Genomic DNA, 57671 nt, shown 5'->3' with positions numbered 1-57671 from the left:
CGTACGCCGGGCTGATGGATCGCATCGAGAAGCAGATCGCCCAGGACCGGGTGCGCCAGAAGCTGAAGGAGGGGATGACAGAGGCGGAAAAGCTGCAGGTCACCCTCCTTGACGAGATGGAGCATGCCGAGAAGAAGCTCGGCGAGCAGAAACAACTGCGGGTGAAGGCCTCGCTGGACGCCGCGGTGGCCCTGGCCAAGGAGGCGGCGGCCGCTGAAGCGTCGAAGAAAGCCCAGCAGGACCTGTTCAAGCTGCAGCGGGAGCTCCAGCAGGCGGCGCAGGCACAGCAGCGCGGACACGACCAGGAGCTGTTCGCCATCGGCCATGGCGCAGCGAGCGTGGATCGCATGCAGCGCCGTTCCGCACTGGATGAGGACCGGGACAATCGAAAGCGTGCGCTGGACGACGAGTCACGTGGTGAAGACGGCAAGGTCATCGAGTCGGAGCGCTACAGGGCCCAGCTGGCCGAGCTCGATGCATTCCATGAACAGTCACTGCAACGCGAGGCCGAGTTCCAGGAAAACAAGAAGGCATACCAGTCCGATTGGAAGAACGGCGCGATGCGGGCGTTCGAGGACTATGCCGATGCCGCAGCCAATGCCGCCGAGTTGAGCCACGGCGTCTTCAGCAATGCACTGGGCGGGTTGGAAGACAGTCTGGTCAAGTTTGCCCAGACCGGAAAGCTGTCCTTCTCCGACCTCGCCGACTCGATCATCGCCGATCTGGCGCGCGTGGCAGCCAAACAGATGGTCAGTGGGCTGATCAGTTCGATCGGGCAGATGTTCGGGCCGAAGATCACCGGCTTTTCCATCGGCGGCTACACCGGCCCGGGGGGCAAGTACGAGCCGGCCGGCATCGTCCACAAAGGCGAGGGCGTGCTCAGCCAGGAAGACATGGCCGCGCTCGGCGGCCCATCGGCATTCTTTGCCCTGCGCGCTTCGCTGCGAACCGGCAATGGCCTGTCCGGTGGTGACAGCGGGGGCTATGTGCAGGTGCCGATCGCCCACGCCGGCGAGGGTGGGATGAATGTGGAAATCAACAACTACGGCGAAAGCCGGGTCAATACCCGGGAAGAGCGGCAGCGCATGCCCGATGGCAGCGAAGTGCGGCGACTGGTGATCGACATCGTGGGCGACAGCCTCAACGGTGGTGAGCTGGGCGCCATTGGACGGGCCCGATACGGATGGACGGAGGCAGTGGGATGAGCAGTTGGCCAGAGTATGCAGAAATCCGCTTTGCGGATTACGGCGAGGAGATCGTTGCCTCGGAAGAGCGGACCGAGATGGAGCGCGGCCCCAGCAAGATGCGCGCGCTCAACAGCCGGGTGATGAAGAACGTATACGCCTCGGTGCAGTTCCGCACCGCGGCTGACGCCGAGGCATTCGAAGAGTGGTACCTGCACGATGTCGGTCGCGTCGGCTGGTTCACGATGGAGCACCCGCGGACCGGGCAGCCGATCAGTGCCCGCTTCCCGCAGGGCATCGGCCGCCTGGTGCCACTGAACACCCGGTTCCGTTTCTCCAAGCGTGATCTTGTACTGGAGTACATGCGATGAGTTCGTTCCATGAGCGCCGCCAGCGCCTGGCCGACACCCAGGGACCGCTGATGCTGCTGGAAGTGTCGGCACCGTCGATGCCGGAGGTGCTGCGGATCGTCAACGACAACGTCAACTGGACCAGCAACGGCAGGGAGTTCATTGCCGCACCGTTCGGCTTCCAGCTTCCCGACGATGTCAGTGGACAGGCACCGCGCGCGCAGCTGGTGATCGACAACATCGGCCGCGCACTCACCGAGGACCTGGAAGGGCTGGCCCCCGGAGAGATGGTGACCGCACGGTTGATGCTGACCGATCGCGCCGATCCGGATGCCATCGAGGCCGAGTACGACCTGCCGATGACCCAGGTGTCGGTCAACACGCGCACGGTCAGTGCCCAGTGTGGTGTCGACTTCCTGATGCGCCAGCAGGCCGTGCTGCTGCATGCCAATCCATTCACGTTGCCGGGAATCTTCTGATGCGCCTGGTCGACGTCGAGCGATGGGTGGGCATCCCCTATGACGAAGCGGCGTACGACTGCGCCGACCTGGTGATGCAGGTGCAGCGGGCGCTGTTCGCCCGTGAAGTGGCACTGCCCGGACGCCGGCCGCGCGGGCGGCGCGGCTCGGCCGAGCTGGGCGCATTGTCGCGTGCGCAGGCGGTACCCCGCGAGGGCCCTCCACAGGACGGCGACCTGGTACTGATGATCGAACGCGGACAACACAACCCCGGCCACGCCGGGGTTTTCTTTTTCCTGGCCCATGAGGGCTGGGTCTTGCACAGCAACGAAACGAACGGCTGCAGCGTGCTGCACCGCGTTCGTGACCTGCCCGGATTTGGGCTGAGGATCGAGGGATACTACGCATGGAATTGACACCACAACCGGCGGTCGACGGCCGCCTCATCATCACCCCGCACCCGGTGCTGCTGGATGGCCAACGCAACGTGCCGGTCGACCTGCGCCCGGGTGAAAGCCTGTACGCGTTCCTCATGCGCCATGTGGACGGGCTCGATGGCCGCGCATGGCAGGTCTGCGTGGACGGGCTGGAGGTGCCGCGCGAGCAGTGGATGCAGGTACGACCGCGCCATGGCCAGCTTATTGAAGTGCGCAGCGTGGTGGGCAAGGCAGTGATTCCGCTGGTGGCGATGATCGCGCTGACCTATTTCACCTTCGGCATCGGCACGCTGGTGGCCGGTTCCGCCTGGGGCGCGGGCGCCGTCGCGGGGCTCAGCGCCACCTACGGTACTGCGCTGGCGTCGGCGGTCTACGTGGCCGGCAGCGTGCTGATCAACAAGGTGCTGGGCCCGAAGCCTCCCCGTGCAGGGGGTGGTGGCGGTGTCGCCGACACTGCGTACTCCCTGGCAGCGCCGCGCAACCGTGTGCGCGCCTATGAACCGCTGGGCCTGCTGTTCGGTTCCACTCGCCTCGCGCCGGACCTGATCAGCCGCCCCTATACCTGGTTCGAGGGCGATGAGCAGTATGTCGGCCTGACCCTCAGCCCGGGCATCAACGTTGGCCGTGTAGAGGCCTTGCAGAACGGTGATTCGGCGCTGTCCAGCTACGAGGGCGTGCGCACCTGGTTCCGCGGCTTCCCGCAGATGCCCGACGAAGCGATTCCGCTGTACAGCAACGCCGATGTGATTGAAGGTGCACAGCTGCTCGATACCGGTAGCGATGCCAAGCACATGGCCAGCCCGTGGGTGGAACGCACCAGCTCCGCTGACACTCTGCGCCTGCAGGTGAACATCGAGTTCCGGCTGTGGGATACCACGTCCAAGGGCAAGGACAAGGACAACCGCGAGCAGATCCAGATCCAGTACCGGCCGGTCGGCTCCGATGCATGGCAGTCGTTCGGCAATTACAGCGTCGTGGGACGCACGCAGAAGGCGCGCCGCGTCAGCTACGGTCGCGACGTGGAGCTGGGCCAGTACGACGTGCGCGTACGCGTGGCAGGGCAGAACACCGATGGCAGTGGCGCGCAGGCGAATTTCACCTGGACCACGCTGGTCAGCGTGCAGCGCGACGACGCCAGCCATGCCGGCATTCCTGCCATCGGGCTGCAGATGAAGGCGTCCGGCCAGCTCAATGGCACCCCGGATGAGATCCGCTGCGTGGCCCATGCGCGACCGATTCCGGTGTGGAAGGGCGATGCGGCCGGTTGGGTGACCGAGGAAACCAGCAACCCCGGCGCGCAGATCCTGGCCTATGCGCGTGGCATCCATGATGAGAACGGCAAGCGTATCGCCGGCCTGGGCATGGCCGACCGGCGCATCGACATTGAAAGCCTGAAAGCCTTCATGCTGCACTGCGCGGACAACGCGCTGGGCTACGACTACTGGCTCACCGAGGTGCGCAGCCACCAGGCCGTGCTCGACGCCATCGCGCTGGCCGGCTTCGGCCAGGTGACCTGGGCCAAGGGCCGGCTGGGCGTGGCCTGGGCGGCCGACGAGCAACCCCTTTCCGGCGTGGTCAACATGGCCACGATCAAGAAGGGCCAGTTCCAGGTTGACTACACCCTGGCCAACGCTGCCGACGGCATCGAGTACAGCTACCTGGACCGCCGAACCTGGAAGGCGGCGACGCTGCGCGTGCCGGCACCGGGCGTGGAGGTGATGCTCAATCCGGCCAAGATCACCGGTGAGGGCGTCAGTTCCGAAGCCCATGCCGCGATGCTGGCGCGTTGGCATCTGGCGCAGAGCGTCTATCAGTACAAGTCGATCAGCTACAGCACCGACATCGAGCACCTGGCCTACTCGCGGTTGTCGGTGCTGGCGTTGCAGCACGACCTGACCCAGTGGGGCTTCGGTGGCCGCCTGATCGGTGCCGCGGTCGACGCTGCAGGCGTTGCCACGCTGCAACTGGACGAGACGGTCCCGGCACCCTCGCTGGGCAGTGCGTTCATCGGCCTGCGCATTCCGGGCGAGCGTGTCTACCGCGTACTGCGCGTGGTTCCGGGCACGGAGCCGAGTGACAGGCTGGTGCTGGCCGATCCGTGGCCGGCAGATGCACCGCTGCCGGGCCACGACGACGGCAATCCTGCACACGACACGATCTGGATCTACGACTTCAAGCAGACGCCGGGTACCCGCGTGCGGGTGACCGGCATACGCCCGGAGGGCGACCTGAAGGGCGCTGCCGTGGAGGTGGTGCAGGAGGGGCCCGAGTTCTGGCACTACGTGCGGACCGGCCAATATGTGCCGCCGTCGAATGAATCCTCGCTGCAGACCCGGCCGGTGGCCAGCAATCTGAAGGTGGTCGAGCGCCAGGTCAGCCGCGGTGGCAGCATGCACACCGAACTGCAGGCCAGCTTCGATATCAGTGGCCCGGCCGGCGAAACGCGGGTCCTGTCCGATCCAGACGGCAATGCTGCGCTGGAGGAAGTGGCACGCACCAGCACGCGGTCGGCGAGCTGGGCGATTCCCGGAGCGGGCACCTATCCGGTGGTCGTTCGTCCATACAGCCCCGATGGCCGTGCCGGCGTTGCCGTGTCTACCCAGTACACCACGCTGGGCGCTGATGCGCCGCCGGTGCTGGTCGATCTGTTCGACATCGAAGAGCTCAGCGGTGGCGTGCGCCGCTATGTGTGGGGCTTCTCCAGCGACACCGTGCAGTCGGCTGATTTCGCTGGCGTGGAGATCCGCTATACCGCCGGCAGCATCGACAATCCGCTGTGGGAGCACATGACCCCGCTGGGCGATGCCGGTGGCTTCTTCACCTCCGCAATCGAAGCCGTACTGCCAGCGGCGGGCAGCTGGACGTTTGCCTGCCGCAGTCGCAACACCGCTGGCGTGCTGTCCGTCGGTGCCCGCTACCTGCGGCGCTCGCTGGGGCGCAATACCGGGCAGGCGCTGGAGGGAATCGGCGGTGTGGTTGAATCGGTCAAGCAGGACCTGGGCAAGGAAATCAACGCCCGCATCGACAGCGACCTGGCCGCCGCCACCCGTGCCGCCGAGGCGCTGCGTAGCGAATCGCTGCGCCTGCAGGATCAGATCACCGCCAGCGCCCAACGGCTTGCCGGCCAGGCCGAACGGCTGGACCAGCAGGCGCAGGCGCTCAAGGCCAACACCGATGGCCTGGCACGCGAAGTGCTGGATCGTGCCGCCGGCGACCTGAATACCCGCACCGAGCTGACTACAGCGGTGACCCGCGAAACCAGCGAACGCCGGTCGGATGTGGAGAACCTCACCCGCATGGTAAGCCAGCTGTCGGCGGGCAGTGGCGTGCAGTTCGACAGCAAGCGCATCTGGTACTTCGACAGCAGCGTCGAAGGGTGGGGGGCAAACGGTGGCAGTCCAACGCTGGTGGAGGGCTGGCTGCGCCCGGCCAACCATGCCAGCGATGCCTTCGTGACGAGCCCGCGCGGCCAGGATGTCCAAGGCGCGGCGCATCGCTTCGTCAAGCTGCGCATCCGCAAGGTGGGCAGTCCTGCCTGGGACGGGCGCCTGCTGTGGAACGGTCCCGGCCAGTCGTGGGACAACGCACGCATGGTGCAGTTCGCGGAGCCAAGCTATGACAGCAACGGCATCGCGACGCTGGATGTGGACAACATTCCGTGGAACGGGACCGTCGTCGACCAGATCCGCCTGGACCTGTCCAAGGCGCAGACCGACGCCCACTACTTCCTGCTGGACTGGGTGGCGATCGGTCGCCCGACGCCGGGTGCGTCGGTGGCCATGCTGCAGGACGAAGCCACTGCACGCGTCGCGGCAGACAGCAGCGAAGCGGGCCGGCGCGAATCGCTGGCCGTGCAGATGCGGGGCAGCTACGAGGGCGGTGACCTGGCGGGGGTCAGCCAGGGCCTGATTGCGGCGGAGAAGACCGCACGGTTGAGTGGTGACCAGGTCAACGCGCAGTCGATCCAGGCACTCCAGGCACGCATGCCGGCAGGCACCGGCGCGCTGGCCACCAGTGCCAGTGTCAGCAGCCTGCAGCAGGCGATGGTGACCGCTGACACGGCACTGGGGCGGCGCGTGGACAGCCTCGATGCCACGATGGGGGACAAGATCGGATCCAGCGCCTTCAATGCGTTGAAGACCGAAGTCGGGCAGCTCGATGGCAGGGTTACCAGCAGCAGCCAGGATCTGGTGCAACTGAAGAGTCGCATGGAAGCGGTGATGGGCGCGGGCAGCAACCTCGCGCTCAATGGCGACTTCAACCTGGGCGCTGGCACCGGCTGGACGTTCTTCAACACCACCGCAGCATCGGTGGTGCGCGAGGGGCGCGGCAACAGCCTGTGCTGGAAGGCGGAGCCCTACGCAGCGGGAAGCAATACGGTGGTCAGCGCCGCAGTCAATGAGGGGCGCGTCATCACCCTGACCGCCGGCCGTCGCTATCGCGTGTCGTGCTGGACGCGGACCAGCGAGGACTTCGACGGCACCGCCGACAACACCAAGCTGCGCGTCGCCGACCACAACGGCAACCTGATGGGCGGCGCAACGCAGTCGTTCCCGAAATCGGCCGACTGGGTCAAGACCGAGACCTTTGTGACGTTGCCGCCCACGGGAACGGTGCAGGGCATCAAGGTCACGATCAATCGCAATGGCACGGCCGGCACGTTGTGGCTGGACGACCTGTGGGTGGAGGATGTAACCGATGTCGACGCGAACGCTGCGGCGGTCAGCGGCCTGTCGACCAAGGTGGAACAGATCGATGGCAAGCTGGCCAGTGCCGCTGAGAACGTCACGCGGCTGGCCTCGGGCATTGGCAACATGGTGGCTTACAACATCATCGCCAACGCACATATCGCTTCCTCGCCTACAGGTGGCCCCCGCGCATCGGGTGTATACCGCGCCAATGGCAGTATCGTGCCGGGCATGGGCGCCAACCGGGGGCTACGGGTCGGCATCATCAATGCGGACAACAGCATCACCGATACGGCGGTGTTCGATACCCATGGCAACCTGCAGAGCGAGTCGGCCCGTTTCAACACCTGGTACGACCAGACGCTGAAGGACAACCAGTACTTCATTGCCTACACATCCGACGCAGTCGGGGCGATCAGCAGCGCCAGCAACGCTGACACCGGCGGCCTGCGCACCCGCCTGTTGGATGCGGGCCTGTCACAGGAGAACCTGGCGGCCCTGTCGGGGTCGCGGATGCTGGTGATGATCGGGCGGCGCAGGAGCGGGGCCGGCGGTGGCAGGCAGATCCTGTCGCCCTTGCCGGAGACCGGCCGTACCGGCATGTGGGTGGAAATGACCGTCACCGTGCTGAATGGCGTGCCGACCGGAACGCAGGATTCGTCGATGCTCGATCGCGCGGCGCGGAGCAATGCGGAAGCATTGACCGGGCTGCGCACCGACGTCAGCAAGCTCGGTACCGACCTGGTGTCCGCCGCCGACAGCCTGACCAGCCTGGCCGCGCGTGTGGAGACCTCGGTGACCAGCAGCGACAACGTGCTGCGCAACAGCTCCTTCGCTGGCAGTGCCGCCTGGTGGACGTTGACCCGCACCGTGTCGGCCAACACCGTGGAGTGGGTGAAGGCATCGGGCCAAAGCGGTGATGCGCTGCTGATGGCGCATGGTCCCCAGGCCGGCCAGAACCCCTTCATCACGGCCAATGACGCGCGGTGGTTGCCGGTGGTTGCCGGCCGGTCGCGGCGGTACCGCCTGGTGATGATCGCCCGCGCCTTCGACGATGCGACGGCGACCCTGGTCTGCCGGCTGCGCGTGCGGACTGGCGGGGTGGGCGAAAGCCATGCAGACGTGACGCTGAACCTGTCCGATGCAGCCTGGAAAACCTACACGGCTGAATGGTCTGCCGCGCAGGATCGCAACGAGATCATGCCGCAGGTACATCTGACCAACGCGGGCGGCAAGGTGCTGTTCGATCGGGTCGAGCTCTACGACATCACCGATGCGCAGGACATTGCCGGCAACGCGACGGCCATCGCCAACCTGCGCAGCGACGTGGTGCAGCTTGGCGATCGTGTCACCAGTAGTGCGTCCAATGTGGTCAAGCTGCAGTCGGACGTGCAATCGGTCCTCAATGGCAGCGACAGCCTGTTCCCGCTGGGTGGGTTCGAAACGTTCCAGGACGGCCAGCTGCTGGGCAGTGCGGCGGGCACGATCTACACCGCCCGCGCCGATGCTCGCCGGACCGGTGAGCGTGGTCTGGATGTGAACGTTGCGGCCAACACCAGCCCCAACACCAATGCGGACATGTACTTCGGCCAGTGGACTCCCATCACCGGCAATCGCCGCATCTACGTGGAGTACTACGCACGCCTGCATCCAGACAGCATCCAGCCGACCAGTGGCTCGATCCGGGTGGGCTGGCAGACCACGAACGAAGCCAACGCGGAGAATTCGTGGCCCTTGCAGGCTTACGCACTGGCCTCCCTGCGCAAGGACGGCTGGACCAAGGTCAGCGGCTACATGAATACCGCCGCGTCTGCGGCGAAGTGGCGGATGCTGGTCAGCATCCCGGGAGGAAGCGGTGCGCGCGAAGTGGGCGTGCGCGTGCAGGTGGACGACATCCGCATGATCGATGTCACCGACGCCTACGCCGCGCAGCAGAGCGCCGCTGCAACGGCCACTGCAGTGACCGCGCTGACCACCAAGGTTGATCAGCAGGGGACGAAGGTCGATGCGCAGGCTCAGCAGATCACCGACCTGTCCAGTGGGCTGAAGGGCGTACTCAACACCGGCAGCGGCCTGCTGCCCAATCCCGACTTCGCCGAAGGGCTGGGTGGCTGGACGGCATCGGCGGCCGCCAATGGCGCGGTGTGGAGCACGGTCAACGGTGATGGACGCCCAGGTGTGCTGCTCAACCGCTACACGAACGTGAATCCGACCCTGCAGGCCAATGGTGGCAAATGGGTGCCGATCAACGGCGCGCGCCGCCTGCGGGTGATCGTCCGCGCCTGCGGTGCCGGCGGTGCCAACAATCTGCTGGTGCGGATCTATCGCAAGAATGCGGCCGGCCAGCAGTCCTACCAGGATCTGCGTGCGGTGTTCGCAGTAGAGGCGTTCGAGACCCGATCGTTCGACTTCGATGCCTTCAACAGCGGCATCGATGCCTGGCGTTTGAACATCTATGCTCACCCCGACAACGGCCAGGTACGGGTGGACAGCGTCCAGGTCTATGACATCACCGACCAGGTGGCCAACGATGCCAATGCCTCGGCCATCAGTGGGCTGAGCACCTCGGTAGGCCAGCAGGGCAGCAAGCTGGACACCACGGCGCGTGACCTGACCCAGCTCAAGACCCAGGTGGGCGACGTCTCGGCCAGCGGCTTCTCGCAGCTGAAGAGCCAGGTGAGCCAGCAGGGTACGCAGCTGACCGCACTGTCCGGGCGGGTCGACGGCGTGCAGGCCTCACTGGGCGGCAAGGCGGACGCTGCCGTGGTGACCAGCATGCAGGCGCAGGTCAAGAACCTCGGCGCAGGCGGCAACCTGCTGATGAACACCACATTCCCCTTCTGGCAGCGCTCGGGGTGGGGGTGGGGAAGCAACCCGAACGCCCGCTGGTCCGAGCTGGGCAACCCCACCGGCAATGACAGCTGGCATCCGAAGGGGATATTCGGACTGGGCGCGGCGACGCCCGGCGTCGTCGCAGCAGGCGAAATGGCATGGTGGGGAACCGAGTACGACATCGCCATCGAGGGCGGCAAGACCTATTGCGCGTCCGCCTGGATCAATACCCATCGCGTGGAAGCCAAGCTGGAGATGACGTTCTTCGACGCAGCCGGCAACCACCTGGGGTTGGTGCACAGCCCCGGCGTGAGGAGCGATACCGCAACGCCGATCACGCTCGACCGCTTGACGCGGACGTTCCTGATCACCAAAGCGCCCGCCACAGCGTCCTTCGCTCGCTTCCGCGTGATCGTGATCGGTACCGGTGGAGACACGCCGTACTTCTGGATGTTCCGCCCAATGCTGAGCCAGGTGGATGCGTCGGCCACCGTCCCCCCCACCTGGTCGGCCGGAGGCACCGAGTCTTCCGCGCAATGGTCGGTGAACGTTCGTGCCGACGGCCGGGTAGGCGGCGTGCAGCTGGCGTCCAGTGGCCAGGTCTCGCGTTTCGATGTGGTGGCGGATGCGTTCAGTGTCAGTGCGCCCGGTGGCGGGCGCCGCACCGAGTACAGCGATGGCAACTGGCGGGTCTATGACGAAGCCGGACGCCTGCGTGTGCGCATGGGCGTGTGGTGAACCGCGCGCCTGCCCGTCGCGGTGAGTGCCTTGCATGAAAACCGTTCGGGCCGCCGGTGGATGCGGCCCATTTTTTTTGGAGATCCAACATGAAGTTCAACGCACGTCTCGTCCTGCTGACCCGCGCTGTGGAGCAGTCGGGGGTGGTCAATCTGCATTTCCGGCCGGAGGGCGACAACCTTCTTCCGCAGATGGTGATCCCGGTATCACCGCTGGATGCGTACGCCTTGAAGTTTGGCGCGCTGTACCGGTTCGAGGCGATCGAGGTGGAAGAAGCGCTGCCCATTGAATCAGCCGCTGGCTGAGACCGGGCGGTCGCGGTGGTGCTGGACGTGACCGGGTACTGACCCTTCACGGGCCAGGGTCCGCCGGCGGGAGCAGCGATTCAGGGCCCCGCCCCGAACCCCGGTATACTGGCGCCCTTTCAGGCCCCGGCCCCCAGGACCCCCTGCCATGCCGGCAGGGGCCCAGGCCCCCAGAGTCCCGCGATTCCATGTCCCAGCTGAACCCCAAAGTCGGCTTCGTCAGCCTTGGCTGCCCGAAGGCCCTCGTCGATTCCGAGCGCATCCTCACCCAGCTCCGCTCGGAGGGATACGACATCGTCCCGTCCTACGATTCGGCCGACGTGGTGGTGGTCAACACCTGTGGCTTCATCGATTCGGCGGTGACCGAGTCGCTGGATGCCATTGGCGAGGCGATGAACCAGAACGGCAAGGTCATCGTCACCGGCTGCCTGGGCAAGCGCCCGGAGCAGATCCGCGAGGCGTACCCCAACGTGCTGGCGGTGTCCGGCCCGCAGGACTACCAGAGCGTGATGGAAGCGGTGCACGAAGCGCTGCCGCCCAAGCACGATCCGTTCGTGGACCTGGTACCCGACTACGGCATCAAGCTGACCCCACGGCACTACGCTTACCTGAAGATTTCCGAAGGCTGCAACCACAAGTGCAGCTTCTGCATCATTCCGTCGATGCGCGGGAAGCTCGTCTCGCGCCCGGTCGACGAGGTGCTGCGTGAAGCCGAGCGCCTGGTGCGTGGTGGCGTGCGTGAACTGCTGGTGGTGTCGCAGGACACCTCGGCCTACGGCGTGGACGTGAAGTACGCCGAGAAGATGTGGCGCGACAAGGCCTACCAGACCCGCCTGAAGGCGCTGTGCGAAGGCCTGTCCGAGCTGGATGCGTGGGTGCGCATGCACTACGTCTACCCGTATCCGCACGTGGACGAGGTGGTGCCGCTGATGGCGGAGAACCGGATCCTGCCGTACCTGGACATCCCGTTCCAGCACGCGAGCCCGCGCATCCTGCGCTTGATGAAGCGCCCCGGCGCGGTCGAGAAGACCCTGGAACGCGTGCAGAACTGGCGCCGCATTGCGCCGGACATCACCGTGCGTTCGACCTTCATCGTCGGCTTCCCGGGCGAGACCGAGTCCGAGTTCGAAGAACTGCTGTCGTTCCTCGACGAAGCGCAGCTGGACCGCGTGGGCGCATTCGCCTATTCGCCGGTTGAGGGGGCGACCGCCAACGATCTGCCCGATGCTGTGCCGGAGGAAGTGAAGCAGGAGCGTCTGGCCCGCTTCATGGAGAAGCAGGCACAGATCTCCGCCGCGCGCCTGGAGGCCAAGATCGGCACCGTGCAGCAGTGCCTGGTCGACGCCATCGAAGGCGACATCGCCGTGGCCCGCTCCAAGGCCGATGCCCCGGAGATCGACGGCCTGGTGCACATCCAGAATGCCGACCAGGTGCCGCTGCGCGTGGGCGAATTCGTCGACGTGGAGATCACCGAGAGCGACGAGCACGACCTGTACGGTGACGCGCTGCGCGCCGCTACCCGCCCGGCATTCGACCTCAAGATGCTGTGACCGCAGCGACGGTCGCCGCCGGTGACGGGGGCGGTGTCCGCCGCTTCGTACCGCCGCCACGTGCGGCGGTCGATCCGCAGGTGTTCGGGCAGCCGCTGTTTGCCGGGCTGCAGGACGTCCGTGACCTGCTGGTTGGCCCCCACTGGCCGTCCATCGCGGCACTTGACGCACGCCTGTCCCTGCCGGGTTGGCAGCTGGTCGAACAGGATGCCGCGCTGCTGGCCGATGGCCTGCACTACGAGGCGCGCATCGCGCAGGGGCGCATCGCCACCCGTGCCGACAACTGGCATGACCTGTTCAACGCACTGGTGTGGGCCTCCCATCCGCAGCTGAAGCGTGCACTGAACGCGCAGCAATGCCGGCATATCGAGGCCATGCCACCCGGCCAGCGCAACCGCGCGCAGGCCGCCTTGACCCAGTTCGACGAAACCGGCGTGATCGTGCGTGTGCGCGATGACACATTGCTGCGCGCGTGGGATGGGCATGACTGGCCTGCGTTGTTCGAGCCAACGCGCTGGCAGGGCGGTGACATCGCCATTGCTGCGGTATTCGGGCATGCGCTGATGGAACAGGCGCTGTTGCCGGGGCGATTGCTGGTGGGCAAGTGCGTGGTGGTGCAGGGTGATGCCGATGCGGCCTGCGTTGACGCGGTGACCGCGGCCATTGCCGAGGGCAGGGCAGTGACCGATCCACTGCAGCTGCGGCCCCTGCCATTGGCCGGTATTCCCGGCTGGCACGACGTGCAGGATTCCGCCTTCTATCGCAATGCCGACTACTTCCGCCCGCTGCGTGCAGAACGCGCGTACCCGCCGCCGTTGCCGCCGCTGCCGTTGTAGAGCCGAGCCCATGCTCGGCTGCGTTTGCCCATCAGCCGAGCATGGGCGCGGCTCTACATGTACAGCGAGTTCGAGCATGACTCGACGCTACACAGGCGCGTACTCCACCCCGATCACCGCAAAGGTGAACTGCCCGCCGGGCAGCTCCACCGAGAACTCGTCGTCCAGCCGCTTTTTCAGCAGTGCACGCGCCAGGGGGGAATCGATGCTGATCCAGCCCAGGCCGGCATCGGTCTCATCCGGCCCGACAATGCGGTAGCGGCTGGTGTCGCCGCTGTCCACGTTCTCCAGCTCCACCCATGCGCCGAAGAACACCGCCTGCGGATCGGTCGGCGTGGTATCGACCACGCGCAGCGATTCCAGCCGCTTGGTCAGGTAGCGCACGCGGCGATCGATCTCGCCCAGCTGCTTCTTGCGATAGGTGTACTCGGCGTTCTCGGAGCGGTCGCCTTCCGCGGCAGCGGCGGCCAGCGCCTTCACCACCTCCGGGCGGCGCACACGCCACAGCTCATCCAGTTCGGCCTTCAGTCGGGCATGCCCAGAGGCGGTGATCAGGGCCGTGCTTTTTTCTGCGGGGGGACGCCAACGCGACATGCAATACGACTTCTTTTCGAGGGGAAGCGATGGGTGAGTGGGGTCGAATCCCTTTCCAGCGGAAAGGGATCCGACCCCAGCAGGGGCAGCTAGCGCTTGCCGCCGAAGATGCCACCGAGGATGCCGCGCACGATCTGGTTGCCCAGCTTGGTGCCGACGGTGCGCGTGGTCTGCTTGGCCATGGTTTCGATCATGCCCTGGCGGCGCTTGGTGCCGAAAATCGCGTCCTTGATCGCCTGGCCGAAACCACCTTCCTGTGCTTCGTCCTGCTCGCGGCTGCGCGCGGCCGGCGCCTGCGCCTGTTCGACGGTCTTCTGTGCGCGCTGGGCCAGCAGCTCGGCGGCCGATTCGCGGTTGATCGCGGTGTCGTAGCGGCTGCCGACCGGGCTGCCGGCACGCACCTGGGCGCGCTCGGCGTCGGTGATCGGCCCCATCCGGCAGCGCGGCGGCGCGATCATCGTCTGCTGTACCGGCATCGGTACGCCCTTGTCCTGCAGCGTGGAGACCAGAGCCTCGCCGGTGCCGAGCTGGCTCAGTACCTTGGCCACATCCAGCTTCGGGTTCGGCACGAACGTCTCGGCCGCGGTCTTCACCGCCTTCTGGTCGCGCGGGGTGAACGCACGCAGCGCATGCTGCACGCGGTTGCCGAGCTGGCCGAGAATGTTGCCCGGCACGTCGTCGGGGAACTGCGAGCAGAAATACACGCCCACGCCCTTGGAACGGATCAGGCGCACCACCTGCTCGATGCGCTGCACCAGCGATGGCGGTGCATCGTCGAACAGCAGGTGCGCCTCGTCGAAGATGAAGACCAGCTTCGGCTTGTCCAGGTCGCCCACTTCCGGCAGTTGCTCGAACAGCTCCGACAGCAGCCACAGCAGGAAGGTGGAGTACAGCTTGGGCTTGAGTACCAGCTGGTCGGCGGCGAGGATGCCGATCATGCCGCGGCCGTCGTGGTTGACCCGCATGATGTCGGCCAGTTCCAGCGCCGGTTCGCCGAAGAAGTTCTCGCCACCGTCCTGCGCCAGGCGCAGCACCGAGCGCTGGATCGCGGCGATCGACTGCGCGCTGACCAAGCCGTACTCGGTGGAGATGTCCTTGCGCTCCTCGGCGACGAGGCCGAGCAGGGCGCGCAGGTCGTCCATGTCCAGCAACAGCAGGCCGCGGTCGTCGGCCAGCTTGAACACGATGTCGAGCACCCCGGCCTGGGTGTCGTTCAATTCGAGGATGCGCGACAGCAGGGTCGGGCCCATTTCGCTGACGGTGGTGCGCACCGGGTGGCCCAGCTTGCCGTACAGGTCCCAGAAGATGGTGGGGCTGGCGCCGGGCGCATAGTCGGCCACGCCGATCTCGGCGGCGCGCTGGAGCAGGTTCTCGGCGCCGCTGCCGGGCACGGCCAAGCCGGAGACATCGCCCTTCACATCGGCCAGGAACACCGGCACGCCCAGTCGCGAGAAGCCCTCGGCCAGCGTCATCAGGGTCACGGTCTTGCCGGTACCGGTGGCGCCGGCTACCAGGCCGTGGCGGTTGCCGAGTTTCGGCAGCAGGGTGACGGCAATATCGTCGGTAATGCCTTTGCCGAGCAGAATCGGATCCATGGTCCAGCCCTTGTGATGAATAGCCCAATGTTAACCGCCGGCAGTGACGGTCCGAAGGTCGGCTTGCCCGGACCTTGGCGGCGCCGCTACTCTGCCTGCCTGTTTCGCACACAGTGCCATCAATGCCCGTTCCTGTCCTGATTTCCCGTGGTTGGCCGCTGCTGGCCCTGGCCGGCCTGGTTTCCCTGGCGCCCGACGCCCATGCACAGCGGGTTTCGGCCCGGGACAAGGTGAAGGTGGATGCGCTGCAGCAGCGCATGACCGCCGCCGAAAAGCGCTACAGCGACGCCTTGCTGCTGGTCGCCAATGCTGATCCCAAGGGCAGCAACGAGGCCGATGCCGCGCTGGAGGACATGGAAGATGTCCTCAACGACTGCGTGAAGCAGAAGGGTTGCCAGATGGGCACCCTGCTGGCCAGCTACAAGCGCCTGCTCAAGCACGACGCCGATGCGGCCGCCAGCGATGACGTGGCCGACGAGGGCGGTGACCGCCTGGAAGCCGACCCCGACCACATCGGCCCACTCACCGCCGACGTGCCCGAGGCCGTGCGCGCTGCCGCGCTGCTGAACGACAAGCGGCACGCCTTCGACAGCATGGTCGAGTACAACCCGGCGGTGCAGGCCGGCATCCGTCGCTGGCTGACCGACATGCGCCCGGCGCTGCTGACCAGCTATGAGAATTACCAGAACCTGCGCGCGGTGATGTGGCCGGAGTGGGAGAAGCGTGGCCTGCCCGAGGCACTGCTGTTCGGCATCATGGCCAAGGAATCCAACGGTCGCGTACATGCCTCCTCGCGTGCCGGTGCCGCCGGCCTGATGCAGTTCATGCCGGCCACCGGCCGCCGCTTCGGCCTCGGCCCGGACGGCACCGGCTTCGATACCCGTTTCGACGCGCGCAGCGCGGCCGAGGCCAGCGCCAGCTACCTCAACGAGCGCCTGCGGGAACTGAACAACAACGTGGAAATGTCGGTGGCCGCCTACAACGGTGGCGAAGGCCGTGCCGCACGCGTGTTCAAGCAGAGCGCCGGCCAGAGCTTCTGGACCGACAGCGTCTACAACCAGTTCCCGGGCGAGACCAAGGACTATGTGCCGATGGTGATCGCCGCGGCCTGGATCTTCCTGCACCCGCAGCAGTACGGCGTGGAGTTCCCGAAGATCAGCGCCCAGCCGGCCACGCTGCGCCTGGCCAAGTCCACCACCATCTACGAACTGACCATCTGCCTGGGCAGCCACGGTACGCGCGATGGCTACATGCGTGCGCTGCGCAACCTCAACCCGCGCTATGAAGCCGATGGCTGGATTCCGGCCGGCACGCTGATCAACGCCACCACCCGCATCGCCGGGCTGTACCAGCGCAACTGCGTCAGTGGCCCGCGTGCCGACCTGGCCCGCACCCTGATCACCGCCGATCTGAACGCAGCGATCAAGCGCCCAACCGCGGCCAGCTACACCGGCAGCGTGGCGGTGGGCGGTGTGGTACCGGTGGCCGACGCGGCTGCATCCACCAGCGTGCCGACCACGCCGGTGGCGGCGGTGGCGACGCCCCGCCCGACGCCGGCCGCGCGTCCGAAGCCGGTGCGCAGCCACAAGGTGGGCAAGGGCGAGACCCTGAGCGCCATCGCGGCGAAGTTCCAGTGCGACGTGCCGACCCTGGCCCGTGCCAATGGCCTGAAGGGCCCTGCCTACAGCCTGCGCCACGGCCAGACGCTGAAGCTGCAGGGCTGCGACAAGTAATCCCCCCGACCCCTGGAACCCGCATGGACCTCGAAGCCACCCGCAACCTGTTCGCCAACCTCCGCGAAAACACCGACTGGGACATCAACGGCCCGTTGCTGTGGGGGTACTTCTTCGTCCACTCCAGCGCCGAGCCGCTGCAGGCACTGGCGGACCACCTGCAGGCGCAGGGCTATGCCTTCGTGGAACTGTTCGAGCAGGAGCCGGAAGAGGGCGACGCGCCGTTCCACGTGCTGCACGTGGAGCGCGTGGAGATCCACGACGAAGCCTCGCTGGACCGCCGCAACCAGGAATTCGCGGCGCTGGCCGCGGAGAAGGGCGTGGAAGACTACGACGGCATGGACGTCGGCCCCGCCCCGGCCCTGCAGTAACGCCAAAAAGGGGACGGAGGGGATTAAGTCGTTTATGCATAAACGACTTAATCCCCTCCGTCCCCTTTTGGTCAGCGCAGTTTCGCCAGGGCCTGGCCCAGCTGCACCGGGCTTTCGGCGCCCAGTTGCGGGGCGAACTCGGCCACGCCGGGCGGCAGCAGCACGATCACGGTCGAGCCGTAGTTGAAGCGTGCCATTTCGGCGAAACGCTCCAGCTTGATGCCCTGGCCGCGGTAGTCCTTGCGGGTGATGCGATCACCGTAGGCCGGGATCTCCTCGCCGCTCCACACGGTTTCCACGCCGGAAACCAGCAGCGCACCGACCATCACACTGACCATCGGGCCGAAGCTGGTGTCGAAGTGGCAGACCAGGCGCTCGTTGCGCGCGAACAGGCGCGGTACGCCGTTGACGGCGGCCGGGCCGACGCTGAACAGGCGCCCCGGCACGTGTACCGTCTCGCGCAGGGTGCCGGTCCACGGCATGTGCACGCGGTGGTAATCGCGCGGGGACAGATACACGGTGGCGTACAGGCCATCGTTGTACGGCTTGGCATCCTCGTCACTGCCCAGCAGCTCGGCGGCGGTGAACGACTGGCCCTTGGCCTGGAAAATGCGGCCGGCCTCGATCCTGCCGAGCTGGCTGATGCGGCCGTCGGCGGGCATCACCAGGCTGCGCGGATCGGCATCGGCCACGCGCGCGCCCGGCTTCAGTGCACGGGTGAAGAACTGGTTGAAGGTCGCGTAGCTGCGCGGGTCCGGGTTGGCCGCTTCGTCCAGGTTGACGTTGAACTTGCGGGTGACCGTGTCGATCAGCCAGCGCGACACGCGCGGATCGTCCGAGTACGCCAGCGAACGCGCCATCGAGGACAGCAGGCGGTGGGGCAGGGCGTACGTCAGGGCGGTGGTGAGGCTCATGGGGCAGTTTTCTCGGTCAGCTTCTGCAGGTCGCGGGCAATCGCCGGCGCATTGAACGGGGGGCGCACCAGGCCGGCAAGACGGCCCTGCGGGTCGAGCACGGCCAGGCTGGCCGAATGCTCGACGGTGTAGTCCTCGGGGTTCTCGTCGAAATGCTTGCCCGGCACTTTCTGGAACACGAAGCCCAGCGAGGTGGCGAAGCGCTCCAGCGAGGGGATATCGGCGGTGGCGGCCAGGGTGTCCTTGTGGAAGCCGTGCACGTACTCGCCTAGGCGGGTGGCGCTGTCGCGGTCCGGGTCGACCGAGATGAACAGCACGCGCGGGCGCAGGCCATCGGGCAGAGCCTCCCACTGGTTCTGCGCGCCGGCCAGCTCGGCCAGCGTGGTCGGGCAGACGTCGGGGCAGAAGGTGAAGCCCAGGAACACCAGGGTCCAGTGGCCCTTCAGTTCGCCCGGGATCAGGCGGGTGCCATCGGACTGGGCCAGGTTGAAGTCGGGCAGTTCACGCGGTTGCGGGTACAGCGTGATCGCTTCGGTGGCCGGGGCGTTGGCCGGCGGCTTCGGCGCGAACACCTGCTGGGCGGCCAGCAGGCCGAGCCCCGCCGCCAGGGCGATCAGCAGGATGATGCCGGCGTTGCGATTGAACATGGGGGCTCCCGCGCGAAATGGGCTCCATCATACCGGCTGCGGCCCGATCGTTTCCGCCGCAACGGATGCCGCCGCGGGCGCCAGCCCCTATAATCGGGGGCCACTTTGCCCGCAGTACCGCCATGACCGCTGAAACGGCCGCCGAACTCCACACGATCATCGATCTGATCCGCTACGGCACCAGCCGTTTCAACGAAGCCGGGCTGACCTTCGGGCACAGCTACGACAACGCGCTGGACGAGGCCACCCAGCTGGTGCTGCACAGCCTGCACCTGCCGCACGACCTCGGCCCGGCCTACGGCCAGGCGCGCCTGCTGCAGGCCGAGAAGCTGCGCGTGCTGGAGCTGTTCCAGCGCCGCATCGACGAACGCATCCCGGCCGCCTACCTGACCGGTGAAGCCTGGTTTGCCGGCCTGAGCTTCAAGAGCGACAAGCGCGCCTTGGTGCCGCGCTCGCCGATCGCCGAACTGATCGAGTGCGGCTTCGAGCCCTGGCTGGCCGGCCGCGACGTGTACCGTGCGCTGGACCTGTGCACCGGTTCGGGCTGCATCGCCATCGCCATGGGGCACTACTACCCGAACTGGCAGGTGGACGGCGTCGACCTGAGCGACGACGCGCTGTCGCTGGCTGAAGAAAACCGGGAGCGGCTGCAGGCGTACAACGTCAACCTGATCAAGTCGGACCTGTTCAACGGCCTGTCCGGCCGCCACTACGACCTGATCGTCACCAATCCGCCGTACGTCACCAACGACGAGACCGATGCGCTGCCGAAGGAATACTCCTACGAGCCGGAAATGGGCCTGCGTGCCGGCGACGACGGCCTGGACCTGGTGCTGAAGATCCTGCGTGACGCGCCGCTGCACCTGAGCGAAGACGGCCTGCTGATCTGTGAAGTGGGCGAGTCCGAACAGCATCTGATCAAGCTGCTGCCGGAAGTCGATTTCGCCTGGATCGAGTTCAAGGTCGGCCAGATGGGCATCTTCGCGGTCGAATGCCGCGAGCTGATCGCCCACAGCGCCCGCATCACCGAACTGGCGGCGCAGCGCCCGTGAGCTCCAATTCGTTCGGCAAGCTGTTCACCGTCACCACGTTCGGCGAGTCGCACGGGCCGGCCATCGGCTGCGTGATCGATGGCTGCCCGCCGGGGCTGGCGCTGGACGCGGCCGAATTCGCCCACGACCTGCAGCGCCGCGCCACCGGCAAGAGCCGGCACACCTCGGCGCGGCGCGAGGCCGATGAGGTCGAGATCCTGTCCGGCGTGTATGAGGGCCTGACCACCGGCACCCCGATCGCGCTGCTGATCCGCAACACCGACCAGCGCAGCAAGGATTACGCCAACATCGGCCAGCAGTTCCGCCCGGGCCACGCCGATTACAGTTACTGGCACAAGTACGGCATCCGCGACCCGCGCGGTGGCGGCCGTTCCTCGGCACGCGAGACCACCATGCGCGTGGCCGCCGGCGTGGTCGCCAAGAAGTGGCTGGCCGAGCGCTTCGGCGTCACCGTGCGTGGCTACCTGTCGCAGCTGGGCGACATCACCCCGGCCGGTTTCGACTGGTCGGCGGTGGAAGACAACCCGTTCTTCTGGCCGCACGCCGCACAGGTGCCCGAGCTGGAGGCGTACATGGATGCGCTGCGCAAGTCCGGTGATTCGGTCGGTGCGCGCGTGGACGTGGTCGCCGACAACGTGCCGCCGGGCTGGGGCGAGCCGATCTACGGCAAGCTTGATGGCGAACTCGCTGCCGCGCTGATGAGCATCAACGCGGTGAAGGGCGTGGAAATCGGCGACGGTTTCGCCAGCGCCGCACAGAAGGGCACCGAACACCGCGACCTGCTGACCCCGCAGGGCTTCGCCAGCAACCATGCCGGCGGCATCCTCGGTGGCATTTCCACCGGCCAGCCGGTGGTCGCCTCGATCGCCCTGAAGCCGACCTCCAGCCTGCGCCTGCCGGGCCCGTCGCTGGATACCGCCGGCAACGTGGTCGAGGTGGTCACCACCGGTCGTCACGACCCCTGCGTCGGCATCCGTGCCACCCCGATCGCCGAGGCGATGGTGGCGATGGTGCTGATGGACCAGGCGCTGCGCCACCGCGCGCAGTGCGGCGATGTCGGCACGATCACCCCGCGCATTCCCGGGCAGATCGATGGCTGACACGCGGCCGACCGTGTGGGTGAGCCAGCCGCTGATCGACGCGGCCATCGCGCCGCTGCGCGATCGCGTGCAGCTGCGCAGCACCGACACGGTCACCGCCTGGTCGCCGGACCAGATAGCCAAACAGCTGGCCAGCGCCGATGGCGCGATCATCACCCTCAACGAGCGCATCGGTGCGGCCCAGGTGTCCGGCGCCGCGCAGCTGCAGGTGATCGCCAATGTCGGGGTGGGCTACAACAACCTGGACGTCGACGCGCTCAGCGCGGCCGGCATCCTCGCCAGCAATACCCCGGACGTCCTCACTGAAACCACCGCCGATCTCGGTTTCGCCATGTTGATGGCGACCGCGCGCCGCATCACTGAATCCGAGCGCTGGCTGCGCGAAGGCCAGTGGCAGCAGTGGTCGTTCCAGACCATGCTCGGTGCCGACATCCACGGCAGCACGCTGGGCATCCTCGGCATGGGCCGCATCGGCCAGGGTATCGCCCGCCGCGGCGCGCACGGTTTCGGCATGAAGGTGCTGTACCACAACCGATCGCAGCTGCCGGCCGCGACCGAGGCGGAAGTGGGCGCCACCTATGTGGACCTGGATACGCTGCTCGCGCAGTCCGACCACCTGCTGCTGGTGCTGCCGTATACCCCGGCCTCGCACCATCTGATCGATGCCGCCGCGCTGGCGAAGATGAAGCCGTCGGCGACGCTGGTGAACATCGCCCGCGGCGGCCTGGTCGATGAGATCGCGCTGGCCGATGCGCTGGCCAACGGTCGCCTTGCAGCAGCGGGCCTGGATGTGTACGAAGGCGAGCCAAAAGTACGCCCCGAACTGCTGGCGCTGCGCAACGTGGTGCTCACTCCGCACATCGGCAGTGCCTCGCTGGCTACGCGCACGGCGATGGTACAGCTGGCCGTCGATAATCTGGTCGCCGGGCTCGGCCTGGACGGCGGCCCGTCGCGCATGCCGAGCGCGATCAACGCTGACGCGGCGATGGCCGCGCGCGTGACTCTGGGCAAAAAAACCGGGAAACGATAGGGAACCTCCGCGCGCCCCGCTTGAGGAGGTTCCCCGAACCCAGCTGTCGTGCGTGATTTTTCCCCATCCCCGTTTTCGTGAGAGTTTCCCCCATGAGCAATGCACAGCGCAGTTTCCACGTCGCCGTCGTTGGTGCCACCGGCGCCGTCGGCGAGACCATGTTGTCGATCCTGGCCGAGCGTGACTTCCCGGTCGGCACCCTGAGCGTCCTCGCCTCCGAGCGTTCGGCCGGCGGCGAGATCGAGTTCAACGGCCAGAAGGTCACGGTCCAGGACCTGGCCACCTTCGATCCGACCGGCGTCGAGATCGCGCTGTTCTCGGCCGGCGGCAGCGTGTCCAAGGAATACGCGCCGAAGTTCGCCGCCGCTGGTGCGGTGGTGATCGACAACTCCTCGGCCTTCCGTTACGACGATGACGTGCCGCTGGTGGTGTCCGAGGTCAACCCGGAACAGGTCGCCAACCGTCCGCGCGGCATCATCGCCAACCCCAACTGCTCGACCATGCAGATGCTGGTGGCGCTGGCGCCGCTGCACCGCAAGTACGGCATCGAGCGCATCAACGTCTCCACCTACCAGTCGGTGTCCGGCGGTGGTCGTTCGGCCACCGAGGAGCTGGGCAAGCAGACCGGCCAGCTGCTGAGCTTCCAGGAGATCGATCCGCAGCGCTTCCCGGTGCAGATCGCCTTCAACCTGATCCCGCACATCGACGACTTCCAGGACAACGGCTTCACCAAGGAAGAGATGAAGCTGATCTGGGAAACCCGCAAGATCCTCGGCGACGACAGCATCCTGGTGAACCCGACTGCGGTGCGCGTGCCGGTGTTCTACGGCCACTCCGAATCGGTGGCGATCGAGACCCGCGACAAGGTCACCGTGGCCGAAGCACGCGCGCTGCTGGAGCAGTCGCCGGGCATCGAAGTGGTGGATCGCCACGAGGCCGGTGGTTACCCGACCCCGGTCACCCACGCCTCGGGCACCGACGCGGTGTATGTCGGCCGCATCCGTGAGGACCTGTCGCACCCGCGCGGCCTGAACCTGTGGATCGTGTCGGACAACGTGCGCAAGGGCGCCGCCCTGAATGCCGTGCAGCTGGCCGAGCTGGTCGCCGCCGAGCAGCGCTGATCACTGCGATTGCCTCACCGGTCGTGCCGGCCGCTGGCCGGCACTCCCTCAAGGGTCTTTCCGGTGGGTGCGGACCCCGGTCCGCACGCTTTATAGTGTCGCCCATGAATAAACGGGCCAGGGGCGCAAAGCGCCCGCTCCTCTATCTTTCCACCGCGCTGCTGGCCCTGGCCAGTAGTTCGGCGCTTGCCCTGGGTCTGGGCGACATCCGTGTCCTGTCCAAGCCGGGCCAGCCCCTGTTGGCCGAAATCCCGGTGGTCTCCGCCGATCCGTCCGAGCTGGAGAACCTGCGTGTCGCGTTGGCCTCACCGGTCACCTTCGAGCGCGTCGGCCTGCAGCGGCCGACCGGGCTGGTCGGCGAACTGCAGTTCGAACTGACCCGCAATGCGCAGGGCAGGGCGGTGGTGCGGGTAACCTCGCAGACGCCGGTCGAGACCCCGTCGCTGAGCTTCCTGATCGAGGCCGACTGGGGCCAGGGTCGCCTGGTGCGCGAGTACTCGGCGCTGGTCGATGCACCGTCCAGTGCACTGGCCGTGGCCGAGCCGGAAATCGTTGCACCCGCGGGTACGCTCTCCAACACCATCGCCCGTGAGGGCACCCCGTCGCGCGCCGCTGCGGAGAGCGCGAGCGCGCCTGCGGCGTCCACCGCCGCCACGCCGGCACCCGCACCGGCCCGCCCGCGTGCAGTGGCTGCACCCGCTGCCGCGCCGGCAGCCGATGGCAGCGTCACCGTCCAGCGTGGGCAGACCCTGTCGCAGATCGCCAGCGCGGTGGCCCGCGGCAACCAGGTCAGCCGCGACCGCGCCATGATCGCGCTGCTGCGCGCCAACCCGGAGGCCTTCATCCGCGGCAACGTCAACCTGCTCAAGCAGGGCGCCGTGCTGCGCATGCCCGGCAGCGATGCACTGGCGGCGGTCGATGCCGCCGAGGCCGCAGCGCTGGTGCGTGAGCATGCCGCACAGTGGCGGCAGGCACGCACCGTGCCGCAACCGGCGGGTACCGTCGCCCCGGTCGCCACGGCGGCAACCACGAACGCTTCTTCCCCGGCTGCGGCCAATGGGGCACGACTTGAAATCGCTCCGGCGCTGGCCTCCGACGCCGCGCACGCGGGCACAACCACCGGCACTGGAGCCGGCAGCGAGGGTGACATGCTGGGCAACGAACAACTGCGCCAGGCACGCGAGGACATCGCGACCCGCGATGCCGAGATCGGCGAGCTGAAGCAGCGCGTGGCCGACCTGGAAAAACTCAAGGAACAGCAGCAGTCGCTGATCGCGATGAAGGACAACGACCTGGCCGCCGCGCAGCAGCGCCTGGCGCAGGCACCGGATGCCCGCGATGCGGCAACACCGTGGTACTGGCTGGGTCTGCCGGTGCTGTTGCTGGCGGCCGGCGCGGCCTGGCTGCTGCGTCGTCGCAAGCCGTCGCCACTGCCGCCCCTGCGCGAGGAAGGCGATGCCGCCGGCCTGGCCGCTGCGGTACCGGCGGGCGCGGCGCTGGATACGCTGGCCGAGCAGTCTTCGTGGTCGACGGCGGTGTCCGACAGTGGCCGCCAGGAGCCGGCGATGCCGGCCTGGGCGAGCGAAACCGAGGTGCAGGAGGACGTGGCTGCCGAAGCGGTCGACGACGTCGCCGCCCAGGCTGACTGGCAGGCGCAGACGCTGCGCGATGACGAAGTGGTGCAGCTGCCCGAGGCCGTGACCGACCTGCCGCGCTGGGACGAGCCGGTGACTACGCTGGACACCCCCGTGCCGGACGCCGCCGTGCAGGATGAGCCGGTCGTGCAGGCGGTCCCTGACGAGATCGCAGTGCCGGACTATGCGCTGCACGCCGAACAGCAGCCGCAGTTCCGCGGCGTGTTCGACCTGCCGGCCGAGCACCATGACAACGGCGATTCCAGCGGCGCGCCACACGACGCGCTGGCCGCGGCCGCGCACGAAGAACACACCGCGGCACCGGCCAGCGATGCCGGCTGGGCGCCGCGTGCCGGACAGGAACGCCTGGAGCTGGCCATCGCCTACCTCGATCTGGGCGATGCCCAGACCGCCCGTATCTTGCTGCAGGAAGTGGCCGAGGGCGGCGACCTGCACTGCCAGGCCCAGGCCCGCGAACTGCTGGCCCGCCTGCCGTGACCGAACCCGCCGACAAGGACCGTGCCATGAGCCGCGAGCGCCGTATCGACTACGTTGAATTCGCCTCCAGTGACCCGGCCGCCAGCCGCGCCTTCTTCGAAAAGGTGTTCGGCTGGTCGTTCGTCGACTATGGCAGCGACTACACCGCCTTCGACGATGGCCGGCTGCAGGGCGGCTTCTTCCGCGGCCAGCCGCAACGGGCCAGCGACAGCGGTGCGCCGCTGCTGGTGCTGTATGCCGACCAGCTGGCGCCGATCGAGGCGGCGGTGCGCAACGCTGGCGGTGAGATCGTGCGGCCGGTGTTCTCTTTCCCTGGCGGCAGCCGCTTCCAGTTCGTCGAGCCCGGTGGCAACGAACTGGCAGTCTGGTCCGAACGCGATCCGGCCTGAGCGCCGCCCCACCCGCAACATCGAGGTAGCACATGCGTTACGCGCTTGGCGTCGAATACGACGGCAGCGATTTCAGGGGCTGGCAGAACCTGGGCGAGGGCGGCCCCAGCGTGCAGGCCAGCCTTGAGCAGGCCCTGTCGTCGGTGGCCGATGCGCCGCTGCAGGTGGTCTGTGCCGGTCGCACCGATGCCGGTGTGCATGGCCAATGCCAGGTCGTCCACTTCGATACCGACGTGGTGCGCGATCCGCGCGCCTGGATGCTGGGCACCACCACCCGCCTGCCGCGCTCGATCGCGGTGCGCTGGTGCGTGCCGGTGGCCGATGATTTCCACGCCCGCTTCTCGGCGTGTGCGCGCCGCTACCGCTACCGCCTGCTCAACCGCGAAGTGCGGCCGGCGCTGCAGCGGCAGACCCTCAGCTGGGAGCGCCGGGCGCTGGACGAGACCCTGATGCATGCCGCCGGCCAGGCCCTGCTCGGCGAGAACGACTTCAGTGCGTTCCGCTCGGTGCAGTGCCAGGCGCTGCATGCACGGCGTGAACTGCAGTCACTGCAGGTCAGCCGCCAGGGCGAGGTGATCGAGGTCGCCGTGCAGGGCAATGCATTCCTTCATCACATGGTCCGCAATATCGTCGGATCGCTGATCCTGGTGGGCAGCGGCGAAAAACCGGTGGAATGGATCGCCGAACTGCTGGCCGGGCGCGATCGCACCGTAGCCGGTCCCACCGCACCGCCGCAGGGCCTGGTGTTCCTTGGGCCCCTGTACCCCGACAACTGGCATCTGCCCGCCGAGGTCACGCTATGAGCCGCTCCTACTACCGCACGCGCATCAAGTTCTGTGGCATGACCCGGGCCGGCGACGTCCGCCTGGCCGGTGAACTGGGTGTGGACGCGGTGGGTTTCATCTTCGCCCGTGAAAGCAGCCGCCGGGTCGCCCCGGCCGAGGCACGCGCGATGCGCCAGGCGATCGCGCCGATGGTCGACGTGGTGGCGCTGTTCCGCAACAACAGCAAGGAAGAGGTGCGCGAGGTGCTGCGCACGGTACGACCGACCCTGCTGCAGTTCCATGGCGAGGAAGACGAGAGCTTCTGCCGCAGCTTCAACATGCCGTACCTGAAGGCGATCGCCATGGGCGGGCGTGAAGAGATCAACGCCCGCACCCTGCAGCTGCGCTATCCCAGCGCCGCCGGCTTCCTGTTCGACAGTCATGCGCCGGGCGGCGGTGGCGGCACCGGCGTGGCCTTCGACTGGGGCCGGATCCCGACCGGCCTGCATCGCCCGTTCCTGCTGGCCGGTGGCCTGAACCCGGAAAACGTCTACGACGCGGTGCTGGCCACCCTGCCGTGGGGCGTGGATGTCTCCAGCGGCATCGAACTGGAGCCGGGCATCAAGGACGGCTACAAGATGCGCACCTTCGTCGAGGAAGTGCGCCGCGCCGATTGCACGGTTCTCGAGTGATTCGCGTCACTATTTACCCTGATCAGCGCCCCGATTTGAGCCTGCACGCATTCTTCACATAGGATGGTCCCAAGCGCGCCTGCCATGAGGGCTGGCGCGGGGATCGACGGGACGCGCTCGGCGCGCCCCGAACGGGCGGCCGCCGCCCATAGCCCAGGAAGGCAAGCGATGCAGGAATTTCTCACCGTCGTACTCGGTTACCCGACGCTGCCGTACAGCATTCTGCTGTTGGTGTCGGTGATGTATTGGGCGGTTGCGGCGTTCGGCCTGGTCGATGACGGTTTCGGCGATCTCGGCGCCGATGGCGCGCTCGAGGCGGGGACCGACCTCAGTGGCCTGTCGGCCATGCTGGCGCGCTGGGGCCTGGGCGGCGTCCCGATCATGGTGGTGGTCACCCTGCTGGGCCTGTTCGGCTGGCTCATCACCTATTTCATCCATCTGTTCGTACTGCTGCCGCTGCCGGACCTGCTGCGCTGGGGCCTGGGTACGCTCGTGGCGGTGCTGGCACCGCTGCCTGCGGTACCGGTCGTCGCGCTGATCCTGCGCCCGGTCCGGCGCTTCCTGCTGCGCCTGCGTCCGGTGCCGCAGGCATCGCTGCTGGGCCGGATCGGCGTGGTCGCATCGCCGAAGGTGGACACACGCAGCGGTCATGCCACTGTCGATGATGGCGGCGCCGGGCTGGTGCTGCAGATCCGCAGCGACATCGAACTGCAGCGTGGCGAGCGCATCGTGCTGGTCGAGCACATGGCCGAGCAACATTATTACCGGGTGGTCCGCGCCGATGCGATCGCCCTCGATTTCCAGGACAACCTGCTTCCGGGCAACAAGGAGAATCATCAATGACGTTGGCATCCCTCTTACCGATCCTGGCCGTCGCCGGCGGCCTGCTCGTCCTGCTGCTGGGCGTGGCCGGCCTGTTCAAGGCCTTCTACCGCAAGGTCGACCAGGGCGTGGCCCTGATCGTCAACGACATGAGCTCCACGCCCAAGGTGCACTTCACCGGTGCGCTGATCATCCCGGTGCTGTACCGCGCCGAGCTGATGCGGATCAGCCTGATCACCCTGCAGATCGACCGCCGCGGCAAGGAAGGCCTGATCTGCCGCGACAACATGCGTGCCGACATCGCCGTGGCCTTCTACCTGCGGGTGAACGAGACCCAGGCCGATGTGCTGCGCGTGGCCAAGGCCATCGGTGCCGACCGTGCGTCGGACAAGCATGCCGTCGATGAGCTGTTCAACGCCAAGTTCTCCGAAGCGCTGAAGACGGTCGGCAAGAAGTTCGACTTCACCGAACTGTTCGAGAAGCGCCAGGAGTTCCGCGACGAGATCATCGCGGTGATCGGCAACGACCTCAACGGTTATGTGCTGGAAGACGTGGCGATCGATTACCTGGAGCAGACCCCGAAGTCGCTGCTGGACCAGTTCAACATCCTCGACGCACAGGGCATCCGCAAGATCACCGAGCTGACCGCCGCGCAGAACGTGGTGACCAACGAGCTGGAGCAGAACGAGAAGCTCGCCATCACCAAGAAGAACGTGGAAGCGCGTGAGGCGCTGCTGGCGCTGGAACGCCAGCAGGCCGAAGCCGAAGCACGCCAGAAGCGCGAGATCGAGACCATCCGCGCGCGCGAGGAGGCCGAGACCGCCAAGGTGCAGGAAGAGCAGCGCCAGCTGTCCGAGAATGCCCGCATCGAAGCACAGCAGTTGATCGAGATCCGCGACCAGAACCGCCTGCGCGAAGTGGAAGTGGCCGAGCAGAACCGCCAGCGTGCCGTGGCCATCGAGGCCGAGCGCGTGGAGCGCGCACGCCAGCTGGAGCAGGTCACCACCGACCGCGAAGTGCAGCTGCAGGGCGTGGAGCGCGACAAGGTGGTCGAGCAGGGCAAGATGGACGTGGCCAACATCACCCGCGAACGCATCTCCATCGACAAGACCGTGGCGCAGGAAGAAGAGCGCATCAAGGAAGTGCGCGAGGTCTCCGAGGCCGACCGCCAGAAGCAGGTGCTGATCCTGGAAGCCGAAGCCAAGGCGCAGGAATCGCTGGTGCGCGAAGTGAAGGAAGCGCAGGCGCGCGAAACCGCCTCCAAGCACCGCGCGGTTGAACTGACCACGCTGGCCCAGGCCGAACACGAAGCAGCCGGCAAGCAGGCCGAAGCCAAGCGCCTGCTGGCCGACGCGCTGCGCGCCGAGCAGGCGGCGCCGGGCCTGGCCGAAGCGCAGGTGCGTGAAGCTTCGGCACTGGCCATCGAGAAGGTCGGCATTGCCGAGGCCCGTGTGATCGAAGCCAAGGCCGAAGCCAGCCTGAAGCAGGGCAGCAACGAAGCCCAGGTGCTGGCGCAGACGCTGCAGGCACAGGCGCAGGGTGAGGAGAAGATGGGCCTGGCCCGTGCCACCGCCACTGAATCGCTGGGCAACGCCGAAGCCGGCGTGGTGCAGAAGAAGCTGCTGGCCGAGGCCGAGGGCCTGGTGCGCAAGTTCGAAGCCATCGCCTCGCTGAGCGACCAGGCACGCGGCCACGAAGAGTTCCGCATGATGCTGGACAACAGCCTGAAGCAGGCACTGGCCTCGATCGAAGCCGGCAAGGAAGTCTCGCGCGAAAATGCCAACGTCATCGCCAGCGCGCTGCGCAACGCCGACATCGACCTGGTCGGTGGCGACGGTGGCATGTTCGAGAACCTGGTCAAGGCGGTGTCGCTGGGCAAGTCGATCGAAGGCTTCGCCGGCAAGAGCCCGATCGTGCAGGAGCTGATGCAGCGCTACCTGGGCGTGGCCGTGGCCGAACCAGCACCGCGCCAGATCGCCGAGGATGCCGAAGCGGTGCCGACCGTGTCGGCCACCATGGTCGACAGCGCCCGTTGATGCATCGGGCGGTGGCTGCTGCGGCCATCGCCCGCCCGCGCCGGCCGCAACCGCGGCCGTCCGCCCGTGAGCCGGAAGCCTGCTGATGTCTGATACCCATCCGTCCGCCGAATCCACTGCACCGGAGGCCGGCGGCAATACCGTCGACCAGGCCGTTGCCCAGGGCGGCGCCTACGAAGTCCTGCGCCGCCGCCTGGCCGAGCAGGGCCAGCGCCTGCAGGGCCTGGCCGAGACGCTCAACCGCCAGCGCCTGGCCGAGTTCGGCGACAGCCGCCTGGAGGTGGTCGGGCGCTTCCGCATCCGCAGCGAGAACAACTGCGTCGGCCGTGACATCGTGCAGGTCGGCCCGGACCGCCTGCTGTTCGGCTACAACGTGTTCATCGGGCTGAAGACCCAGACCCGCATCGAGGACGTGTTCGGCCTGTACCGGCTGGTGCAGGGCAGCGACGGCTACGACGTGGCCGCGCTGGAGCTGAAGGGCAGCTTCCTCGACCAGCCCGGCTTCGTGCACGACTTCAATGAGCTGTACGCGTACTACAAGCACGCACGCCTGCTGCAGCTGATCGTGGTGGGCGACAAGCTGCTGGCCTCGTTCCAGATCGGCGAGCGCAGCAGCGACGTGCGCGTGTTCCGCTGGGCGCTGTCGCGCGATGGCGAACTGACCTATCTGGATGCGCGCGGCGAGCGCGATATCGCACTGCCGCCGCCGTTCGACTTCGAATGGACCAGGGCGACTCGCGACCTGGCAGTCAATGGACGCCATTCGCACCTTAACATCCTCGACACCCTGTTCGTGGAGACCACCGGCGGCGACCTCACCATCAAGGTCGAGAACAACACCGAGACCGGGCAGGGCATCTACAGCGAACCGGTGGAGGACAGCACGCAGTCGCTTGACGACGCCCAGTTCGAATTCGCCCGGGTCGGCTCGCTGGTGCTGCTGAAGGTGCTGCCGTACCGCGAGACGGAGTGGCGCGGCCTGATCTACAACACGCTGACCGGCGGCATCGTGCGCAACGATGCGATCGTGCAGGCCTGCGTGCAGCTGCCCGAAGACCACGGCGTGATCTTCCCGGGTGGGTATTACCTGCAGGGCGGCGAGCACAAGGCATTCGACGCCTCGATGGCCGGCATGCAGTTCAAGCGCAGCATCCGTTCACCGAATGGCGAGGACGTGCTGTACATCTTCTACGAGCGCGAAGGTGGGCGCTCGGCGCTGTTCGTCTACAACACCATCCAGCGCGTGCTGCAGAACCCGGTGTTCGGCCATGGCTACGCCTTGATGCAGGACGGGCGCATGGTGCTGTTCCATGCCGAAGGCAGCGAACCGACCCGCATCCATCCGATGCAGGTCTGGCAGACCCCGTTCAGCAGTGACGAGTTTGCTGCCAGCCGACCGCCCGGCAATACCTTCATGGGCCGCATCGGCAACGCCGAATTGGTGCGCGGCATTTCCAACCTGTTCAACCTTGCGCGCGAGATCGAAGGCCAGGACGTGTCGGTGCAGCGCTACCAGCGCCTGGTGGCCGACACCCGGCGCCTGTTCGATGCCCATCACTGGCTGGGCGACGCGGCCTGCGATGGCGCCGAGGCGCTGCTGCGGCAGATCAGCGCCACCGGCGAATCGGTGCTGGACGAATACGAGAAGGTGCAGTCGATCCGCCAGCAGTCGGCGCAGGCGATGGTCGAGGCCGAGGCCGCGCACAAGACGCTGCTGGGGCGGCTGCAGCCGCAGAACTGGAACGAGGTGCAGGCCTTCGTCGAGGCGCTCAATGCGATCACCGCATTGCGCGGGCGGCTGCTGACCATCCGTGAGCTGCGCTACATCGACACCGCGCGCATCGAAGTGATGGCGGCCGAGCTGGTGGAAGCGCAGGACCGCGTCGGCGCCGCCACTGGCGAGTTCCTTGCGGACGAAGCCGCGCTGGCGCCGCTGACCTCGCGCCTGCAGGCGCTGGATGAAGCGGCCCAGCAGGCACAGAGTGCCCGCCAGCTGGACGAGCAGCTGGAGGGGCTGCGTGGCATGGCAGCCGACCTGGACATGTTGTCCGAGCTGATGGCCGGCCTGAAGGTGGACGATGCCACCGCCCGCACCCGCGTGGTCGAGTCGATCTCGGTGCTGTACGGCCGCCTCAACCAGGCCCGTGCGCGTGCTGATCAGCGTCGCCGGTCGCTGGGGGCGGCGGAGGCCGTGGCGCAGTTCGCCGCGCAGTTCGCGCTGTTCTCGCAGTCGATCACCAGCGCGCTGGCACTGGCCACCGACCCGGAGCGCGCCGACGAGCAGCTGTCGCGCCTGCTGGTGCAGCTGGAGGAGCTGGAGAGCCAGTTCGGCGAACACGAGCAGTTCCTCGGTGACATCCTGAGCAAGCGCGAAGAGCTGGTGGAAGCCTTCGAAACGCACAAGCAGGCATTGCTGGATGATCGCCAGCGCAAGGCGCGTTCGGTGCTGGACGCGGCCAGCCGCATCCTCGATGGCCTGGCCAAGCGCACCGAGCGCTTCGCCACCGCCGATGAGCTCAATGCATTCTTCGCCGGCGATCCGCTGATCCTCAAGCTGCGTGAGCTGGCCGAACGCCTTCGCGCGCTGCATGACAACGTCAAGGCCGACGACATCGAGGCGCGCCTGAAGGGTGTGCGTGACCAGGCGGTACGCCAGCTGCGCGACCGCAGTGATCTGTACGAAGCGGGCGGCAACGTGGTGCGGCTGGGGCCGCGCCATCGCTTCAGCGTCAACACCCAGGCGCTGGACCTGACCCTGCTGCCGCGTGGTGACACGCTGGCGATCCATCTGACCGGCACCGACTTCCTGGAGACCCTGCACGATCCGGAGCTGGATGCGCTGAAGCCGTTCTGGCCGGTCACCCTGGACTCGGAATCACCTGCGTTGTATCGCGGCGAGTATCTGGCCGGCAGTCTGCTGATGGCCGCGCAGGAGGGGAGCGACGGCCTTGACCTGGCCACGCTGCAGCACGATGTCGCCACGCCCGATGCGCTGGACCAGCGCGTGCGAGCATTCGCCGCACCGCGCTACCGCGAAGGCTACGAGCGCGGCATCCATGACCATGATGCCGCGCTGATCCTGCGTGCATTGCTGCCCTTGCAGCAGGCGGCCGGCAGCCTGCGCCATGCACCGCGGGTGCGTGCGCTGGCACTCCTGTTCTGGGCCGCCGAGCAGCGGCGCGAAGCGGTGGCGCAATGGCCGGGCCGACAGATGGGTGCCGAAGCGCTGGCACGCCTGCTGGGGTCCGACGAAGGGCGACTGGCGTTGCGTACGGAAATGGCCGAGGCACTGCTGGCGTATGCGCAATGCCACGCGTTGCCGTTCGATGCCGATGCCGCAGAGGCCGCGGCCGCCTATCTGGGCGAAGAGCTGGCGACCGGCGAGCCGGTGTTCAGCAGCAGTCGCCATGCGCTAGCGCTGCTGGAGGCGCTGGCGCAGCAGCTGGAACAGGCCGGGCAGCGCGAGGCGGTCGAACGCGCCCTGCAGCGCAGCCAGGATCCGCTGGCCACGCGCTGGGCGCTGGCCGGGCAGTGGCTGCGGGCGCTGGCGCGGATGCCGGCGCATGCCCTGCATGCCGGCTATGTCGACGAGGCTGCGGCACTGCTGCTGGTGCAGCGTCAGCTGCGTACCCGTGCCAGCGACGCCGCGCTGCAGGCGGAGGTCAGTGGCCTGCTGGGTGAACACGCACGCATCAGCAACGGCACGCTGGTGGTATCGCTGGATGATTTCCTGGCGCGCCTGAAGCAGCACCTGCGTCATTTCGTGCCAGCATTCCACGCCTACCAGGCGCTGCGCCAGGGCATCATCGGGCGCGAGCGCGAGACCCTGCGGCTTTCCGAGTTCAAGGCGCGGCCGCTGTCCTCGTTCGTGCGCAACAAGCTGATCAACGATGTCTACCTGGGCGTGATCGGTGACAACCTGGCCAAGCAGATGGGCACGGTCGGCGAGAACAAGCGCAGCGACCTGATGGGCCTGCTGATGATGATTTCGCCGCCGGGCTACGGCAAGACCACGCTGATGGAATACGTGGCGCACCGCCTGGGCCTGGTCTTCATGAAGATCAACGGCCCGGCGCTGGGTCATGAGGTGCGCTCGCTGGACCCGGCGCAGGCGCCGGACGCGACCTCGCGGCAGGAGCTGGAGAAGCTCAACCTCGCGCTGGAAATGGGCAACAACACCATGCTGTATGTGGACGACATCCAGCACACCCATCCCGAGTTCCTGCAGAAGTTCATCTCGCTGTGCGATGGCACCCGCCGTATCGAAGGCGTGTGGCGCGGCCGCACCCGCACCTACGACATGCGCGGCAAGAAGTTCTGCGTGGTGATGGCCGGCAACCCGTACACCGAGTCCGGCGAGGTGTTCAAGATTCCGGACATGCTGGCCAACCGTGCCGACATCTACAACCTCGGTGATGTGCTCGGTGGCATGGAGGCGGCCTTCACCCTCAGCTACATCGAGAACAGCCTGACCTCCAACCCGGTGCTGGCGCCGCTGGCCACGCGCGACATGGCTGACCTGTACGTGCTGGTCGACCGCGCGATGGGCAAGGAGGTCTCGACCAACGGCCTCAGCCACGCCTACAGCAGCGCGGAGATCAACGAGATCACCGCCACCCTGCAGCGCATGCTGCGCGTGCGCGACGTGGTCTACCGGGTCAACCAGCAGTACATCGCCAGTGCCGCACAGGACGATCGCTACCGTACCGAGCCGCCGTTCCGGCTGCAGGGCAGCTACCGCAACATGAACAAGCTGGCCGAGAAGATCTCGCCGGTGATGAACGAGGACGAGCTGCAGCAGCTGATCTCCGACCACTACCTGGGCGAGGCACAGCTGCTGACCACTGGTGCCGAAGAAAACCTGTTGAAGCTGGCCGAACTGCGCGGCGTGCTGGACGACACGCAGGCGCAGCGCTGGGCGCAGATCAAGCGCGATTTCCTGCGCAACAAGGCCATGGGTGCCGACGACAGTGATGTCGGCGGGCGCGTGGTCGCGCAGCTGGCCGACATCGCCACCGCCCTGCAGCTGCCACCGCCGGTGCCCGAAGCGATTGCCGTTGCCGACCCGGCACCGTGGCCGGCGTTGCTGGAGGCCCTGCATCGCCTTTCTGAAACACGTCCCGCCGTCGCGGCGCCCGAGCCGGTCGCGGCGGCCCCCAGCGTGCCGGCCACGGTCCTGGCCGACGACCTGCAGGCCGGCCTGGCGCCGTTGGTGGAACTGTTGGCGGCATCGCAGGCGCAGCAGGCACAGGTGTCGCAGACCCTGGCCGCGTTCGCCGGCTGGGCGCGGCAGCAGGTCGAGCGTGGGGTGCCGAACAGTGCGGTGGCGCAGCGTGCGCGTGTGCGCCGTGCCACGACACCGGAGGAGCGCGCGCTGGATGAGGCCCTGATGCGCCACTTCTACGGCGAGTCGTTGCCGCCGGACGACAGTGAGGAGATTCCGGCAACGACACCGAAGCCGCCGCCGCTGCCATGACCACGCAGGCGCCACTGCCGCCCCCGAGCTTGCCGGACACGGCCGATGTCGCCGTGCTGGCCGACTATGGTGCGCCGTTGCTGCAGGCACTGGCGCGGCTCGAAACACCGTTGCCGCCGGGCGCGGGCGACGGCCTGGTGGCCGCACTGGCACGCATCGCGCTGGCCCTGCAGGCCGCCAACCCGGCGCAGATCCGGCAGCAGGAGAGCTGGTGGGGCCGCCTGCTGGGGCGCGATGTCGATCGCGAGGCGGAGGGACGTGCGCTGCAGTCGCAGCTGGGCGTGCTGGCCCTGCAGGCGCGCGAGCAGGCCCAGCACCTGCAGCAGCACCTGCAGCGGCGGGCCATGGCCATCGCCGGGCATTCAGCGGCGGCCGCAGCGCTGGACGACTGGATCGGGCTGGCTGAGGCGCGGCTGGCGTCGCTGGATATCGCCGGCCAGGCCGCGCTGTCGCAACGGCTCGATCATCTGCGCCGGCTGGCCATGCTGCGCCGTCTCGAGGCCGGCCAGTGGCAGCTGCTGCAGGACCAGGACAACGTGCTGCTGCAACGCTTCGCGCGCATCCATGACGTCCTGCTGCCGGCCTGGCGGCAGGCCGCCGTGGCGGGCCAGGCCGCGGCCGGCGCCACACTGGCGGCGAAGGCCGCCACGCTGCACGCACAGATCGATGACGAGGTCGCGGCGGCTCAGGCTAGACTGCCTTGAGCCGGCCGCCGCTGCCGCTTACCCAACTGCAAGGAGACTGCCCGATGACCCAGGACAGCCAGACGCCCGGTGCCCTCGTGCCCGGCACGACCACCGCCGCTCCGCTCGATGACGGCGCTCTGCAGGCGCTCGGCCTGGTCCGCGAGGATCTTCCGCGCATCGCCGAGATCCGTCTGGAGCTGGATGACCTGCGCCCGGGCAACCTGCAGGTGTTCGGTCGCGAAGCGGCCACGCGTACCGCAGCGTTCTCCAGCCAGTTGCTCGACCAGGTGCGCAATCGTGACCTGGATGCCAGTGGCGAGAAACTGGGCGAAGTGGTGCGCATCGCGCGCAGCCTGAAGCTGGACGGCTTCGCCCAGCGGTCGAAGGTGCCGGTGATCGGTGGCCTGATCGACCGCCTGCGCGTATCCAAGGGTGAGCTGGTGCAGAAGTTCAGCGACACCAACGCGCAGATCGAGCAGCTGCTGGGCGATGTCGGTGTGCAGCAGGCGTTGATGGGCAAGCGCGTGGGCGAGTTCGACCGCATGCATGACATCGTCCGCGAAGAACGCCATGCGCTGGGCCTGTATGCTGCCGCCGGCAAGCAGCGCCTGGCCGAACTGCAGGCCGAGCAGCAGGCCGGGCAGGGCAGCGAGGATCCGCAGCAGCGCATCCGCCAGGGCGAAGTCGACAACGCGATCCGCCTGATCGAAAAGCGCGTGTCCGACCTGCAACTGATGCAGCATGCGGCCGATCAGTCGCTGCCGATGATCCGCCTGATCCAGGCCAATGCGCTGCAGCTGATCGAGAAGTTCAACACGGTGCGCGAGATCACCATCCCGTCGTGGAAGCGCCAGTTCGCCATCCAGCTTTCGCTGGGTGAGCAGAAGGCCGCGGTCGAGCTGTCCACCGCCATCGACGATGCCACCAACGAGCTGATGCGCCGCAATGCCGATCTGCTGCGTCAGGCCTCGGTGGATACCGCGCGCAGCAACCAGCGCGGCGTGATCGACGTAGCCACGCTGCGCCACGTGCACGACCAGTTGATTGCCACGGTCGAGGAAGTGCGCAGCATCCATCGCGAAGGCATGCAGCAGCGGCAGCAGGCCGAGGTCGAGCTGTCGCGCCTGCGCGAAGACCTGCAGCAGCGCCTGGCCACTCCAACCGCCAGCTGAAAAAAGGGGACGGAGGGAATTAAGTCGTTTGTGCCACTTGCGACTTAATCCCCTCCGTCCCCTTTTTGTTGTCAGCGGAGTTGCTGGCCCAGCCAGTCGGCCAGCGCATCCACGCGCGCATCAGTTGGTCCGTCCGGTCGCGCCAGCACCCAGAAACCACCGGTGGCGGCAAACCCCCACGGCGCGACCAGTCGCCCGGCGGCCAGGTCCTCGGCCACCAGCGGCTCGGGTGCGATCGCCGGGCCCAGCCCGGCCACTGCTGCCTCCAGAAGGTAGTACAGGTGCTCGAAGGCAGTGCCCAGCTGCAGCTTGGCGGTGTCCAGAGCGTGTGCCTGCGCCCACGCCGGCCACGCCTGCGGCCGTGAACTGGTGTGCAGCAGCGTCTCCTGCAGCAGCGCCGAGGGCGGTACATGCCGCAGGCGCTGCGCGGCCGGATGCGAGGGGGCCACCACCACGCCGACCCGTTCCGGCGCCAGCTCACGCACCTGCCAGCCCCGGGGCCACGGCCCCTGCGCCAGCAGCAGCACCGCATCCAGTGCGGCCTGCGCCTCGGTGAAGCTGCCATCCAGCGCCGACCACTGCAGGCGTACGCCGGGCAGGGCGGCCTGCAGTGCGGGCAGGCGCGGGATCATCCAGCGCGCCAGCACGCTGCCGCTGCAACCCAGCACCAGCGCCGGGGCGGCTGCCGGCCGCCGCAGTTCGCGCACGCAGTCTTCGATGCCGCTGAAGGCCTCGCTGCACGCGGCCTGCAGGCGCGTGCCCGCAGCGGTCAGGCGCAGGCCGCGACCGGCACGCTGGAACAGCGCCAGGCCGAGGTGGTCTTCCAATAGCTTCAGCTGGCGGCTGACCGCACCGTGGGTGACGTGCAGGTCCTGCGCGGCGCGGCCAACCCCGCCCAGGCGGGCGGTGGCCTCGAACGCGCGCAGCGCATTGAGCGGTGGCAGCAGGGAATGGCTCATGTGAGATTTCCTGACGATATGCGCCAGATAATATCCATTTTCCGGTCACGACCCGTGCGCTAGAGTATCCACCTGTCTCGAACCAGCGGTCGCTTCCATGTCTGCCTCCCCCATTGCCGACTACCACGCCTTCCCGGATGCCCAGGGCCATTTCGGCCGCTACGGCGGCAGCTTCGTTGCCGAAACCCTGGTCGGCCCGCTGCAGGAACTGGCCCAGGCCTATGACCAGGCCCGCCAGGACCCGGCATTCCAGGTCGCCTACGATCGCGACCTGGCCCATTACGTGGGCCGGCCGAGCCCGATCTACCACGCCCAGCGCCTGAGCGACCATGTCGGCGGCGCGCAGATCCTGCTCAAGCGCGAAGACCTGAACCACACCGGCGCGCACAAGATCAACAACACCATCGGCCAGGCGCTGCTGGCGGCGCGGATGGGCAAGAAGCGCATCATCGCTGAGACCGGTGCCGGCCAGCACGGCGTGGCCAGCGCCACCGTTGCCGCGCGGCTGGGCCTGGAATGCGTGGTGTACATGGGCGCCACCGACATCGAGCGGCAGAAGATCAACGTCTACCGCATGAAGCTGCTCGGCGCGACGGTGGTGCCGGTCACCTCCGGCTCGGCCACCCTGAAGGACGCGCTCAACGAAGCGATGCGCGACTGGGTGACCAATGTGCAGGACACCTTCTACATCATCGGTACGGTCGCCGGCCCGGATCCCTATCCGCGCATGGTGCGCGACTTCAACGCCATCGTCGGCCGCGAAGCACGCGAGCAGATGCTGGCCGAGTACGGCCGCCTGCCCGATGCGATCACCGCCTGCGTCGGTGGCGGCAGCAATGCCATCGGCCTGTTCCATGCCTTCCTCAACGATCGCCAGGTCGAGATCGTCGGCGCCGAAGCCGCAGGTGATGGCATCAGCACCGGCCGCCACGCCGCGTCGATCGCCGCCGGTCGTCCCGGCGTGCTGCATGGCAACCGCACCTATGTGCTGTGCGACGACGACGGCCAGATCATCGAGACCCATTCGGTGTCGGCCGGCCTGGACTATCCGGGCGTCGGCCCCGAGCACGCATTCCTGGCCGACACCGGCCGTGCACGCTACCTCGGCATCACCGATGAAGAAGCGCTGCAGGCCTTCCACCTGCTGGCGCACACCGAGGGCATCCTGCCGGCGCTGGAGTCCAGCCATGCGCTGGCACAGGCGATCAAGCTGGCGCGTGAGCGTCCGCGTGACCAGATCGTGCTGTGCAATCTGTCCGGCCGTGGCGACAAGGACGTGCATACCATCGCCGCGCGCGAAGGGCTGGTGCTGTGAGCGCGCTGCTGCGCAACAGTGGCGTGCTGCTGCTGGCGCTGGGGTTGGCCGCATGCCAGCCGCCGGAGCCGCCGGTGCTGGCACCGGCCGCCAAGGGCACCACGCAGCCGGCACAGCAGCCGGCCGCCAACGATGACCTCGACCCGATGGCGCGTGCGCCGATTGTCGATCCGCCGTCCATGGAAGATACGGACAGCGATGGCGCGCCCGCGGTGGTCTCGGTGGCGCTGGACCATGCCGGCGAGGTGCTGATCGGCCAGCATATGACCGATCTGAAGGCACTCGGGCCGTGGACCGCGCAAGGGGCGGTCGAAGCCATCGGCGGCAGTTGCGAGTACTACGACGGCAAGGGGCTGCCGCCCGGCGTGTCGATGATGACCGATGAAGATCGCGTCGTCCGTTTCGATCTCGGCCTGGATCCGGAGAGCGGGGCGCCGACCCAGCAGCCCGGTCCGTTCGGCCTGCGTGTCGGCATGACCCGCGCCCAGGCCATGGCCCAGTTCCCGAAGCCGCCGGTATCCAGCCCGCATGCCTACGACGGTGACCAGGGCGAGTACCTCACCTGGCAGGACCCGGGTTCGGACCTGGGTATCCGCGTGGAACTGTTTGAAGGGAGGGTCACCCAGATGTACTGGGGAACCAGCGATGCGATTGAACTGATTGAAGGATGTGCCTGAAATGTCCGTATCCCGACTCGATGCCTGTTTCCAGCGTCTGCGCGAGCAGCAGCGCAAGGCGCTGATCCCCTTCGTCACGGCCGGTGATCCCTCGCTGGAAGCCACCGTGCCGGTCATGCACGCACTGGTCGATGCCGGCGCCGACGTGATCGAACTGGGCGTGCCGTTCTCCGACCCGATGGCCGATGGCCCGACCATCCAGCGCAGCTCCGAGCGCGCGCTGGCGCGCGGTGCTGGCAGCCGCTACGTGCTGCAGGCCGTGGCGCAGTTCCGCGAGCGCGATGCGCAGACCCCGGTGGTGCTGATGGGCTACCTGAACCCGGTGGAGATCCACGGTTACGCGGCCTTCGCCAAGGCCGCCGTGGACGCCGGCGTGGATGGCGTGCTGCTGGTCGACCTGCCGCCGGAAGAAGCGGGCGAGGCGCTGCAGGCGTTCGACGCAGCCGGCCTGGCGCTGGTCCTGCTGGCGTCGCCGACCACCAGCGAGGTGCGCGCCGACAAGCTGCTGGCGTTGGCCCGTGGCTATCTCTACTACGTCAGCTTTGCCGGTGTCACCGGTGCGTCCGAGCGCCTTGACAGCGATGCCGCCAGTGCCCGCCTGCAGGCGTTGCGCGCGCGTGCGTCGGTGCCGGTGGTGGCGGGCTTCGGCATCAAGGATGCCGACAGTGCCGCGGCCATGGCCCGCCAGGCCGATGGCGTGGTGGTGGGCAGCGCGCTGGTGGCGGCGCTGGCCGAAGCGGGCTCGGCGGAAGAGGCCGCGCAGCGCGCCCGGGCCTTCCTCGCCCCACTGCGGCAGGCGCTGGACGCGTAACGGTGGTGCCGGCCACTGGCCGGCATCCTCCGTACCCGCCTGCGCGCAGGGGCTGCCGGCCAGCGGCCGGCACTACCCATCGGTCCAAACACAAGGGTCGCCGGCCAGCGGCCGGCACTACCCCACACCTAAACGTACGTCCCAGCATGGTTTTTTCCGGCGGCCCCGTGGCTGGCAAGGGGGTGCACGGGCGGGGAAAGCGGAGCTAGACTGTCCGCCTTTGCGGCCCCTGGGCCGCCCTGAACGGAAGTGTCCTCCCGCATGAGTTGGCTCAGCAAGTTGATGCCGTCCGGCATCCGCACCGACAATACCCCCAGCAAGAAGCGCAGTGTCCCCGAGGGCCTGTGGGAAAAGTGCAGCAACTGCGGCAGCGCGTTGTACCGTCCGGAACTGGAAGAGAACCTGGAAGTCTGCCCGAAGTGCGGCCATCACATGGCGATCCGTGCGCGTGCGCGCCTGGCTGCCCTGTTCGATGCCGACAGCACCACCGAGATCGGTGCGCGCCTGGGCCCGACCGACCTGCTCAAGTTCAAGGACCAGAAGAAGTACAGCGAGCGCATCAAGATCGCGCAGAAGAATACCGGCGAGTACGACGCGCTGATCGCCATGCGCGGCCTGCTCAAGGGCCGTGCGCTGGTGGCCTCGTCGTTCGACTTCGCCTTCATGGGCGGCTCGATGGGCTCGGTGGTCGGCGAGCGTTTCGCACTGGCCGCGGAAACCGCGGTCGAGATCGGTGCGCCCTACGTGTGCTTCTCGCAGAGCGGTGGCGCGCGCATGCAGGAAGGCCTGTTCTCGCTGATGCAGATGGCCAAGACCTCGGCTGCGCTGGGCAAGCTGCGTGAAGCCGGCCTGCCGTACATCTCGGTGCTGACCCATCCGACCACCGGCGGCGTGTCGGCCTCGTTCGCGATGCTGGGCGACATCAACATCGCCGAGCCGCAGGCGCTGATCGGCTTCGCCGGCCCGCGCGTGATCGAGCAGACCGTGCGCGAAAAGCTGCCGGAAGGCTTCCAGCGCTCGGAGTTCCTGCTGGAGCACGGTGCCATCGACCAGATCTGCGACCGCCGCGAAATGCGCGACCGCCTGTCCGATCTGCTGGCAATGCTCGGCCGTCAGCCGGCGCCGGAGGTGGCTTGATGGGAGGCCGCAAGTACTTCGGTACTGATGGCATCCGTGGGCGGGTCGGCCAGGGCGTGATCTCGGCCGACTTCGTGCTGCGCCTGGGCAACGCCCTGGGCCGTGTCCTGGTCGCGCAGCGCGGCCAGGACGGGCGCCGGCCGATCGTGGTGATCGGCAAGGACACCCGCATTTCCGGCTACATGTTCGAAGCGGCACTGGAAGCCGGCCTGGTCGCCGCCGGCGCCGACGTACAGCTGCTGGGGCCGATGCCGACCCCGGCGGTGGCGTTCCTGACCCGCACGCTGGGCGTGGATGCCGGCATCGTCATCAGCGCCTCGCACAACCCGCACTACGACAACGGCATCAAGTTCTTTTCCGCCCAGGGCGAGAAGCTCGACGATGCCACCGAGCTGGCCCTGGAAGCGGCGCTGGACGTTCCGTTCACCACCGCCGAATCGGAAAAGCTGGGCAAGGCGTCGCGTGCGCGCGAGGCGGTCGGCCGCTACATCGAGTTCTGCAAGGCCAGCGTGCCGCGCGCGTTCGACCTGCGTGGCGTACGCCTGGTGCTGGATTGCGCGCACGGCGCCACCTACCAGATCGCACCGTTGCTGTTCCGCGAACTGGGCGCCGAGGTGATCGGCATTGGTGCCGAGCCCAACGGCGTCAACATCAACGCCGGCGTGGGTTCCACCCATATCGACAACCTGGCGGCCAAGGTCCGCGAAACCCGCGCCGATCTCGGCATCGCCTTCGATGGCGATGGTGACCGCGTGCTGATGGCCGACGACCAGGGCAATCCGGTCGACGGCGATGACCTGCTGTACATCCTGGCACGCGCCTGGAAGGCCGAAGGCCGCCTGCGCGGCCCGGTGGTCGGCACGCTGATGAGCAACTACGGTGTGGAGAAGGCATTCGCCGACCTGCAGATTCCGTTCGTGCGCAGCAATGTCGGCGATCGCTACGTGCACCAGGCGCTGATGGAAGGCGGCGGCGTGCTCGGCGGCGAAGCGTCCGGCCACCTGCTGTGCCTGGACCGGGCCACCACCGGTGACGGCATCGTCAGCGCGCTGCAGGTACTGGTGGCGCTGCGCAACAGCGGGCAGACCCTGCGTCAGGCGCTGAAGGGGCTGGTGCGGGTGCCGCAGAAGACGGTCAACGTGCGGCTGGGCAATGTCTCGGCCAAGGCCACGGTGCAGGCCGACAGCGTGCAGGCCGCGCTGGCCGTCGCGCAGCAATCGGTGGCCGGCCGTGGTCGTGCATTCCTGCGCCCGTCCGGTACCGAGCCGGTGGTGCGGGTCACGGTCGAGGCCGATGATGCAACGCTGATGCAGGACACGCTCGACCGCCTGTCCGCCGCGGTGCGCGACGCCGCCGCCTGAGGCTGGCGACGGTACAACCTGGCACCCCGACATGGCCGCTTCTGCGGCCATGTCGCTTTCCAGCACCACTGACTGAACCGATTGCGACCCGTGATCACGTTCAGCTGCGGCTGTGCGCTTTGTGACGCGCTTTGAACGATGCGCGGCGTATCCCCGGCATCAGGATCCCTGCATCGACGCACGCGATGCGCCGGCGGGGACCCGGTCGGAGCGGACCACGCTCCATCCTACTTCCTTCGTTGCAAGGACCATGACCATGAACACCTTACTGCGCTACAGCCGCCGCCTGCTGGCAGGTGCGCTGCTGGTGCTGCCGTTGCTGGGCGGTGTCTCCATTGCCAGTGCCGAGCGCCGGCCCGAAGGGGAGCCGCACATGTCCGCGCCACGCGAAGAGCCCCTGCGGGCGCCGTGGGGATATCCGCGGATGGAGCGCCCGCGCGAACTGGGTAATGCGCGCCCGGCATTCCGTGAAGACTACCGGCACAATTTCCGTGCCGACCATGCCTTCCGCATCGGCCCGTACCATCCGCCGGTCGGCTACGCCTACCAGCGTTGGCATTACGGTCAGATCCTGCCGCGCCCCTACTGGGTCGGAGACTACATCCTCAACGACTTCTGGCTGTTCGGCCTGGACATGCCGCCGATGGGCTACGAATGGGTTCGCTACGGTCCCGATGCGCTGCTGATCAACACGGGCAACGGCGAGATCGTGCAGGTCGTCTACGGACGATTCTTCTGACTGAACGAACCTGCCTGCGTCACGGCGCAGGCAGGTGCAGTAGTTCGTTCACGGGTGTGTCGGTGGCGCTTGGGTCGGCATTGCCCGCTGCCACTTCCAGGTGTCACGACACATGTCGGCCAGCGTGTGACGGGCCTTCCAGCCCAGCTCGCGCAGCGCCAGCGAGGCGTCGGCGAAACTGACCGCGATGTCGCCATTGCGTCGCGGGACGATGCGGAACGGAATCCGGATCCCGGTGACCTGCTCGAAGGCCTGGATCAGTTCCAGCACGCTGTGGCCCTGGCCGGTGCCGAGGTTGAGCGTGATGCTGCGCCGCTGGTCGCGCAGGAACTGCAGGGCCAGCACGTGGGCGTTGGCCACATCCTGCACATGGATGTAGTCGCGTACGCCGGTGCCGTCATGGGTCGGATAGTCATCACCGAAGACCTGGACTTCCGGCAGCAGGCCAGCAGCGACCTGCGCGATGTAGGGCATCAGGTTGCTCGGCGTGCCGTGCGGCAGCTCACCGATCAATGCCGTGTCATGTGCGCCGACCGGATTGAAGTAGCGCAGCGTCGCCACGTGCAGGTCCTGGCCCGTCGCGACCAGGTCCGCGAGCAGTTGCTCCACCACCAGCTTGGTACGGCCGTAGGGCGTCATTGCACAGGTTGAAGCGGACTCGGCCACCGGGCAGTGCTCCTGGTTGCCGTACACGGTGGCGGAGGAGCTGAAGACCAGCAGCGTCACCCCCGCATCCTGCATCGCACCGAGCAGGGCGATCGTGCCGCTGATGTTGCTGTCGAAGTACTGCAGGGGCACCGTCTGCGATTCGCCCACGGATTTGAGCGCCGCGAAGTGCAGCACGGCATCGATCGCATGCTGCTGCATCAGGGCGGCCATGCGCGGTCGATCACGGATGTCAGCCTGCACGAACACCGGTGCCGTGCCGGTGATCCGTCCGATACGCTCGACGACGCTGGCGTCGCTGTTGCACAGCGAGTCCACGATGACGACGTCGTGTCCCTGCTGCAGCAGCTCGACGCATGCATGCGAGCCGATATAGCCAGCGCCGCCGGTCACCAGTACGTTCATTGCCTTCACTGTTCCTTCGAATCCATTCAAGAATCGGGTGCTGCCGATCACAGGGATGGGCGCCTCTGCGCCGTTTAAGGGCCCGGCACCATCTTCTTCTGCCGGGCCTTGAAGCCGTTGAAGATCGGCGCGATCAGCGGGTTGTAGCTCCAGGCGATGCGTTTGCGCAGCCAGCTGGCCGGGCGGTTGCGGATCGCGAAACGGTAGATGCGCTCAGGATCTCCACCCACCACGTTGCGGCCGAACGGATGGGTGGTATGCAGGTAGCGGAAGCCCTGTTCGCGCGCCACTTCGATGTAGTCATCGTCGAAGTCGCCGTAGGGCCAGCACAGGGTGTCGGAGACTTCGCCGAGCTTTTCCAGCAGCGTCTGCCTGGCCATCGCCAGGTCACCGCTGATGCCTTCGCGGCGCTGTGCACGATCCAGGTCGTCACGCTTCAGCCAGCGGGTGTGGCTGTGGGTGTGGCAGTGGACCTCGAACGTGCCCGCTTCGATCGCCGCGCGCGCTTCGCTCCAGCGCATCATCACTTCGTCGCTTCGGCCCTGCTTGTAGATCAGGTCTTCGCAGGCACGGTGCTCCGGCGTAACCGGCAGCTCGGCGCCTTCGATGCCGGCGTGCGGGCGCACCGGGCCTTCGTGCATCCAGCCGGTGACCACGAACACCACCGCATGCATGCCGTACTTCTGCAGGATCGGGTGGGCGTAGACCCAGTTGTCCAGGTAGCCATCATCGAAGGTGATCACGATCGACTTGCGCGGTACCGGCTTGCCGGCAAGGAAGTCGGCGTACTGATCCAGCGTCAGCGATGTCCAGCCGGTACGTGCCAGCCAGGCGATCTGGCTCTCGAAGTTCTCCGGGGATACGGTGATCATGCCCGGCGAGTTGCTGACATGGTGGTGCATCAGCACCGGTACGGTTCTGGCATTAGCCATGACCCAGCTCCTTCAACCATTGGAGGTAATAATTTTCGGTGGCCTCGCCATGGCCGGCCGCGCTGAACCGCGCAGTGCTGCGGATCCAGTCCCAACCGGCACGGCCCATCTGCCGCCGACGTTCCGGATCGTCCACCAGCAGGCGCAATGCGCCGGTGAGGGCGGCGTCATCGCCCAGCCGGGTGAGGATGGCATTGCTACCTTCCACCAGCATTTCAGGCACGCCGCCGACGCGGTGCGAGACGATCGGCAGCGCTGCCTGCGCGGCTTCGAGGAACACCGTGCCCGAAGCCTCCTTGTGTGTGGCCAGGGCGAAGACGTCGAAACCGGCCATCAGCCGGTGGGCGTCGCTGCGGAAGCCGAGCAGATGCACCTGCTGCTCCAGGCCGAGTTCGCTGCGCAGGGCCTGCAGGCGGCCCATCACCGGCTCGCCGTCGCCTATCACGCACAGGTGAAGATCAGGGTTGGCCCTGCACAAGGGTGCAATGGCATGCAGCAGTTCGGCATGGCCCTTGGCTTCGCGCAGCACGGCCACGCAGCCGACCACGATGTCGCGCTCGGCGAAACCGAGTTCGGCACGCACCTGTGCACGGGTGTCCTGCAGTCTTGTCCAGGGATCGCTCTGCTCGGCGCCGTCCCAGCGTGGCGGCGTCGCCATCGGCGGCACGATGCCGATACGCTCTGCGGCGATGCCACGGTCGACCAGCAGCCGCTTGACGAAGTCGCTGACGGTGATGATCCGGTGCGGCAGGCCGGTATAGGTCAGCAGTGAGTTGACCGGGCTCATCAGGTGGCGCGAGCGCACCACCAGCGGTGTGCCGCCGAGGCGTGCACCGGCCGCGGCGATCAGCGCATCACGGCGGCTGGTGGTGTTGACCACGTCATAGCGCTCGCGGCGCACCAGTCGCGAGACCGACCAGATGCCGCGCAGCAGGCGCGGCAGGCCGCCCATGCGCAGGGTATGCACGGTGAAGCCATCATCGCGTGCAAGCTGGGCCAGTCGCGCCTCGGGCTGGCACAGCAGCGCCACCTCGTGGCCACGCGCGCGCATCACCTGCATGTGGCGGAAGATGTAGATCTCCTGCCCGCCCATTCCCTTGGCGGCTTCGGTGTGCAGGATGCGCAGCGGACGGTTCATGCGGGATCGATCCTTGAGGGTCAGCGGTTGCGGAAGCGGGTCAGCGCTTCCCATGCAGTGCGTACGGCGGCTGCGTCCGGCGCCTGCTGCGGCAGCGGGCGGTAGTGCAGGTCCAGGGCGGTGGCGTTGCCGAATTTGTCGAACACGTAGATGGCGTCGCCATGGCGTATCGCACGCTGCGACCAGCTTTCGACCACCAGGGCGCGCTGGCCCTGCGGCTCGGCCAGCAGGTCCTGGCCGGTGCTGTAGTCGCCCAGCGCGTTCTCGCAGCCCAGTGCGTGGCGCATCAGTGTCGGCACCCAGTCTTCGTGCGAGCTGGTGCGTGCGTCGTGGCCAGCGGCCTTGCCCGGCCAATGCAGCACGAACGGGACCTGCAGCTGGTAGTCGGAGAAGTTGCCGTTGTGGCCCCAGTAATTCAGCTTCAGGTCGTTGAACTCTTCGGCATGGTCACCGGTGACCAGCACGATGGTGTCCTCGGCCAGGCCCTGTGCACGGAGGTCGTCGAGCAGCGTCCCGATCAGGCTGTCGGCATAGTGCACGGCGGTGCGGTAGCGGTTGAGTTCCGGCGTCGGATCATGCTCCGGGCCGAACTTGAGGAAGTCGATGTCCGCGGCCATTGGCGTCGCCACCGGCGGGTAGCCGTCGGGCATGTGGTAGGGCGCATGGGTGGAGTCGAGGAACACGAAGCCGAACCACGGGCGCTGCGCGGCCTGGCTGGCGCGGATGTCCTGCTGCAGTGCACTGATGATGGCGCGGTCGCGGCCGTCGGACTTCAGCGCCGACGGCCCCTGGTGCAGCTGGTCGCGCACATCGGCGAACACGGTGCGGTCGAATTCCGGGCTGTACATCGGCGCGCTGCCGTACAGGTGCAGGTCGTAGCCCTGCTGGCCCAGCACCTGGAACAGCTGCGAGCCACGCTGCTCGTCAAGCATGCTTGGCCAATAGCCGCCGGGCAGGCCGTAGAGCAGCCCGAACAGGCCGTAGCGGGTGGCATTGCCGGTGCTGAAATGGTGGTCGAACACGCGCGCATCCTGCGCCAGCGCCGACGCGTTGGGCATAAGCTGCGGTGTCAGCACATCGTGGCGCAGCGACTCCAGTACCACCATCAGTACATTGGGGCGATGTGGGCTCTGGCAGCGCAGCGGATGCAGCGGGTACAGCAGCTGCGCATGGCGCGGGTCGGGCAGGCCGGCATGCTGCTGGCTGACCACGCCCAGGCGCCGCATGAAGCTCTTGGCCGTGATCGGCTGTGCCCACGGCAGGTAGTTCCACTGCGCGATCACATCGCGGTCGCCGCGGGCGTCGTAGTAGGCCGTGGCGACCTGGCCGCCGCCCATCAGCAGCGCGACCAGCGCCCAGGCCTGCAGCACCCGTCGACGGCGCGGCGCGGCCGGCAGCAGTTTCCAGCACGCCCAGGCCAGCAGGCCCTCGGCGGTGAACACTGCGGCAACCAGCAGGCCGACCTGCAGCCAGGTCTTCCAGGACAGGGCAACCTGGTCCTGCAGGGCGCCGCCGAACACCATGTTCACGACCATGGCATTGAGGTGGAAGCGGTACAGGGTGAAGACCTTGGCGTCGACCAGCAGCAGGCACAGCCACAGGCCCTGCAGCACGACCGCGCTGATGCTCAGCGTACGCGCACTGCGCGGCCACAGGCCCAGCAGCAATGGCAGCAGGCCGGCCAGCGCACCGAATGCGAGCAGGTGGCCGGGCAGGGCGACCACCAGATAGACCAGGCCGGCGCCGCCGCCCGGATTGTCACGCAGCGGTACATTGCCCAGCGCGATCGCCGCGGCCAGTACCGCATTGCCGGCGATGAACAGCGACCACCAGGCCAGCCGGCGCCAGCGCCGGGCGGAACCTTCAATGGCGGGGGCGGCAGGGGCAGCTGCGGGCATGGCGGGGCAGGTTCAGGGGGTGCGGGAGAGGGGCGGGGCCAACGTGACGGAAGCGTTACTCCGCGCGCGGGTCGCGCATTGTATCGGTTTGTTTCCTTGTATCGAGTGGCGTCCCCCGGGCGATCTGTCACAATGTTCAGGCGGGCCATGAATGCGTTGGCCCCCTCAGACCCAACGACAAGCCAGGAACCGCTGTGAGCCAGATCCCCACCCTCGATATCACCCGTTTCGACAGCGACCGCGAGGCCTTCGTGGCCGAGCTGGGCGCGGCCTACCGCCAATGGGGATTCGCGGGCATCCGCAACCACGGCATCCCGCAGGCCGACATCGACGCGGCCTACGATGCCTTCAAGGCCTTCTTCGCCCTGCCGGAAGAGGTCAAGCGCAAGTACCACGTGGCCGGCAGCGGCGGCGCCCGCGGCTATACCCCGTTCGGCGTGGAGACCGCCAAGGGCTCCAAGCATTTCGACCTGAAGGAGTTCTGGCACATCGGTCGTGAAATCGCCGACGATTCCAAGTACCGGGACGTGATGGCGCCGAACCTGTGGCCGACCGAGGTCGAAGGTTTCCGTGAGCGCGGTTACGGCCTGTATCAGGCGCTGGACAACCTGGGGTCGCGCGTACTGTCCGCGCTGGCCCTGCACATCGGCCTGCCGGAGGACTTCTTCGCCGACAAGACCAACTTCGGCAACTCGATCCTGCGCCCGATCCACTACCCGCCGATCACCACCGACGACATTCCGAACGTGCGTGCCGGTGCCCACGGCGACATCAACTTCATCACCCTGCTGGTCGGCGCCAGTGCCGCGGGCCTGGAAGTGCAGTCGCACGAGGGCGAATGGGTGCCGTTCACCTCGGACGCGGACACCATCGTGGTCAACATCGGCGACATGCTGCAGCGCCTGACCAACCACGTGTATCCGTCGACCATCCACCGCGTGGTCAACCCCCCGGGTGACCTGGCGCGCCAGCCGCGCTACTCGGTGCCGTTCTTCCTGCACCCGAACCCGGACTTCCTGATCGACGTGCTGCCCTCGTGCATCACCGCGGAGAACCCGAGCCGGTACCCGGAGGCGATCACCGCCCACGGCTTCCTCGAGGAACGCCTGCGCGAGATCAAGCTGAAGTAATAAGAAGTGAAGGCCGCCGAAAGGCGGCCTTTTCCTTTGCAGGGCTGCGCCCTGCACCCGCAGAGGCCGAAGCCAAAGCCAAAGCCAAAGCGGCTCTGGGGTGTCCCGTAGGGAGGCGGGGAGGTGTCGGATGGCGGGGACGCCGTGAACCCGTCCCTGGGGGCTTGGCCGCGGCATCCATGCCGCGGACACCCCGCCATCCGACACCTCCCCGCCTTCGACAGTTTCCCGGTGGCGGGGGGTAAATCGGGATTTCCGGTAGGTGTCGACCTTGGTCGACACGGTAGATCCACCCCATGCGTGTGGGGTAGGGGTCAGATCCCTTTTCCGCAGGAAAAGGGATCTGACCCCGGCAGCTACCCGCAATGCCGCTTTTGCTTTTGATTTTCTTTTTTTTTCCGTGGCGGGCGGAACCGCCGGAATGTGTCAGAGGCCGGGCGGGTGGGAATGGCGGGGTGTCTGATCAGTCCGCGGCATGGATGCCGCGGCCAAGCCCCCAGGGGTGAGGGCGCTTTGCTTGCGAAGCACTGCTTCGCAAGCGTCCGAACGCACAGCCGCCAGCGGCTGGGCCGGCCTGGGGGTTTACGGCGTCCCCCGCCATCGCCACCCACCCGGCCAGTCCCCCAAATCCGACCGGGCTCTCTGCGACCAACCACCCCCGCCCCGCCACGAGGGGCTGCGCCGTTGGCTGAAAATCCATGTAACCGCTTACACGGAAACGGATTTTTGCCGTAGCGGGTATCATGACCGGCTGACTTCACACAGGAGCCACCCGCTCATGCGCCGCAAGATCGTCGCCGGAAACTGGAAGCTGCATGGCAGCCGTCAATTCGCCAATGAACTGCTGGGGCAGGTGGCCGCCGGGCTGCCGCTGGAGGGGGTGGACGTGGTGATCCTGCCGCCGCTGCCGTACCTGGGCGAGCTGGTCGAGGACTTCGGCGAGACCGGCCTGGCCTTCGGCGCGCAGGACGTGAGCAGCAACGAGAAGGGCGCCTATACCGGCGAGGTCTGCGCGGCCATGCTGGTCGAGGTCGGGGCCCGCTATGGCCTGGTCGGCCACTCCGAGCGCCGCCAGTACCACCATGAAAGCAGCGAGCTGGTCGCGCGCAAGTTCGCCGCCGCCCAGCATGCCGGCCTGGTGCCGGTGCTGTGCGTGGGCGAGACCCTGGAGCAGCGCGAGGCCGGGCAGACCGAAACGGTCATCGCCAGCCAGCTGGCGCCGGTGCTGGAGCTGGTCGGCGCGGCCGGTTTCGCCAAGGCCGTGGTTGCCTACGAGCCGGTCTGGGCCATCGGCACCGGCCGTACCGCCAGCAAGGAGCAGGCGCAGCAGGTGCACGCGTTCATCCGTGGCGAAGTCGCGCGTATCGATGCTAGAATCGCTGATTCACTGCCCATTGTTTACGGCGGTAGCGTGAAGCCCGACAATGCCGGGGAACTGTTCGCGCAGCCGGATGTCGATGGTGGGCTGGTCGGCGGCGCCTCCCTGGTGGCCGCGGACTTCCTGGCCATCGCACGGGCGGCGGCCGCGAACTAATCCTAGAAGTATTGTCCGAGGGCGGTTTCCAATGCTGATGTTGATCCTCAATGTCGTCTACGTGCTGGTCGCTGTGGCCATGATCGCGCTGATTCTGATGCAGCGTGGCTCGGGTGCGGCGGCGGGTTCGGGCTTTGGCGCCGGTGCCTCGGGTACGGTGTTCGGTGCGCGCGGCGCCTCGAACTTCCTGTCCAAGTCGACCAAGTGGCTGGCTGTCGTGTTCTTTGGCATCAGCCTCTTCATGGCCTGGTATGCCGGTCACGGCACCCGCCCGGCGGCCGACCAGGATCTGGGTCTGATGTCCGCCCCGGCGGCGACCGCTCCGGCGGCTCCGGCGGGCGAACTGCCGGCCGTTCCGAAGGCCGATGCGGTCCCGGCCGCCCCGGTTCCGGCCGCGAATGTGCCGGCTAAGGCGGAATCTTCGGTTTCTGGTGAAGAAAAGCCTTCGGAAGGCTCCCAGAAAGACTGAAGCCGGTTACAATACGCGGCGCATCGGGAACATAGTCTGATGTGATCGTTTGCCCAGGTGGCGGAATTGGTAGACGCACTACCTTGAGGTGGTAGCGACGCAAGTCGTAGGGGTTCGAGTCCCCTCTTGGGCACCATTTGTAAGTAAAGCGGGTTCGTCTGGCGCGCAAGGCGCCAGGCAGATTCCCGTCCACTCCCCCATGCCAAAGCGCCTGCAGGCGCAGCGGCAGAGGCAAGAGAGAATCGCTGTGCTGGCCGAATATTTGCCGTCTCTGCTGTTTCTGATCGTTGCCACCGGTATCGGCATTACGCTGATGCTGGTTGGTCGATTCCTCGGTCCCCGCCGCCCCGATCTGGAAAAGCTGTCGCCGTACGAGTGCGGCTTCGAGGCCTTCGAAGACGCGCGCATGAAGTTCGACGTGCGCTACTACCTGATCGCGATCCAGTTCATCGTCTTCGACCTGGAAATCATCTTCATCGTGCCGTGGACCCAGGTCTTCATGGAACTGGGCGCCCGTTCGCTCATCACCATGGGCCTGTTCGTCGGCATGCTGTTCCTCGGTTTCATTTACGTCTGGAAGAAGGGAGCGCTGGAATGGGAGTGATTCAGACTCTCGATGGCCTCATGAACAACCCGTCGCCGGAAGGCCGGGTTGATGACATCCTGCGGCCGGAAGGCGACAACCCGCTGCTGGAAAAGGGCTTCGTCACCACCAGCGTCGACGCACTGCTGAACTGGGCGCGCACCGGCTCGATGTGGCCGATGACCTTCGGCCTGGCCTGCTGCGCGGTCGAGATGATGCACGCCGGCGCCGCGCGCCTGGACCTTGACCGCTACGGCGTGGTGTTCCGCCCGTCGCCGCGTCAGTCCGACGTGATGATCGTGGCCGGTACCCTGGTCAACAAGATGGCCCCGGCGCTGCGCAAGGTCTACGACCAGATGCCGGACCCGAAGTGGGTCATCTCGATGGGTAGCTGCGCCAACGGCGGTGGCTATTACCACTACTCCTATTCTGTCGTGCGCGGCTGTGATCGCGTGGTGCCGGTGGACGTCTACGTCCCGGGCTGCCCGCCGACCGCCGAGGCGCTGGTGTACGGGATCCTGCAGCTGCAGAAGAAGATCTGGCGTACACAGACCATCGCCCGCTGACCCCTTCACCTGACAAGAGCGCGCCAAGCCCCCATGGCAGAGCAAGCATCCTTCATCGACCGACTCTCCGCACGTTTCGCAGGTGCGAAGGTCATCGTGGTCGAACCCCGCGGCGAAGTGACGCTGGAAGTGCCTGCCGCCGAGTGGCACGCCACCGCCCTGGCGCTGCGTGACGAGTTTGGTTTCGAGCAGGCCGTGGATCTCTGCGGCGTCGACTACCTCGGTTATGGCTCCGACGAATGGGACACCGCCGACGTGTCCTCGCAGGGCTTCAGCCGTGGCGTCGAAGGCAAGGCCCAGGGCCGTTTCGCGTGGGGCGAGTTCCCCACCGAGGAAAACGGTGCCGACGGTGCCCGCCCGCAGCACATGCCGACCCAGCGTTTCGCCGTGGTCGCCCAGCTGCGTTCGTACCAGCACAACCTGATGATGCACCTGCGCTGCTTCGCCCCTGACGAAGCACTGCCGGTGGTGTCCTCGCTGACCGGCATCTGGCCGGGCCTGAACTGGTTCGAGCGCGAAGCGTTCGACCTGTACGGCGTGATCTTCGAAGGCCACCCGGACCTGCGCCGGATCCTGACCGACTACGGTTTCGTCGGCCATCCGTTCCGCAAGGACTTCCCGCTGATCGGCAATGTCGAAGTCCGCTACGACGAAGAAAAGAAGCGCGTGATCTACGAACCGGTCACCTCGGTGGAGCCGCGCGTCGGCGTGCCGCGCGTGATCCGCGACGACGCCCGTCTGCAGACCGCAGAAGGTGAGCGCGCGCAGGAGGCAGTGAAGTGAGCCACGTACACCAGGCCGGCGAAGCATTCGCCAGCAACGCCGCCGAAAGCCGGCAGGAAATCCGCAACTACACCATGAACTTCGGCCCGCAGCATCCGGCCGCTCACGGTGTGCTGCGCCTGATCCTGGAAATGGACGGCGAGACCATCATGCGCGCCGACCCGCACGTGGGTCTGCTGCACCGTGGTACCGAGAAGCTGGCCGAGTCCAAGCCGTTCAACCAGTCGATCGGCTACATGGATCGCCTGGACTACGTGTCGATGATGTGCAACGAGCACGCCTACGTGCGCGCGATCGAGACCCTGATGGGCATCGAGGCGCCGGAGCGTGCGCAGTACATCCGCACCATGTACGACGAAATCACCCGCATCCTCAACCACCTGATGTGGCTGGGTTCCAACGCGCTCGACCTGGGTGCGATGGCGGTGATGCTGTACGCCTTCCGCGAGCGCGAAGAGCTGATGGACTGCTACGAAGCGGTCTCCGGCGCGCGCATGCACGCGGCGTACTACCGTCCGGGCGGTGTCTACCGCGACCTGCCGGACCACATGCCGAAGTACAAGGAATCGCGCTGGCACAAGGGCAAGGCGCTGAAGCAGCTCAATGCTTCGCGCGAAGGCTCGCTGCTGGACTTCCTGGAGAACTTCACCGTCGAGTTCCCCAAGCGCATCGACGAATACGAAACCCTGCTGACCGACAACCGTATCTGGAAGCAGCGTACCGTCGGCATCGGCGTGGTCACTCCGGAACTGGCCCACCAGTGGGGCATGACCGGCGTGATGCTGCGCGGCTCGGGCATCGCCTGGGACCTGCGCAAGAAGCGTCCGTACGCCAAGTACGATGCCGTCGATTTCGACATCCCGCTGGGCAAGGAAGGCGACTGCTACGACCGCTACCTGGTCCGCGTTGCCGAAATGCGCGAGTCCAACCGCATCATCAAGCAGTGCGTGGCGTGGCTGAAGGCCAACCCCGGCCCGGTCATGGTCAAGAACTTCAAGGTCGCTCCGCCCAAGCGCGAGGACATGAAGGACGACATGGAAGCGCTGATCCACCACTTCAAGCTGTTCAGCGAAGGCTATTGCGTGCCGGCCGGCGAAACCTACGCGGCAGTGGAAGCGCCCAAGGGCGAGTTCGGCTGCTACCTGGTCTCCGATGGCGCCAACAAGCCCTTCCGCGTGCACCTGCGCGCACCGGGCTTCGCCCACCTGTCCTCGATCGATTCGATCGTGCGCGGCCACATGCTGGCCGACGTGGTGGCGATGATCGGTACCTACGACCTGGTGTTCGGCGAGGTTGACCGGTAATGCCGTCCGCCACGCCAACGCCCGCTGCAGGCAGCCGGCGCAAGCCGGCGCCGCAGTTTCTGGAATTTCACGTTATGCATTTCGCTGAGGTCGGCCGATGAAGGCGACAGGTAATTTCGAGGCGGCGCGCGACGTCGACCCGATGGTGGTGCTGAGCGACAAGACCCGCGCTCACATCGATCACTGGCTGTCCAAGTTCCCGCCGGACCGCAAGCGCTCTGCCGTGCTGCAGGGCCTGCATGCGGCCCAGGAGCAGAACGAGGGTTGGCTGACCGACGAGCTGATCGCCGGCGTGGCCAAGTACCTTGATCTGCCGCCGGTGTGGGCCTACGAGGTCGCCAGCTTCTACTCGATGTTCGAGACCGAGAAGGTGGGCCGCAACAACGTGGCCATCTGCACCAACATCAGCTGCTGGCTCAATGGCGCCGAGGACATCGTCCGCCATTGCGAGAAGAAGCTGGGCATCAAGCACGGTGAATCGACCCCGGACGGTCGCGTCTACCTCAAGCGCGAGGAAGAGTGCCTGGCCGGCTGCGGTGGCGCGCCGATGATGGTCATCAACGGTCACTACCATGAGCGTCTGACCCTGGAAAAGGTCGACGAGCTGCTGGACGGGCTGGAGTAAGGGCATGGCACATCACCACGAATCCAAGGGTCCGGTCGGCCCCGCGCCGCTGCCGCACCAGGTGGTCTACACCACCTTGCATTACGACACCCCGTGGTCGTACGAAAGCTACCTGAAGACCGGTGGCTACGCCGCCCTGCGCAAGATCCTCGAAGAGAAGATCCCGCCGGAGCAGGTCATCGAGATGGTCAAGGCCTCGGGCCTGCGCGGCCGCGGTGGCGCGGGCTTCCCGACCGGCCTGAAGTGGTCCTTCATGCCCAAGGGCAACATGCAGAAGTACATCCTCTGCAACTCGGACGAATCCGAGCCGGGCACCTGCAAGGACCGCGACATCCTGCGCTACAACCCGCATTCGGTGGTGGAAGGCATGGCGATCGCCTGCTACGCCACCGGTTCGACAGTGGGTTACAACTACCTGCGCGGTGAGTTCCATCACGAGCCGTTCGAGCACTTCGAGCAGGCCCTGGCCGACGCCTATGCAAATGGCTGGCTGGGCAAGAACGTGATGGGCTCGGGCGTGGACATCGACATCTACGGTGCGCTGGGCGCCGGCGCGTACATCTGCGGCGAAGAAACCGCCCTGATGGAATCGCTGGAAGGCAAGAAGGGCCAGCCGCGCTACAAGCCGCCGTTCCCGGCCAACTTCGGCCTGTACGGCAAGCCGTCGACGATCAACAACACCGAAACCTACGGTTCGGTGCCGGCGATCATCCGCAACGGTCCGGAGTGGTTCAAGGGCCTGAGCCTGACCGCCAACGGCGGTCCGAAGTGCTTCTCGGTGTCCGGCTGCGTGCAGAACGGCGGCAACTTCGAAGTGCCGCTCGGCACCAAATTCCACGACCTGCTGGAAATGGCCGGTGGCCTGCGTCCGGGCCGCACGCTGAAGGGCGCGATCCCGGGCGGCGTGTCGATGCCAGTGCTGACCGCGGCCGAGC

The 57671-nt window shown here is 67.1% G+C and carries 47 protein-coding genes and 1 tRNA gene (2 of these 48 running past the window's edge); 39 read left to right on the top strand and 9 right to left on the bottom strand.

The genetic code is table 11. The features are described from left to right. The 8 genes from ACZK1G_RS16030 to ACZK1G_RS15995 form a co-directional block, all read left to right on the top strand. On the top strand, positions 1-1205 hold the 3' portion of the coding sequence (locus tag ACZK1G_RS16030; protein ID WP_233490794.1) for a phage tail tape measure protein. The gene continues 1171 nt to the left of window position 1, outside the view; only the last 1205 of its 2376 coding nucleotides appear in the window; the start codon falls outside the window, past its left edge; the stop codon is at positions 1203-1205. After that, entirely contained in the window at positions 1202-1555 is a 354-nt protein-coding gene (locus ACZK1G_RS16025; RefSeq protein WP_014037988.1) for a hypothetical protein, read from the top strand. Before ACZK1G_RS16030 ends, ACZK1G_RS16025 begins: the two co-directional genes overlap by 4 nt. Then, positions 1552-2013: a DUF1833 family protein gene (locus tag ACZK1G_RS16020; RefSeq protein WP_014037987.1), complete on the top strand. Its 462-nt coding sequence runs from the start codon at positions 1552-1554 to the stop codon at positions 2011-2013. The genes ACZK1G_RS16025 and ACZK1G_RS16020 overlap by 4 nt, the downstream gene beginning before the upstream one ends. Then, a complete protein-coding gene (locus tag ACZK1G_RS16015; RefSeq protein ID WP_049445594.1) occupies positions 2013-2408 on the top strand; it encodes a hypothetical protein in 396 nt (131 codons plus the stop codon). The genes ACZK1G_RS16020 and ACZK1G_RS16015 overlap by 1 nt, the downstream gene beginning before the upstream one ends. Beyond that, complete coding sequence (locus ACZK1G_RS16010) at positions 2399-10687, top strand: host specificity factor TipJ family phage tail protein (RefSeq protein WP_101765871.1); 8289 nt, start codon at positions 2399-2401, stop codon at positions 10685-10687. Before ACZK1G_RS16015 ends, ACZK1G_RS16010 begins: the two co-directional genes overlap by 10 nt. Positions 10688-10776: 89 nt before the next feature. Further along, positions 10777-10992, top strand: coding sequence for a hypothetical protein (locus tag ACZK1G_RS16005; protein WP_049445590.1), 216 nt, complete (start codon positions 10777-10779; stop codon positions 10990-10992). A gap of 188 nt (positions 10993-11180) precedes the next feature. Beyond that, positions 11181-12542 carry a 30S ribosomal protein S12 methylthiotransferase RimO gene (gene rimO, locus ACZK1G_RS16000; protein WP_101765870.1) on the top strand — a complete coding sequence of 454 codons (1362 nt, stop codon included), beginning with the start codon at positions 11181-11183 and terminating at the stop codon, positions 12540-12542. Further along, on the top strand, positions 12539-13378 hold the full coding sequence (locus ACZK1G_RS15995; protein WP_101765869.1) for a DUF3025 domain-containing protein: 840 nt from the start codon (positions 12539-12541) through the stop codon (positions 13376-13378). Before rimO ends, ACZK1G_RS15995 begins: the two co-directional genes overlap by 4 nt. An 87-nt stretch (positions 13379-13465) precedes the next feature. Here ACZK1G_RS15995 and greB read toward each other — a convergent pair whose 3' ends face one another. Beyond that, entirely contained in the window at positions 13466-13972 is a 507-nt protein-coding gene (gene greB / locus ACZK1G_RS15990; protein WP_014037981.1) for a transcription elongation factor GreB, read from the bottom strand. An 89-nt stretch (positions 13973-14061) separates the two neighbouring features. Next, complete coding sequence (locus ACZK1G_RS15985) at positions 14062-15567, bottom strand: helicase HerA-like domain-containing protein (RefSeq protein WP_049445586.1); 1506 nt, start codon at positions 15565-15567, stop codon at positions 14062-14064. 122 nt (positions 15568-15689) lie between these two features. On the opposite strand from ACZK1G_RS15985, the gene ACZK1G_RS15980 reads away from it, so the two are divergent. Beyond that, positions 15690-17300: a transglycosylase SLT domain-containing protein gene (locus tag ACZK1G_RS15980; protein ID WP_101765868.1), complete on the top strand. Its 1611-nt coding sequence runs from the start codon at positions 15690-15692 to the stop codon at positions 17298-17300. A gap of 23 nt (positions 17301-17323) precedes the next feature. Continuing rightward, complete coding sequence (locus tag ACZK1G_RS15975) at positions 17324-17671, top strand: ribonuclease E inhibitor RraB (RefSeq protein ID WP_014037978.1); 348 nt, start codon at positions 17324-17326, stop codon at positions 17669-17671. Positions 17672-17742: 71 nt separating this feature from the next. Here the strand turns inward: ACZK1G_RS15975 and asd are convergent, their stop codons facing one another. Beyond that, positions 17743-18585, bottom strand: coding sequence for an archaetidylserine decarboxylase (asd, locus tag ACZK1G_RS15970; RefSeq protein WP_049445583.1), 843 nt, complete (start codon positions 18583-18585; stop codon positions 17743-17745). Next, positions 18582-19232 (bottom strand): SCO family protein, encoded by a 651-nt coding sequence (locus ACZK1G_RS15965; RefSeq protein WP_005417991.1) that lies wholly within the window; start codon positions 19230-19232, stop codon positions 18582-18584. The genes asd and ACZK1G_RS15965 overlap by 4 nt, the downstream gene beginning before the upstream one ends. A 122-nt stretch (positions 19233-19354) precedes the next feature. Here ACZK1G_RS15965 and prmB point away from each other — a divergent pair, with 122 nt between their 5' ends. From prmB to ACZK1G_RS15900, 13 genes are all read left to right on the top strand, one after another. Beyond that, complete coding sequence (prmB, locus tag ACZK1G_RS15960) at positions 19355-20284, top strand: 50S ribosomal protein L3 N(5)-glutamine methyltransferase (protein WP_014037975.1); 930 nt, start codon at positions 19355-19357, stop codon at positions 20282-20284. Then, positions 20281-21384: a chorismate synthase gene (gene aroC / locus ACZK1G_RS15955; protein WP_005410486.1), complete on the top strand. Its 1104-nt coding sequence runs from the start codon at positions 20281-20283 to the stop codon at positions 21382-21384. The genes prmB and aroC overlap by 4 nt, the downstream gene beginning before the upstream one ends. Next, positions 21377-22414, top strand: a complete 1038-nt coding sequence (locus ACZK1G_RS15950) for a 2-hydroxyacid dehydrogenase (RefSeq protein WP_101765866.1) — start codon at positions 21377-21379, stop codon at positions 22412-22414. The genes aroC and ACZK1G_RS15950 overlap by 8 nt, the downstream gene beginning before the upstream one ends. Positions 22415-22506: 92 nt before the next feature. Next, positions 22507-23535, top strand: a complete 1029-nt coding sequence (locus ACZK1G_RS15945; RefSeq protein WP_049445577.1) for an aspartate-semialdehyde dehydrogenase — start codon at positions 22507-22509, stop codon at positions 23533-23535. 104 nt (positions 23536-23639) lie between these two features. Next, the gene (locus ACZK1G_RS15940; protein WP_101765865.1) at positions 23640-25667 is read left to right on the top strand and encodes a motility hub landmark protein FimV; all 2028 of its coding nucleotides are present in this window, start codon (positions 23640-23642) and stop codon (positions 25665-25667) included. A gap of 26 nt (positions 25668-25693) precedes the next feature. Beyond that, positions 25694-26056 carry a VOC family protein gene (locus tag ACZK1G_RS15935; protein WP_014037971.1) on the top strand — a complete coding sequence of 121 codons (363 nt, stop codon included), beginning with the start codon at positions 25694-25696 and terminating at the stop codon, positions 26054-26056. Between the two features lie 32 nt (positions 26057-26088). Beyond that, the gene (gene truA / locus ACZK1G_RS15930; protein ID WP_101765864.1) at positions 26089-26859 is read left to right on the top strand and encodes a tRNA pseudouridine(38-40) synthase TruA; all 771 of its coding nucleotides are present in this window, start codon (positions 26089-26091) and stop codon (positions 26857-26859) included. Beyond that, the gene (locus tag ACZK1G_RS15925; RefSeq protein WP_014037969.1) at positions 26856-27512 is read left to right on the top strand and encodes a phosphoribosylanthranilate isomerase; all 657 of its coding nucleotides are present in this window, start codon (positions 26856-26858) and stop codon (positions 27510-27512) included. The genes truA and ACZK1G_RS15925 overlap by 4 nt, the downstream gene beginning before the upstream one ends. 168 nt (positions 27513-27680) lie before the next feature. Next, a complete protein-coding gene (locus ACZK1G_RS15920; protein ID WP_101765863.1) occupies positions 27681-28355 on the top strand; it encodes a DUF1449 family protein in 675 nt (224 codons plus the stop codon). Beyond that, complete coding sequence (locus ACZK1G_RS15915; RefSeq protein ID WP_101765862.1) at positions 28352-30370, top strand: hypothetical protein; 2019 nt, start codon at positions 28352-28354, stop codon at positions 30368-30370. The genes ACZK1G_RS15920 and ACZK1G_RS15915 overlap by 4 nt, the downstream gene beginning before the upstream one ends. An 85-nt stretch (positions 30371-30455) precedes the next feature. Then, positions 30456-35846, top strand: a complete 5391-nt coding sequence (locus ACZK1G_RS15910; RefSeq protein WP_101765861.1) for a DNA repair ATPase — start codon at positions 30456-30458, stop codon at positions 35844-35846. Beyond that, positions 35843-36550: a cell division protein FtsY gene (locus ACZK1G_RS15905; protein ID WP_101765860.1), complete on the top strand. Its 708-nt coding sequence runs from the start codon at positions 35843-35845 to the stop codon at positions 36548-36550. The genes ACZK1G_RS15910 and ACZK1G_RS15905 overlap by 4 nt, the downstream gene beginning before the upstream one ends. A gap of 44 nt (positions 36551-36594) precedes the next feature. Then, on the top strand, positions 36595-37704 hold the full coding sequence (locus tag ACZK1G_RS15900; RefSeq protein WP_101765859.1) for a toxic anion resistance protein: 1110 nt from the start codon (positions 36595-36597) through the stop codon (positions 37702-37704). A 71-nt stretch (positions 37705-37775) separates the two neighbouring features. On the opposite strand, the gene ACZK1G_RS15895 is transcribed toward ACZK1G_RS15900, so the two are convergent. Next, the gene (locus ACZK1G_RS15895; protein ID WP_101765858.1) at positions 37776-38663 is read right to left on the bottom strand and encodes a LysR family transcriptional regulator; all 888 of its coding nucleotides are present in this window, start codon (positions 38661-38663) and stop codon (positions 37776-37778) included. A 97-nt stretch (positions 38664-38760) separates the two neighbouring features. Here ACZK1G_RS15895 and trpB point away from each other — a divergent pair, with 97 nt between their 5' ends. The 6 genes from trpB (at position 38761) to ACZK1G_RS15865 (ending at position 44703) form a co-directional block, all read left to right on the top strand. Continuing rightward, positions 38761-39978, top strand: a complete 1218-nt coding sequence (gene trpB / locus ACZK1G_RS15890; RefSeq protein WP_049445561.1) for a tryptophan synthase subunit beta — start codon at positions 38761-38763, stop codon at positions 39976-39978. Next, complete coding sequence (locus ACZK1G_RS15885; protein WP_049445560.1) at positions 39975-40655, top strand: hypothetical protein; 681 nt, start codon at positions 39975-39977, stop codon at positions 40653-40655. Before trpB ends, ACZK1G_RS15885 begins: the two co-directional genes overlap by 4 nt. A gap of 1 nt (position 40656) precedes the next feature. Then, a complete protein-coding gene (trpA, locus tag ACZK1G_RS15880) occupies positions 40657-41466 on the top strand; it encodes a tryptophan synthase subunit alpha (protein WP_049445559.1) in 810 nt (269 codons plus the stop codon). Between the two features lie 261 nt (positions 41467-41727). Further along, positions 41728-42603 carry an acetyl-CoA carboxylase, carboxyltransferase subunit beta gene (gene accD / locus ACZK1G_RS15875; protein WP_005410473.1) on the top strand — a complete coding sequence of 292 codons (876 nt, stop codon included), beginning with the start codon at positions 41728-41730 and terminating at the stop codon, positions 42601-42603. Continuing rightward, complete coding sequence (glmM, locus tag ACZK1G_RS15870; RefSeq protein ID WP_049445557.1) at positions 42603-43964, top strand: phosphoglucosamine mutase; 1362 nt, start codon at positions 42603-42605, stop codon at positions 43962-43964. Before accD ends, glmM begins: the two co-directional genes overlap by 1 nt. Positions 43965-44220: 256 nt before the next feature. Beyond that, a complete protein-coding gene (locus ACZK1G_RS15865) occupies positions 44221-44703 on the top strand; it encodes an RcnB family protein (protein WP_049445704.1) in 483 nt (160 codons plus the stop codon). 48 nt (positions 44704-44751) lie between these two features. On the opposite strand, the gene galE is transcribed toward ACZK1G_RS15865, so the two are convergent. From galE to ACZK1G_RS15845, 4 genes are all read right to left on the bottom strand, one after another. Then, positions 44752-45774: a UDP-glucose 4-epimerase GalE gene (gene galE / locus ACZK1G_RS15860; RefSeq protein WP_049445553.1), complete on the bottom strand. Its 1023-nt coding sequence runs from the start codon at positions 45772-45774 to the stop codon at positions 44752-44754. 74 nt (positions 45775-45848) lie between these two features. Next, a complete protein-coding gene (locus tag ACZK1G_RS15855; RefSeq protein WP_014037956.1) occupies positions 45849-46706 on the bottom strand; it encodes a polysaccharide deacetylase family protein in 858 nt (285 codons plus the stop codon). Further along, positions 46699-47844: a glycosyltransferase family 4 protein gene (locus ACZK1G_RS15850; RefSeq protein ID WP_049445551.1), complete on the bottom strand. Its 1146-nt coding sequence runs from the start codon at positions 47842-47844 to the stop codon at positions 46699-46701. Before ACZK1G_RS15850 ends, ACZK1G_RS15855 begins: the two co-directional genes overlap by 8 nt. Positions 47845-47864: 20 nt before the next feature. Then, on the bottom strand, positions 47865-49742 hold the full coding sequence (locus ACZK1G_RS15845) for a DUF3413 domain-containing protein (RefSeq protein ID WP_080347523.1): 1878 nt from the start codon (positions 49740-49742) through the stop codon (positions 47865-47867). A gap of 194 nt (positions 49743-49936) precedes the next feature. On the opposite strand from ACZK1G_RS15845, the gene ACZK1G_RS15840 reads away from it, so the two are divergent. The 10 genes from ACZK1G_RS15840 to nuoF form a co-directional block, all read left to right on the top strand. Next, positions 49937-50872, top strand: a complete 936-nt coding sequence (locus ACZK1G_RS15840) for an isopenicillin N synthase family dioxygenase (protein ID WP_014037953.1) — start codon at positions 49937-49939, stop codon at positions 50870-50872. A 778-nt stretch (positions 50873-51650) separates the two neighbouring features. Continuing rightward, the gene (tpiA, locus tag ACZK1G_RS15835; RefSeq protein WP_014037952.1) at positions 51651-52406 is read left to right on the top strand and encodes a triose-phosphate isomerase; all 756 of its coding nucleotides are present in this window, start codon (positions 51651-51653) and stop codon (positions 52404-52406) included. 31 nt (positions 52407-52437) lie between these two features. After that, a complete protein-coding gene (secG, locus tag ACZK1G_RS15830) occupies positions 52438-52875 on the top strand; it encodes a preprotein translocase subunit SecG (RefSeq protein WP_014037951.1) in 438 nt (145 codons plus the stop codon). Positions 52876-52926: 51 nt separating this feature from the next. Then, positions 52927-53011 (top strand) — tRNA-Leu (locus ACZK1G_RS15825). A gap of 111 nt (positions 53012-53122) precedes the next feature. Continuing rightward, positions 53123-53479: an NADH-quinone oxidoreductase subunit A gene (locus tag ACZK1G_RS15820; protein ID WP_008265012.1), complete on the top strand. Its 357-nt coding sequence runs from the start codon at positions 53123-53125 to the stop codon at positions 53477-53479. Next, on the top strand, positions 53470-54024 hold the full coding sequence (locus ACZK1G_RS15815) for a NuoB/complex I 20 kDa subunit family protein (protein WP_005417936.1): 555 nt from the start codon (positions 53470-53472) through the stop codon (positions 54022-54024). The genes ACZK1G_RS15820 and ACZK1G_RS15815 overlap by 10 nt, the downstream gene beginning before the upstream one ends. Positions 54025-54057: 33 nt before the next feature. Then, positions 54058-54807 carry an NADH-quinone oxidoreductase subunit C gene (locus ACZK1G_RS15810; RefSeq protein ID WP_005410462.1) on the top strand — a complete coding sequence of 250 codons (750 nt, stop codon included), beginning with the start codon at positions 54058-54060 and terminating at the stop codon, positions 54805-54807. Continuing rightward, complete coding sequence (locus ACZK1G_RS15805; RefSeq protein ID WP_006458796.1) at positions 54804-56111, top strand: NADH-quinone oxidoreductase subunit D; 1308 nt, start codon at positions 54804-54806, stop codon at positions 56109-56111. Before ACZK1G_RS15810 ends, ACZK1G_RS15805 begins: the two co-directional genes overlap by 4 nt. Before the next feature lie 97 nt (positions 56112-56208). Continuing rightward, positions 56209-56736, top strand: coding sequence for an NADH-quinone oxidoreductase subunit NuoE (gene nuoE / locus ACZK1G_RS15800; protein ID WP_006381132.1), 528 nt, complete (start codon positions 56209-56211; stop codon positions 56734-56736). Positions 56737-56740: 4 nt separating this feature from the next. Next, a protein-coding gene (nuoF, locus tag ACZK1G_RS15795; protein ID WP_005410459.1) for an NADH-quinone oxidoreductase subunit NuoF crosses the window boundary here: on the top strand, positions 56741-57671 show its 5' portion. 410 nt of this gene lie beyond the right edge of the window; only the first 931 of its 1341 coding nucleotides appear in the window; the start codon lies at positions 56741-56743; its stop codon lies off the right edge, out of view.

It is taken from the genome of Stenotrophomonas sp. 109824_Sma, from assembly GCF_056480025.1.
This window is presented reverse-complemented; position numbering and strand designations above follow the sequence as displayed.

Coding starts and splice junctions, on each gene's coding strand:
- ACZK1G_RS16025 (WP_014037988.1), top strand. CDS start 1,202: ATGAGCAGTTGGCCAGAGTATGCAGAAATCCGCTTTGCGGATTACGGC.
- ACZK1G_RS16020 (WP_014037987.1), top strand. CDS start 1,552: ATGAGTTCGTTCCATGAGCGCCGCCAGCGCCTGGCCGACACCCAGGGA.
- ACZK1G_RS16015 (WP_049445594.1), top strand. CDS start 2,013: ATGCGCCTGGTCGACGTCGAGCGATGGGTGGGCATCCCCTATGACGAA.
- ACZK1G_RS16010 (WP_101765871.1), top strand. CDS start 2,399: ATGGAATTGACACCACAACCGGCGGTCGACGGCCGCCTCATCATCACC.
- ACZK1G_RS16005 (WP_049445590.1), top strand. CDS start 10,777: ATGAAGTTCAACGCACGTCTCGTCCTGCTGACCCGCGCTGTGGAGCAG.
- rimO (WP_101765870.1), top strand. CDS start 11,181: ATGTCCCAGCTGAACCCCAAAGTCGGCTTCGTCAGCCTTGGCTGCCCG.
- greB (WP_014037981.1), bottom strand. CDS start 13,972: ATGTCGCGTTGGCGTCCCCCCGCAGAAAAAAGCACGGCCCTGATCACC.
- ACZK1G_RS15985 (WP_049445586.1), bottom strand. CDS start 15,567: ATGGATCCGATTCTGCTCGGCAAAGGCATTACCGACGATATTGCCGTC.
- ACZK1G_RS15980 (WP_101765868.1), top strand. CDS start 15,690: ATGCCCGTTCCTGTCCTGATTTCCCGTGGTTGGCCGCTGCTGGCCCTG.
- ACZK1G_RS15975 (WP_014037978.1), top strand. CDS start 17,324: ATGGACCTCGAAGCCACCCGCAACCTGTTCGCCAACCTCCGCGAAAAC.
- asd (WP_049445583.1), bottom strand. CDS start 18,585: ATGAGCCTCACCACCGCCCTGACGTACGCCCTGCCCCACCGCCTGCTG.
- ACZK1G_RS15965 (WP_005417991.1), bottom strand. CDS start 19,232: ATGTTCAATCGCAACGCCGGCATCATCCTGCTGATCGCCCTGGCGGCG.
- prmB (WP_014037975.1), top strand. CDS start 19,355: ATGACCGCTGAAACGGCCGCCGAACTCCACACGATCATCGATCTGATC.
- ACZK1G_RS15950 (WP_101765866.1), top strand. CDS start 21,377: ATGGCTGACACGCGGCCGACCGTGTGGGTGAGCCAGCCGCTGATCGAC.
- ACZK1G_RS15945 (WP_049445577.1), top strand. CDS start 22,507: ATGAGCAATGCACAGCGCAGTTTCCACGTCGCCGTCGTTGGTGCCACC.
- ACZK1G_RS15940 (WP_101765865.1), top strand. CDS start 23,640: ATGAATAAACGGGCCAGGGGCGCAAAGCGCCCGCTCCTCTATCTTTCC.
- ACZK1G_RS15935 (WP_014037971.1), top strand. CDS start 25,694: ATGAGCCGCGAGCGCCGTATCGACTACGTTGAATTCGCCTCCAGTGAC.
- truA (WP_101765864.1), top strand. CDS start 26,089: ATGCGTTACGCGCTTGGCGTCGAATACGACGGCAGCGATTTCAGGGGC.
- ACZK1G_RS15925 (WP_014037969.1), top strand. CDS start 26,856: ATGAGCCGCTCCTACTACCGCACGCGCATCAAGTTCTGTGGCATGACC.
- ACZK1G_RS15920 (WP_101765863.1), top strand. CDS start 27,681: ATGCAGGAATTTCTCACCGTCGTACTCGGTTACCCGACGCTGCCGTAC.
- ACZK1G_RS15915 (WP_101765862.1), top strand. CDS start 28,352: ATGACGTTGGCATCCCTCTTACCGATCCTGGCCGTCGCCGGCGGCCTG.
- ACZK1G_RS15910 (WP_101765861.1), top strand. CDS start 30,456: ATGTCTGATACCCATCCGTCCGCCGAATCCACTGCACCGGAGGCCGGC.
- ACZK1G_RS15905 (WP_101765860.1), top strand. CDS start 35,843: ATGACCACGCAGGCGCCACTGCCGCCCCCGAGCTTGCCGGACACGGCC.
- ACZK1G_RS15900 (WP_101765859.1), top strand. CDS start 36,595: ATGACCCAGGACAGCCAGACGCCCGGTGCCCTCGTGCCCGGCACGACC.
- ACZK1G_RS15895 (WP_101765858.1), bottom strand. CDS start 38,663: ATGAGCCATTCCCTGCTGCCACCGCTCAATGCGCTGCGCGCGTTCGAG.
- trpB (WP_049445561.1), top strand. CDS start 38,761: ATGTCTGCCTCCCCCATTGCCGACTACCACGCCTTCCCGGATGCCCAG.
- trpA (WP_049445559.1), top strand. CDS start 40,657: ATGTCCGTATCCCGACTCGATGCCTGTTTCCAGCGTCTGCGCGAGCAG.
- accD (WP_005410473.1), top strand. CDS start 41,728: ATGAGTTGGCTCAGCAAGTTGATGCCGTCCGGCATCCGCACCGACAAT.
- glmM (WP_049445557.1), top strand. CDS start 42,603: ATGGGAGGCCGCAAGTACTTCGGTACTGATGGCATCCGTGGGCGGGTC.
- ACZK1G_RS15865 (WP_049445704.1), top strand. CDS start 44,221: ATGAACACCTTACTGCGCTACAGCCGCCGCCTGCTGGCAGGTGCGCTG.
- galE (WP_049445553.1), bottom strand. CDS start 45,774: ATGAACGTACTGGTGACCGGCGGCGCTGGCTATATCGGCTCGCATGCA.
- ACZK1G_RS15855 (WP_014037956.1), bottom strand. CDS start 46,706: ATGGCTAATGCCAGAACCGTACCGGTGCTGATGCACCACCATGTCAGC.
- ACZK1G_RS15850 (WP_049445551.1), bottom strand. CDS start 47,844: ATGAACCGTCCGCTGCGCATCCTGCACACCGAAGCCGCCAAGGGAATG.
- ACZK1G_RS15845 (WP_080347523.1), bottom strand. CDS start 49,742: ATGCCCGCAGCTGCCCCTGCCGCCCCCGCCATTGAAGGTTCCGCCCGG.
- tpiA (WP_014037952.1), top strand. CDS start 51,651: ATGCGCCGCAAGATCGTCGCCGGAAACTGGAAGCTGCATGGCAGCCGT.
- secG (WP_014037951.1), top strand. CDS start 52,438: ATGCTGATGTTGATCCTCAATGTCGTCTACGTGCTGGTCGCTGTGGCC.
- ACZK1G_RS15815 (WP_005417936.1), top strand. CDS start 53,470: ATGGGAGTGATTCAGACTCTCGATGGCCTCATGAACAACCCGTCGCCG.
- ACZK1G_RS15810 (WP_005410462.1), top strand. CDS start 54,058: ATGGCAGAGCAAGCATCCTTCATCGACCGACTCTCCGCACGTTTCGCA.
- nuoE (WP_006381132.1), top strand. CDS start 56,209: ATGAAGGCGACAGGTAATTTCGAGGCGGCGCGCGACGTCGACCCGATG.